This window comes from Methylobacterium sp. B1, assembly GCF_000333255.1.
Taxonomy (GTDB): domain Bacteria; phylum Pseudomonadota; class Alphaproteobacteria; order Rhizobiales; family Beijerinckiaceae; genus Methylobacterium; species Methylobacterium fujisawaense.
In genome coordinates this window covers 1-42,882 of the sequence record NZ_BACT01000615.1, presented here as the reverse complement: position 1 = coordinate 42,882, position 42,882 = coordinate 1, and the positions used below count along the sequence as shown (strand labels likewise).

44 protein-coding genes and 1 pseudogene are annotated in these 42,882 nt (G+C 69.5%); 23 read left to right on the top strand and 22 right to left on the bottom strand.

Annotation, left to right across the window (positions count from 1 at the left end):
* The first annotated feature begins 55 nt into the window (after positions 1-55).
* The 6 genes from I53_RS18345 to I53_RS18320 all read left to right on the top strand — a co-directional run bounded on the left by I53_RS18345 (position 56) and on the right by I53_RS18320 (position 7,366).
* The gene (locus tag I53_RS18345; RefSeq protein ID WP_043353240.1) at positions 56-1,117 is read left to right on the top strand and encodes a sn-glycerol-3-phosphate ABC transporter ATP-binding protein UgpC; all 1,062 of its coding nucleotides are present in this window, start codon (positions 56-58) and stop codon (positions 1,115-1,117) included.
* Positions 1,118-1,188: 71 nt separating this feature from the next.
* On the top strand, positions 1,189-2,496 hold the full coding sequence (locus tag I53_RS18340) for an ABC transporter substrate-binding protein (protein WP_043353238.1): 1,308 nt from the start codon (positions 1,189-1,191) through the stop codon (positions 2,494-2,496).
* A 23-nt stretch (positions 2,497-2,519) separates the two neighbouring features.
* Entirely contained in the window at positions 2,520-3,476 is a 957-nt protein-coding gene (locus I53_RS18335) for a carbohydrate ABC transporter permease (protein WP_043353236.1), read from the top strand.
* Positions 3,477-3,523: 47 nt separating this feature from the next.
* A complete protein-coding gene (locus I53_RS18330; protein WP_043353258.1) occupies positions 3,524-4,411 on the top strand; it encodes a carbohydrate ABC transporter permease in 888 nt (295 codons plus the stop codon).
* Between the two features lie 132 nt (positions 4,412-4,543).
* Positions 4,544-6,172 carry a dihydroxyacetone kinase subunit DhaK gene (locus I53_RS18325; protein WP_043353234.1) on the top strand — a complete coding sequence of 543 codons (1,629 nt, stop codon included), beginning with the start codon at positions 4,544-4,546 and terminating at the stop codon, positions 6,170-6,172.
* A 237-nt stretch (positions 6,173-6,409) separates the two neighbouring features.
* Positions 6,410-7,366 carry a D-2-hydroxyacid dehydrogenase family protein gene (locus I53_RS18320; RefSeq protein WP_187294379.1) on the top strand — a complete coding sequence of 319 codons (957 nt, stop codon included), beginning with the start codon at positions 6,410-6,412 and terminating at the stop codon, positions 7,364-7,366.
* A gap of 25 nt (positions 7,367-7,391) precedes the next feature.
* Here the strand turns inward: I53_RS18320 and I53_RS18315 are convergent, their stop codons facing one another.
* From I53_RS18315 to I53_RS18300, 4 genes are read right to left on the bottom strand one after another with little or no spacing between them, the layout of a single operon-like run.
* Positions 7,392-8,525 carry an ABC transporter permease gene (locus tag I53_RS18315; RefSeq protein WP_251982360.1) on the bottom strand — a complete coding sequence of 378 codons (1,134 nt, stop codon included), beginning with the start codon at positions 8,523-8,525 and terminating at the stop codon, positions 7,392-7,394.
* Positions 8,492-9,415, bottom strand: a complete 924-nt coding sequence (locus I53_RS18310; protein ID WP_043353232.1) for an ABC transporter permease — start codon at positions 9,413-9,415, stop codon at positions 8,492-8,494. The genes I53_RS18315 and I53_RS18310 overlap by 34 nt, the downstream gene beginning before the upstream one ends.
* Complete coding sequence (locus tag I53_RS18305; RefSeq protein ID WP_043353230.1) at positions 9,412-10,998, bottom strand: peptide ABC transporter substrate-binding protein; 1,587 nt, start codon at positions 10,996-10,998, stop codon at positions 9,412-9,414. The genes I53_RS18310 and I53_RS18305 overlap by 4 nt, the downstream gene beginning before the upstream one ends.
* A gap of 2 nt (positions 10,999-11,000) precedes the next feature.
* Complete coding sequence (locus tag I53_RS18300) at positions 11,001-11,438, bottom strand: heme-binding protein (RefSeq protein WP_043353228.1); 438 nt, start codon at positions 11,436-11,438, stop codon at positions 11,001-11,003.
* A gap of 187 nt (positions 11,439-11,625) precedes the next feature.
* Between I53_RS18300 and I53_RS18295 the strand changes: the two genes are divergently transcribed.
* Positions 11,626-12,360, top strand: a complete 735-nt coding sequence (locus tag I53_RS18295) for a dihydrofolate reductase family protein (protein ID WP_043353226.1) — start codon at positions 11,626-11,628, stop codon at positions 12,358-12,360.
* Here I53_RS18295 and I53_RS18290 read toward each other — a convergent pair.
* Positions 12,329-13,357: an alpha/beta fold hydrolase gene (locus I53_RS18290; protein ID WP_043353224.1), complete on the bottom strand. Its 1,029-nt coding sequence runs from the start codon at positions 13,355-13,357 to the stop codon at positions 12,329-12,331. The two genes, I53_RS18295 and I53_RS18290, sit on opposite strands and share 32 nt — an antisense overlap.
* An 80-nt stretch (positions 13,358-13,437) precedes the next feature.
* Positions 13,438-14,502 (bottom strand): WcbI family polysaccharide biosynthesis putative acetyltransferase, encoded by a 1,065-nt coding sequence (locus tag I53_RS18285; protein WP_043353222.1) that lies wholly within the window; start codon positions 14,500-14,502, stop codon positions 13,438-13,440.
* Between the two features lie 747 nt (positions 14,503-15,249).
* Here I53_RS18285 and I53_RS18280 point away from each other — a divergent pair.
* On the top strand, positions 15,250-15,978 hold the full coding sequence (locus I53_RS18280) for a hypothetical protein (protein WP_251982359.1): 729 nt from the start codon (positions 15,250-15,252) through the stop codon (positions 15,976-15,978).
* Between the two features lie 72 nt (positions 15,979-16,050).
* Here the strand turns inward: I53_RS18280 and I53_RS18275 are convergent, their stop codons facing one another.
* On the bottom strand, positions 16,051-16,905 hold the full coding sequence (locus I53_RS18275; RefSeq protein WP_043353217.1) for a LysR family transcriptional regulator: 855 nt from the start codon (positions 16,903-16,905) through the stop codon (positions 16,051-16,053).
* A gap of 95 nt (positions 16,906-17,000) precedes the next feature.
* Here I53_RS18275 and I53_RS18270 point away from each other — a divergent pair, with 95 nt between their 5' ends.
* Complete coding sequence (locus I53_RS18270) at positions 17,001-18,302, top strand: aspartate aminotransferase family protein (RefSeq protein ID WP_043353251.1); 1,302 nt, start codon at positions 17,001-17,003, stop codon at positions 18,300-18,302.
* A 108-nt stretch (positions 18,303-18,410) separates the two neighbouring features.
* Here the strand turns inward: I53_RS18270 and I53_RS18265 are convergent, their stop codons facing one another.
* Positions 18,411-20,276 carry an ABC-F family ATP-binding cassette domain-containing protein gene (locus tag I53_RS18265; RefSeq protein ID WP_043353249.1) on the bottom strand — a complete coding sequence of 622 codons (1,866 nt, stop codon included), beginning with the start codon at positions 20,274-20,276 and terminating at the stop codon, positions 18,411-18,413.
* A gap of 276 nt (positions 20,277-20,552) precedes the next feature.
* On the opposite strand from I53_RS18265, the gene I53_RS18260 reads away from it, so the two are divergent.
* Complete coding sequence (locus tag I53_RS18260; protein ID WP_236952950.1) at positions 20,553-21,599, top strand: HD-GYP domain-containing protein; 1,047 nt, start codon at positions 20,553-20,555, stop codon at positions 21,597-21,599.
* 26 nt (positions 21,600-21,625) lie between these two features.
* Here I53_RS18260 and I53_RS18255 read toward each other — a convergent pair whose 3' ends face one another.
* Positions 21,626-22,528, bottom strand: coding sequence for a UDP-3-O-acyl N-acetylglycosamine deacetylase (locus tag I53_RS18255; RefSeq protein ID WP_043353213.1), 903 nt, complete (start codon positions 22,526-22,528; stop codon positions 21,626-21,628).
* Positions 22,529-22,565: 37 nt separating this feature from the next.
* A complete protein-coding gene (locus I53_RS35765; protein WP_257787420.1) occupies positions 22,566-22,688 on the bottom strand; it encodes a hypothetical protein in 123 nt (40 codons plus the stop codon).
* Between the two features lie 84 nt (positions 22,689-22,772).
* On the opposite strand from I53_RS35765, the gene I53_RS18250 reads away from it, so the two are divergent.
* The 4 genes from I53_RS18250 to I53_RS18235 all read left to right on the top strand — a co-directional run bounded on the left by I53_RS18250 (position 22,773) and on the right by I53_RS18235 (position 26,271).
* Positions 22,773-23,459, top strand: a complete 687-nt coding sequence (locus tag I53_RS18250; RefSeq protein ID WP_043353212.1) for a Crp/Fnr family transcriptional regulator — start codon at positions 22,773-22,775, stop codon at positions 23,457-23,459.
* Positions 23,460-23,463: 4 nt separating this feature from the next.
* Positions 23,464-24,522 carry an ABC transporter ATP-binding protein gene (locus I53_RS18245; RefSeq protein ID WP_078947285.1) on the top strand — a complete coding sequence of 353 codons (1,059 nt, stop codon included), beginning with the start codon at positions 23,464-23,466 and terminating at the stop codon, positions 24,520-24,522.
* Between the two features lie 64 nt (positions 24,523-24,586).
* Entirely contained in the window at positions 24,587-25,501 is a 915-nt protein-coding gene (locus tag I53_RS18240; protein ID WP_043353208.1) for an ABC transporter permease, read from the top strand.
* The gene (locus tag I53_RS18235; RefSeq protein WP_043353206.1) at positions 25,498-26,271 is read left to right on the top strand and encodes an ABC transporter permease subunit; all 774 of its coding nucleotides are present in this window, start codon (positions 25,498-25,500) and stop codon (positions 26,269-26,271) included. The genes I53_RS18240 and I53_RS18235 overlap by 4 nt, the downstream gene beginning before the upstream one ends.
* Positions 26,272-26,277: 6 nt before the next feature.
* Here I53_RS18235 and I53_RS18230 read toward each other — a convergent pair whose 3' ends face one another.
* The gene (locus tag I53_RS18230; RefSeq protein WP_043353203.1) at positions 26,278-27,738 is read right to left on the bottom strand and encodes a sodium:solute symporter; all 1,461 of its coding nucleotides are present in this window, start codon (positions 27,736-27,738) and stop codon (positions 26,278-26,280) included.
* Entirely contained in the window at positions 27,735-27,938 is a 204-nt protein-coding gene (locus tag I53_RS18225) for a DUF3311 domain-containing protein (RefSeq protein ID WP_043353201.1), read from the bottom strand. The genes I53_RS18230 and I53_RS18225 overlap by 4 nt, the downstream gene beginning before the upstream one ends.
* Positions 27,939-28,138: 200 nt before the next feature.
* Here I53_RS18225 and I53_RS18220 point away from each other — a divergent pair, with 200 nt between their 5' ends.
* Complete coding sequence (locus I53_RS18220; protein WP_043353199.1) at positions 28,139-28,369, top strand: hypothetical protein; 231 nt, start codon at positions 28,139-28,141, stop codon at positions 28,367-28,369.
* A gap of 39 nt (positions 28,370-28,408) precedes the next feature.
* On the opposite strand, the gene ureG is transcribed toward I53_RS18220, so the two are convergent.
* The 7 genes from ureG to I53_RS35225 form a co-directional block, all read right to left on the bottom strand.
* Complete coding sequence (ureG, locus tag I53_RS18215; protein ID WP_043353197.1) at positions 28,409-29,026, bottom strand: urease accessory protein UreG; 618 nt, start codon at positions 29,024-29,026, stop codon at positions 28,409-28,411.
* Between the two features lie 9 nt (positions 29,027-29,035).
* Positions 29,036-29,725 carry an urease accessory protein UreF gene (locus tag I53_RS18210; RefSeq protein ID WP_043353248.1) on the bottom strand — a complete coding sequence of 230 codons (690 nt, stop codon included), beginning with the start codon at positions 29,723-29,725 and terminating at the stop codon, positions 29,036-29,038.
* Positions 29,712-30,209 (bottom strand): urease accessory protein UreE, encoded by a 498-nt coding sequence (locus tag I53_RS18205; RefSeq protein WP_043353196.1) that lies wholly within the window; start codon positions 30,207-30,209, stop codon positions 29,712-29,714. The genes I53_RS18210 and I53_RS18205 overlap by 14 nt, the downstream gene beginning before the upstream one ends.
* Before the next feature lie 13 nt (positions 30,210-30,222).
* A complete protein-coding gene (ureC, locus tag I53_RS18200) occupies positions 30,223-31,950 on the bottom strand; it encodes an urease subunit alpha (RefSeq protein WP_043353194.1) in 1,728 nt (575 codons plus the stop codon).
* Positions 31,951-31,952: 2 nt separating this feature from the next.
* Positions 31,953-32,573 carry an urease subunit gamma gene (locus I53_RS18195; protein ID WP_051044881.1) on the bottom strand — a complete coding sequence of 207 codons (621 nt, stop codon included), beginning with the start codon at positions 32,571-32,573 and terminating at the stop codon, positions 31,953-31,955.
* A 126-nt stretch (positions 32,574-32,699) separates the two neighbouring features.
* On the bottom strand, positions 32,700-33,713 hold the full coding sequence (locus I53_RS18190; RefSeq protein WP_043353193.1) for a LysR family transcriptional regulator: 1,014 nt from the start codon (positions 33,711-33,713) through the stop codon (positions 32,700-32,702).
* Between the two features lie 160 nt (positions 33,714-33,873).
* Positions 33,874-34,218, bottom strand: coding sequence for a hypothetical protein (locus I53_RS35225; protein ID WP_251982358.1), 345 nt, complete (start codon positions 34,216-34,218; stop codon positions 33,874-33,876).
* Between I53_RS35225 and I53_RS18185 the strand changes: the two genes are divergently transcribed.
* Genes I53_RS18185 through I53_RS18175 form a run of 3 tightly spaced genes read left to right on the top strand, consistent with a single transcriptional unit; the run spans position 34,201 to position 35,883 of the window.
* Complete coding sequence (locus I53_RS18185) at positions 34,201-35,064, top strand: GNAT family N-acetyltransferase (RefSeq protein WP_251982357.1); 864 nt, start codon at positions 34,201-34,203, stop codon at positions 35,062-35,064. The two genes, I53_RS35225 and I53_RS18185, sit on opposite strands and share 18 nt — an antisense overlap.
* Complete coding sequence (locus I53_RS18180; RefSeq protein WP_043353190.1) at positions 35,061-35,675, top strand: cysteine hydrolase family protein; 615 nt, start codon at positions 35,061-35,063, stop codon at positions 35,673-35,675. The genes I53_RS18185 and I53_RS18180 overlap by 4 nt, the downstream gene beginning before the upstream one ends.
* Positions 35,668-35,883, top strand: coding sequence for a hypothetical protein (locus tag I53_RS18175; RefSeq protein WP_043353189.1), 216 nt, complete (start codon positions 35,668-35,670; stop codon positions 35,881-35,883). Before I53_RS18180 ends, I53_RS18175 begins: the two co-directional genes overlap by 8 nt.
* Here the strand turns inward: I53_RS18175 and I53_RS18170 are convergent, their stop codons facing one another.
* Positions 35,884-36,063, bottom strand: coding sequence for a hypothetical protein (locus I53_RS18170; RefSeq protein WP_043353187.1), 180 nt, complete (start codon positions 36,061-36,063; stop codon positions 35,884-35,886).
* A gap of 454 nt (positions 36,064-36,517) precedes the next feature.
* Positions 36,518-36,745, bottom strand: a complete 228-nt coding sequence (locus tag I53_RS18165) for a hypothetical protein (RefSeq protein ID WP_043353185.1) — start codon at positions 36,743-36,745, stop codon at positions 36,518-36,520.
* A gap of 254 nt (positions 36,746-36,999) precedes the next feature.
* On the opposite strand from I53_RS18165, the gene I53_RS18160 reads away from it, so the two are divergent.
* The 5 genes and pseudogenes from I53_RS18160 to I53_RS18145 all read left to right on the top strand — a co-directional run bounded on the left by I53_RS18160 (position 37,000) and on the right by I53_RS18145 (position 41,257).
* Entirely contained in the window at positions 37,000-37,923 is a 924-nt protein-coding gene (locus tag I53_RS18160; protein ID WP_106428188.1) for a methenyltetrahydromethanopterin cyclohydrolase, read from the top strand.
* Positions 37,924-38,035: 112 nt separating this feature from the next.
* A pseudogene (locus I53_RS31510) lies at positions 38,036-38,926 on the top strand (RimK family alpha-L-glutamate ligase); the annotation flags it as partial.
* Positions 38,927-38,939: 13 nt separating this feature from the next.
* The gene (locus I53_RS18155; protein WP_043353184.1) at positions 38,940-39,803 is read left to right on the top strand and encodes a triphosphoribosyl-dephospho-CoA synthase; all 864 of its coding nucleotides are present in this window, start codon (positions 38,940-38,942) and stop codon (positions 39,801-39,803) included.
* A 238-nt stretch (positions 39,804-40,041) separates the two neighbouring features.
* Positions 40,042-40,554 (top strand): 5,6,7,8-tetrahydromethanopterin hydro-lyase, encoded by a 513-nt coding sequence (gene fae / locus I53_RS18150; protein ID WP_043353182.1) that lies wholly within the window; start codon positions 40,042-40,044, stop codon positions 40,552-40,554.
* 457 nt (positions 40,555-41,011) lie between these two features.
* Positions 41,012-41,257 (top strand): hypothetical protein, encoded by a 246-nt coding sequence (locus I53_RS18145; protein ID WP_251982356.1) that lies wholly within the window; start codon positions 41,012-41,014, stop codon positions 41,255-41,257.
* Between the two features lie 105 nt (positions 41,258-41,362).
* On the opposite strand, the gene groL is transcribed toward I53_RS18145, so the two are convergent.
* The coding region (gene groL / locus I53_RS18140; RefSeq protein ID WP_043353181.1) for a chaperonin GroEL at positions 41,363-42,882 on the bottom strand (1,520 nt) is incomplete at its 5' end.

Sequence of the window (42,882 nt, the reverse complement as noted above, 5' to 3'; positions counted from 1 at the left end):
CCTTTGTACTGCCGCCCTAGAGCCGCCGATAGAGCGGCCTTGATCGGGAGGAAGCATGGCCTCGGTGGGAATCCGCGAGGTTCGCAAGGCTTTCGGGTCGACGAACGTCCTGCACGGCGTGTCCGTGGACATCCGGGACGGGGAATTCGTGATCCTGGTCGGTCCGTCGGGGTGCGGAAAATCGACGCTTCTGCGGATGATCGCCGGGCTGGAAAATATCTCCGGCGGCGAAATCCGGATCGGCGAGCGCGTCGTGAATGATGTTCCGCCGAAAGAGCGGGACATCGCCATGGTGTTCCAGAATTACGCGCTCTACCCGCATCTCACGGTCCGCGAGAACATGGCGTTCTCGATGCGGATCCGGAAGGCCGCGGCCTCCGAGATCGACCTGCGCGTGAACAAGGCGGCGCAGATCCTCGGTCTCACCCATCTGCTCGACCGTTACCCGCGCCAGCTCTCAGGCGGCCAGCGTCAGCGCGTCGCCATGGGCCGGGCGATCGTGCGCGACCCGCAGGTGTTCCTGTTCGACGAGCCGCTCTCGAATCTCGACGCCAAGCTGCGCGTGGCGATGCGCACCGAGATCAAGGAGCTGCACCAGCGCCTGAAGACGACGACCATCTACGTCACCCACGACCAGATCGAGGCGATGACCATGGCCGACCGGATCGTGGTGATGCACGACGGGGTCGTGGAGCAGATCGGGCCGCCCCTCGAACTCTACGACCGGCCCGACAACCTGTTCGTCGCCGGCTTCATCGGCTCGCCGGCCATGAATTTCGTGCCCGGGAAGGTCCGGGCGAACGGACGTCTCACCTTCACCACCGAGACCGGCCTGACGATCCCGCTTGCCGACGCCCCCTCCGGCGTCGAGGGGCGCCCCCTCATCCTGGGCGTCCGGCCCGAGCATTTCGACCTCGCATCCGACGGGATCACCGCCGAGGTGGTGGTGGTGGAGCCGACCGGATCCGAGACCATGCTGGCAGTCCGGGCCCTCGGCCAGGAGCTCACCTGCGTGCTGCGCGAGCGCGTGCGCGAGCGGCCGGGCGAGACCGTCTCCCTGCGTCCGAACCGCGTGCATTTCTTCGACGCCGAGACCGGCCGTCGCCTGCCGAACTGACCTGCATCGGGGCCGATGCGGGCGCGCGCGCGGCGCGCACCTGAAGCAGATTCACTGAGGGAGAAGAACCGATGCCCGTTCTCGACCGCCGTTCCCTCCTCGCCGGTGCCGCCGCGACCGGCCTCGCCGGCGGCGACCTCCTCGGCTTCGCCCGGGCCTGGGCTCAAAGCACCGAGTGGAAGCCCGAGCCCGGCGCCAGCCTGTCGCTCCTGCGTTGGAAGCGCTTCGTTCCGAGCGAGGACGAGGCGTTCATGAAGATGGTCGACGCCTTCACCAAGGCGACGGGCGTCAAGGTCACGGTGACCAACGAATCCTTCGACGACATCCAGCCCAAGGCATCGGTGGCCGCCAATACCGGACAGGGCCCCGACATGGTCTGGGGCTTGTTCTCGTTCCCGGCACTCTTCCCCGACAAGTGCCTGCCGCTGGAGGACGTGGCGGACGCGCTCGCCAAGAAATACGGGCCCTGGTTCCCGTCGGCGGAGGCCTACGGCAAGGTCAAGGGCAAGTGGATCGCGATCCCCGTCGCCTTCAACGGCGGCTATCCGAACTACCGCATCTCGGCGATGAAGAAGGCCGGTTTCGACAAGTTCCCCACCGACACGGCCGGATTCCTCGAACTCTGTCGGGGCCTGAAGAAGAACAACACGCCGGCGGGCTTCGCGCTGGGTCACGCCACGGGCGACGGCAACACGTGGTGCCACTGGGCCCTCTGGTCCCACGGCGCCAACCTCGTGGACGCCAACGAGAAGATCGTGATCAACTCGCCCGAGACCGCCAAGGCGCTGGAATACGTCAAATCTCTCTACGAGACCTTCGTGCCCGGCACGGTGTCGTGGAACGACTCGTCGAACAACAAGGCGTTCCTCGCCGGCGACCTGTACCTCACCAACAACGGCATCTCGATCTACGCCGCGGCCAAGAAGGACAACCCGAAGCTCGCCGAGGACATGGACCACGCCGTCTGGCCGATCGGACCCGCCGGCAAGCCCACCGAGTTCCAGCTCGCCTTCCCGATCCTGGCCTTCAAGTACTCGAAGGTGCCGAACGCCTGTAAGGCCTTCATCAGCTTCATGATGGAGGCAGCGAACTACAATCCCTGGCTCGAAGCTGCGCAAGGCTACCTGTGCGAGCCGCTGTCGAACTACCCCAAGAACCCGATCTGGACGAGCGACCCGAAGAACGCGGTCTTCGCCGAGGCCGGCCGGCGCTCCCTCGCGGCTGGCGGCCTCGCACCGGTCAGCGAGCGCATCGCCGCGGTGCTCGCCGACTTCGTGATCGTCGACATGTTCGCGAGCCACTGCACCGGCCGTGAGGACGTGAAGGGCGCGATCAAGAACGCCGAACGCGCAGCGACCCGCATCTTCCGGAACACCTGAACGCGGCTGCCGGAGGCGAGACCATGGCGCATTCCGCACTGACAGAGCCGGCGCCAGTCGCTGTCCCGATCCGCTCGGGTTGGCAGCGCCTGCGCGCGAGCCGCGGCTGGGCGGGCTTCTGGTTCATGCTGCCGACGGCGCTGATCCTCGGCCTGTTCCTGGCCTATCCGCTGCTGAAGGGCATCTGGCTGTCCTTCACCAACGCGCGGATCGGCCGCGAAGGCGTGTTCATCGGCCTGGAGAACTACGCGTGGCTCTGGGACGACGACGTCTTCTGGCTCTCGGTGTTCAACACCTGCCTCTATACGGCGGTGGCCTCGGTGGTGAAGTTCGGCATCGGGCTCTATCTCGCCCTGCTGCTCAACAAGAACATGCCGTTCAAGGCGATCATCCGCTCGATCGTGCTGATCCCGTTCGTGGTCCCCACCGTGCTCTCGGCCATCGCGTTCTGGTGGATCTTCGACAGTCAGTTCTCGATCATTTCCTGGTCGTTGCGCCATCTCGGCGTCATCGACGGCAACATCGACTTCCTCGGTGATCCAGCGATGGCGCGAGCCTGCGTGATCTTCGCCAATATCTGGCGGGGCGTGCCGTTCATCGCCATCACGCTGCTCGCCGGCCTGCAGACGGTCTCGCCGTCCCTCTACGAGGCCGCGACCCTCGACGGCGCCTCGAACTGGCAGATCTTCTCGCGGATCACGCTTCCGCTGCTGACACCGATCATCGCCGTGGTGATGACCTTCTCGGTGCTGTTCACCTTCACCGATTTCCAGCTGATCTGGGCCATGACCCGCGGCGGACCGGTCAACGCCACGCACCTGATGGCGACGCTCTCGTACCAGCGGGGCATCCTCTCGGGGACCCTGGGGGAGGGCGCCGCCATCGCCACCGCCATGGTGCCGTTCCTGCTCGCGGCCATCGGAATCTCGTGGTTCGGCCTGCAGCGCCGGGCCTGGCAGGCCGGGGAGTCCGACCGATGAGCGCGCCCGCACCGCCCGCCCACGTCGACCCGCACCTCGCCCCCGTGATGGAGGCGCGGCCGGCCGGGCTCACCGACAACTCGGAGGGGATGGCCTATCTCGAGCGCCTGCCCCGGCGGCTCGTGACCACCTACCTGCCGCTCCTCGTCATCCTCGCCGTGCTGCTGTTCCCGTTCTACTGGATGGCGCTGACGGCCATCAAACCGGACGAGCAGCTGATCGACATGGAGCGGTTCAACCCGTTCTGGGTCGTGGATCCGACGTTCAAGCACATTCACAAGCTGCTGTTCGAGACGCAGTATCCGCGCTGGCTCTGGAACACGATGTACGTGTCGGTGGCGGCGACCGTGCTGTCGTTGTTCGCCAGCGTGCTCGCCGCCTATGCCTGCGTCCGCGTGCGCTACCGGGGCGCGGGCTGGGTCGGCGCGGCGATCTTCCTCGCCTACCTCGTGCCGCCCTCGATCCTGTTCATCCCGCTGGCCACGATCGTGCAGGCCTACGGCCTGTTCGACTCGCCGATCGCCCTCATCCTCGCCTACCCGACGATCCTGATCCCGTTCTCGACGTGGCTCCTGATGGGCTACTTCAAGACCATCCCGTACGAGCTGGAGGAATGCGCGCTGATGGACGGCGCCAGCCGGTGGCAGATCCTCACCAAGATCATCCTGCCGCTGGCCTTCCCGGGGCTGATCTCGGCCGGGATCTTCTCTCTGACGCTGTGCTGGAACGAGTTCATCTACGCGCTGACCTTCCTGTCCTCGACACAGAACAAGACGGTGCCCATCGCCGTCGTGAGCGAGTTCGTGGACGGCGACGTGTACAAGTGGGGTTCGCTGATGGCCGGCGCGCTGCTCGGCTCGCTCCCGCTGGTGATCCTCTACTCATTCTTCGTCGAGTACTACGTGTCGGCGCTCACAGGCGCCGTGAAGGAGTGACGGAGACCGGCTCGACGCCTCCATCATCGCGAACGGCGTGACGAGGCCGTTGCCTGGGCGACCGGATTGCGCCGACACTGCGTGCGGATCCGCCGACCCAGAATCGGTGACCGCCCCATCGAAGGTCACGCCATGGCCCATGTCATCGACGCCCGCGCAACCCTGGTCAACGACGCCCTCGACGGCTTGCTGGCAGCCAGCGGCGGGCGCCTTGCGCGGCTCGAGGGCGATCCCGGGATCCGCGTGATCCTGCGCGCCGTACCGGAGCCCGGAAAGGTCGCTGTGGTTTCCGGTGGCGGCTCCGGTCACGAGCCGGCCCATGCCGGTTTCGTCGGGCCGGGTCTGCTGAGCGCGGCCGTCTGCGGGGACGTCTTCGCCTCGCCGAGCGTCGACGCGGTGCTGGCCGGGATCCTCGCGGTGACGGGACCGGCCGGCTGCCTGCTCGTCATCAAGAACTATGCGGGCGACCGGCTGAATTTCGGTCTCGCCGCCGAGCGGGCCCGGGCGCTGGGCCATAAGGTCGAGACCGTGATCGTCGCCGACGACATCGCCCTGCCGGACGCCAAGCAGCCGCGCGGCGTCGCCGGAACGCTGTTCGTCCACAAGGCGGCGGGTCATGCTGCGGAAGCCGGGGAATCGCTCGAAACCGTTGCGGCGCTCGCCCGCCGGGCGGCCGAAGCGGCGAAGTCGCTCGGCATCGCAGTCTCGACCTGCACGATCCCCGGTTCGCCGCGCAGCGAGCGATTGGCGGAGGGTCAGGCCGAGCTCGGCCTCGGCATCCACGGGGAGCCGGGCGTGGAACGCATCACCCTGCCGAGGGCCAGCGATCTCGCCCACATGATGGCCGACAGGCTTTCGCGGGCGATCGCGGGTGCCGACCGTCTGGCCCTCCTTGTGAACAATCTCGGCTCCGCCTCAGCCCTGGAGATGCAGATCCTCACGCGGGCGGTGCTCGCCACCGATCTGGGCCGGCGCGTCCGTCTGCTGCTCGGTCCGGCGCCGCTGATGACGGCGCTGGACATGCACGGCGCCTCGCTGTCGGTCCTCCCGCTCGACGATGCGCTGGAGCGGGCCCTGTCGGAGCCCGTGCCGGTCGCGGCCTGGCCGGCGGCAGTCCGGATCGCGCCGCCGATCCTACGGCCGGTGCCGGAGGGGCTTGCGGGTGAGACTTTCACACCGTCGCACGACGCCGTCACGGGGGCTCGCATCGCTGCCGTCACAAAGGCGCTGATCCAGGCTGAGGAGACCCTCAACGGTCTCGATGCCAAGGTCGGCGATGGCGATGCTGGGACGACCTTCGCGGGGGCCGCGCGCGCCGTACGGGCTGAGTTCGACCGACTGCCGCTGGCCGATCCGGCCGCCCTGTGCCGGGCCCTGGCCGAGCGGATCGGCCGCGCCGTCGGCGGATCGAGCGGTGTGCTCGGCTCGATCTTCTTCGCCGCGACGGCCTCGGCCCTTGCCGACGGGGCCGCATGGCCCACTGCGCTCGGGCAGGGCGTCGCGCGCGTCCAGAGCTATGGCGGCGCTCAGGCCGGCGACCGCACCCTGCTCGACGCGCTGATTCCCGCCGTCGAGGCCCTGGGGAGCGGAGACCTGACCGCCGCCGCTGCGGCGGCCCGAGCCGGTGCCGAAGCCACGGCCCGCATGACCCGCGCCGGCGCCGGCCGCTCGAGCTACCTGGCTATGGGCGATCTCGTCGGTGTTGAGGATCCCGGCGCCGCCGGCGTCGCGGTGGCGTTCACAGCATTGGCCGAGGCCTAGGAGCCGAACGCGTCTCCTCCGCGATCCCGCCGGGCGAATGTCGGGAGAGCCCCGACAGGGGGGATGTCTCATACTGGCCGTCCGCCCCGAAGGCCTGGCCGATCCCGGGCTCCGGGCTGGACGGCGCGGTCGTGGCGTGACGGGCTCGCTTGACCGCGGCGCAGTTTCGAAGAGCCGACGTCGTGTCATCGATCGGACCTCGTTGACGCTCTGCCCACCGAGGCCTACCCCATCGCCATGCGCACCTGCCTCATCCTCGACGATTACCAGCAGGCAGCCCTCGCGCTCACAGACTGGACACGCCTCGCCGATCACGTCGCCGTCTCGGCCATCGCCGAGCACATTCCGGATGCGGATGCCCTCGTGGCGCGGATCGCGCAGGCGGAGATCCTTGTGATCATGCGGGAGCGCACGCCGTTCCCCGCAGCCCTGCTGGAGCGGCTGCCCCGGCTTCAGCTGCTCGTCACCAGCGGCATGCGCAACCTCGCGATCGACCTTGCGGCCGCCCGGGCGCGCAACGTGGTCGTCTGCGGCACGGATTCGAGTCCCACGCCGCCGACGGAGCTGACCTGGGCGCTGATCCTTGGACTGGCGCGTCACGTGGCGTCGGAGGGCCGGGCCATGCGCGAGGGGGGGCCCTGGCAGAGCACGATCGGAACCGATCTCGCGGGCGCGACCCTCGCATTTCTCGGCTCGGGCAAGATCGGGACGCGGGTGGCCCAGATCGGCGATCCTTTCGGCATGCGGGTGATCGCCTGGAGCCCGAACCTCGATGAGGCCCGCGCGGCCGCCGCGGGGGTCGAGCGGGCAGCCTCGAAGGAGGCGCTGCTGGAGGCGAGCGATATCGTCACGATCCACCTCGTGCTGGGCGATCGAACGCGCGGCCTCCTGGGGCCGGCCGAGTTGCGCCGCATGCGGCGCGACGCGTTCCTCGTGAACACCTCACGGGCGCCGATCATCGATCAGGACGCCCTGGTGCGGGCCCTGGACGAGGGCTGGATCGCCGGCGCGGGCCTCGACGTCTTCGAGACCGAGCCGCTGCCAGCCGACAGCCCGTTCCGCCGCCTGCCGAACGTGCTGGCATTGCCGCATCTCGGCTACGTGTCGCGCAACAATTACCGGACGTTCTTCACCCAGGCCGTCGAGGACATCGAAGCCTGGCTCGCCGGTGCCCCGATCCGGCAGCTGGGCTGAGTCGAGGAAGCCGCCGACCGCGGCATCAGTCTCCGCGGGGGTCCAGCGCGTCCGCGAGGCCGTCGCCGATCAGGTTGAGGGCCACCAGGGTCGCGATCAGGAAGGCGGCCGGGGCCGCGAGCATGTGGGGCGCCCCCTCGATGGAACGGGCGCCTTCGGCGATCAGGACGCCCCAGCTCGTCTGCGGCTCCTGCACCCCGAGCCCGAGGAAGGACAGGAAACTCTCCAGCAGGATCACCTGCGGCACCAGCAGCGTGGCGGTCACCGCCACCGGACCGAGGGTGTTGGGCACGATGTGCCGGAGGATGATGCGGGGTGTCCCGAGGCCGAGCGCCCGTGCGGCGCGGACGAAATCGCGCTCGCGCAGCGACAGGGTCACGGCGCGCACCACCCGGGCCATGTCGAGCCATTCCACCGCGGCGATCGCCACCAGCATGAGCAGCAGGCTCGGGCGGAAGAACACCAGCAGGAGGATCACGAAGAACACGAAGGGGAGGGCGTACAGCACGTCGACGCCGCGCATCATCACGGCATCGACGGCGCCCCCGATGAAACCCGCCGTGGCACCGTAGGCGACGCCGATGAGCAGGGCGACGAGGCTGGCGGCGAGCCCGATCGCCAGCGAGATCCGGCCGGCGACGAGGCAGCGGGTCAGCAGGTCGCGGCCCTGGATGTCGGTGCCGAGGAGGAAGTGCAGGCGCCGGATCGGCACCACGACGACGAGGCTCCGACCGCCGTCGCGCTCGTCCAGGATGTCGGGGGATCCGAAGAGCGCCGAGCGCGGCAGGTAGGCCAGACTGCGCCGATCGACGCCCGCGTCGGACCCGAGGGTGAGCCGCAGCGTGTCGCCGTCGCGTGCGACTGCGTCGAGCCGGCCCCGCATCCGGAAGGCGAGGCGCTCAAGCGCCGGCCGGAGATGCTCGGCATCGGGCTGTGCGGTGAGGCCGGCCGGGAGCTGACGCAGGTCCGGATAGGCGCGCTCGGGATCGTGGCCGGTGAGCCCCTGACCGATCAGGCAGGCGAGGGCGATCAGGATCAGCAGGGCGAGGGCCGCCACGGCGGTGCGTTCCCGGGCGAAGCGGAGAACGGCGCGCCGGGCCGGCCCCGGAGCCGCGGCGGTGATGGTCACGACGCCGCCCGGAGGCGCGGGTCGAGCCATGCGCAGGCGAGGTCGGCGGCGAGGTTGAGGGCGATGACCAGTCCGGCAACCAGCAGCACCGTGCCCATCACCAGCGTGTAGTCCCGGTTGAGCGCGCCCTCGACGAAGTAGCGGCCGATCCCCGGCAGGCCGAAGATCGTCTCCACCACCACCGAGCCGGTGAGCAGGGACGCGGCCAGCGGCCCGAGATAGGCCACAACCGGGAGGAGCGCGCCCCGCAGGGCGTGGCGGGTGACGCGGGCCGGCGGCAGGCCGAGGCTGCGCATGGTGCGGACCGGCTGCGTCCGCAGGGTCTCGGCCAGCGAGGTCCGGGTCAGCCGGGCCAGGGCACCGACCTGCGGCAGGGCCAGCGTCACGACCGGCAGGACCAGGTGGCTCGGGGCGCCGTCGTTCCAGCCTCCCAGCGGCAGCCAGCGCAGCGTGAGCCCGAAGGCGATCTGGAGCAGGGGCGCGACCACGAAGCTCGGCAGCGAGAGGGTCAGGGCCGCACCGACGCCCAAGAGCCGATCGATGACGCCGCCGCGCCGGAGCGCCGCCGCGATCCCGAGCCCGACGCCGAGCGCGGTGGCCAGCACGAGGGCGAGGGCGCCCAGCGTCGCGGAGACCGGGAGGCCCCGGGCGATCAGATCGAGGACGCTCTGGTCGCGGAACGAGAAGGAGGGGCCCAGATCGCCCCGCACCAGCGCCGCGAGATAGCTGCCGAACTGCGCGACGAGCGGCCGGTCGAGGCCGTAGACCCGGCGCAGGTTCTCCATGGCGGCGGGCGCCAGCGGCCGCTCCAGGTCGAACGGTCCGCCCGGGGCCAGCCGCATCAAGAAGAAGCTGACGGTCACCACGGCGAGCAGCGTCGGCACCGCCTGGAGCAGGCGGCGCAGGATGAAGCGGATCACGCGTCGAGCCTCAGGAACCGTGTCGGCGCGGCGTTGCGCAGGTTCGGATGGTAGCCGTGCAGCCGCGGCGCGATCAGCGCCTTGGAGCAGTAATGCATCAGCGGGATCCAGGGCAGTTCGCGCAAGGCGATGGCCTCCGCGTCGTAGAGCAGGCCGGCCCGTCGGGTGAGATCGCGCTCGGCGGCCGCCTGCGCCATCAGGGTGTCGTAGGCGGCATCCGACCAATGGCCGGCATTCATGCCGTCATTTCCGCTCTGGAGCAGGAACAGGAAGTTCTGCGGGTCTGAATAGTCGGCAAGCCAGCTCATGCGCGCGACGTCGAAATCGCCGCCGTCGCGCAGGTGGGCGAAATGCGTCTTGGCGTCGGTGTAGACGAAGCGGGTCCTGATCCCGAGGTCGCGCCACATGTCGCCGAGCGCCACCGCGACGGTGCGGTTGTTGTCGCTGATGTTGAACCGGTACTCTAGCGTGAGCGGGCGGTCCGGGCCGAAGCCCGCTTCGGCGAGCAGTCGGCGCGCCTCCGCCTCGTGGTCGATCGGCAGGCCGCGGCGGCCCTCGGTCTCGGGCGGCGTCCGGTAATTGTCGAGGCCGGGCGGACATAGGGAATAGGCGGGACTCATGGTGCCGCTGTTAAGCCCGTCGGCCAAGTATTCCCGGTCGATCACGAGCGACAGCGCCTGTCGGACGCGCCTGTCCGAGAACGGCGCCTTGCGGGTGTTCACCACCAGCGCCGCCAGTCCCAGCAAGGGTCCGAGCACCACCTGCGTTCCGAAGCGGCGACGCAGGTCGGCGATCTGGTCGACGGGCAGGTCGGAGAGCGAGTCGATCTCGCCGGCGGCGTAGCGGCGCACGGCCGATGCGATGTCGGGCGTCGGCAGGAAGGCGACCCGGCGGATCGCGAGGCTCGCCGCATCCGGATGGTGCGGGTTGGCCTCCAGCGTGATGGCGCCGCCCGGCACGCGGTCGGCGAGCCGATAGGGCCCATTCGTCACGAGGTTTCCCGGCCGGGTGAAACTGTCGCCGTAGCGTTCGACCGAGGCGCGGTGGACCGGCAGGGCGGTCTGATGGGTGAGGAGTTCCAGGATGTAGGGCGTCGGCTGTTCCAGGGTGATCGCGAGCCGCAGCGGCGCCTCCGCGACCACGCCCAGGGCGTCGGCCGGCTTCTCGCCGCGGTTCACGGCGGCGGCGTTGCGGATCGGGAACAGGATCTCGGCGTATTTCGCCGCCGTGGCCGGATCGAGCATCCGGCGGAGCGAGTAGACGAAATCCGCCGCGGTGACCGGCTCGCCATTCGACCAGCGACCGTCGGGCCGCAGGTCGAAATGCAGGGTCGCGCCGTCGTCCGAGACGGTCCAGGCGCGTGCGGCGCCCGGGATGATGGCGCCGCAATTGTCGTAGGTGAGCAGCCCATCGCCGAGGTCGCGCAGGATATGCGCCTCCGCGACCGTGGACGAGCGGTGCGGGTCGAGGGTCTCGGGATCGGCGTCGTTGCCGCGGCGGTAGAGCGCCTCGGCCGCGCGGGCGGGCGGCACGGCCGAGAGGGCCATCGCGCCGGCCAGCCAGTCGCGCCGACGCAGGCGCATGATCAGGCGCCGGTTTCCGGCTTCAGGCCGGCGGCTTCGATGCCGGCCACCGCGCAGATCTCGTCGTTGTCGGAGGTGTCGCCGGAAATGCCGACCGCGCCGAGGAGCCGTCCCTCACCGGACCGGATCAGCACGCCGCCGGGCACCGGCACGAGGGCGGCGGGGCCGGCGAGATGGGTCACGGCAGCGACGAAATAGGGCTGCTGCTCCGCCCGCGCGTGGATCGCCCGGGAGCCGAGACCCAGCGCCAGCGCGCCGTTGGCCTTGCCGCTCGCGATCTCGGCCCGGCGCAGGGAGGTCCCGTCCTCGACCGCGGCCGCCTTGAGGGCGCCGCGGGCATCGTAGACGACGACGGCCAGAGGCTTGAGCGTCCGTGTCCGCGCCTCCCGCAGGGCGGTGTCGACGATGGTGCGGGCGGCCTCGAGGGTCAGGTCGATCATTGGAATCCAATACGGACGCCGCTCCCGGCGGCCGCCGCATTCTTACGGACCGGGGCGCGCCGGGTCCACAGACGCGGATCGCTGCGGCGTTCGATCCCGCGCGCCGCCCTGGGCCGAAGGGACGATCCGCCTAGTTTCGCGGGTGTTCGCGGGGGGAGAGCCCCGGCGCGCTGAACGAGGATCGTCCATGGCATCCGCCGAACGCCCGTACGTGATCTGTCATATGACCTCGTCGGTCGACGGCCGGATCAAGGTGCGCCGCTGGAAAACGCTGGATGCCGACAGCCATTACGAGCGCGTCCACGGCGAGCTGAAGGGCGATGCGTGGATGTGCGGGCGGGTGACGATGCAGGGCTATGCCGACAGCGCCGATCCGTTGCCCGAGCCGATCCGGGACGACGGCGTTCCGGTCCCGCGGACGGATCATGTCGCCCGCCGCGACGCGCCGGGCTACGCCGTGGCCCTCGATGCGCGCGGACGTCTGGATTGGGGCGCGCGCAATACGATCGAGGGGGACCATGTGGTGGTGGTGCTCACCGAATCCGTGCCGGATCCGCATCTGCGCGCGCTCCGGGCCGGCGGCCAATCCTACCTGTTCGCGGGCGAGCGGACCGTCGACTTCGCCCTGGCGGCGGCGAAGCTGCGCACCCTGTTCGGGATCGAGCGGCTCCTCGTCGAGGGCGGCGGCCACATCAACGGCTCGATGCTGAAAGCCGGGATCATCGACGAACTGAGCCTGCTCCTGGTGCCCGCCGTCGATGGCCTGACCGGGACGCCCGCGGTGTTCGACTTCGCCGGCGAGGAGGCGGACACGATGGGCAGCCGCCGCAAGCTCGACCTGACGGCCTGCGAGCGCCTTTCCGACGGCGTGGTGTGGCTGCGCTACCGGATCACGCCGGTCGAGCCGCCGGCAGCCGGATGATGCTCGCCAGGAACGCGTCGTAGCCGGCCGCGACGGCCGCCGGCTGCTCGAAATGCGGGAATGCGCCGGTCGGCAGGGTCTCGACGCGCCAGTTGGGCCGGTCGGCGACCCGCGGCGCCAGCCGGTAATCGACGAAGTCGCCGCGCGTGCCATGCACCATCCAGACCGGAAGGCGCAGGCGCTCGTAAAGACGTGTCGCGTCGGTGGGGAACAGGTGACCGGCGATGAAGCACCAGGGGGCGTGCTCGGCGCCGGGCTGGTGCGCCGACGCGTAATCATAGGCGAGCAGACCCTCGTCGATGTCGGACGAGCCGAAGGTCTTCTGCAGGAAGAAGCGCATGCTCGGCCGCGTGACCAGGGCATCGAACAGCGGCCGGCCCAGGGGCGGCCGGTCGAGGGCGTCGCGCAGCCAGTCGCGGCCGCGATGACCGTCCGGGGGACCGTCCCCAGAGAGCCGCCCATCGAATCCCGTCGGGCTGATCAGCGCGAGGCTGCGATAGGCATCCGACCGTTCCAGGCTGGCCCGCGCGAGATACGAGGCCGACAGTGAGACAGCCAGGGCATCGATCGCCCAGCCGCCGTGCCGGTGCCGGATCTCATCGACCGCGGCGTGGATCGCTTCCACCATCAGCCGCGGCGTGTACCGGCGGCGCGACCGTTCCGAGAAGCCGAAACCCGGCAGGTCCAGGGCGTAGACCGGCCGCGTGCCGCGGTAGCGCAGATAGAGCGGCCGCACCTCATAGGCGTTGGCCGCGGCGTTGATGGAATGGATCAGCAGGAGCGGCACGCCCTCGGCCTCGGTCGATCCGTAGAGCGAGATGTCGCCGGCGCGTCGGGTCCGGAGCCGTTCGTGCCGTCCCGGAAGGGCGGGCGGCAGGGGCATCCGCCGGTTCACCACGAGCCCGCTCCAGCCGGCCAGAGCCGCGGCCGAGCCGACGAGCGTCAGGGCCGCCGCGGCCGCGAAGCGACCGGCGCTGTGCCGGGACTGAGAGCCCATCGAACCACCTCGACGTCCATCCCGCAGCCGCGGGCCGTGCGCGACAACGCCGGGACCGATGGGAAGTGCCCGCCCGAACCTTAAGACGCGTGTCCGGCGAGGCTGCCGGCGCTCAGGGCCGGGGCCCGGCTCTCCGACCGCGCCGGCGCCGCGTCGCGCCCCGCGGCCTCACGCAGGAAATCCACCGTCGGCGGGTCGGTGAGCCAGCCCTGGACACGCTGCGAGATCAGAAGCTTGCGCTCGCGCCGGTCGTAATTCGCGTAGGAGGCGGCGACGAACTCGGCCCGGCTCATCGTGCGCGCGGGACCGGACCGGCGCGTCTCCGCCTTGAAGAACAGGGCGCTGCCTGGCACGCCGTAATGCTGGGCGATCTCCGGATAGACCGGCCAGCTGCCCTGACCGCCGAGATCGTCCGGAAGGAACGCGTCGAGATCGCATTCCTCGAACGGGACGCCGGCCCGGGTCAGCAGGCCCCGGGCGAGGTCGGCGACGACGTAGAGCTTCGTGTGGTTGATCGAGTGCATGAAGCAGCCCCGGCGCGCCCAGCGCGTGAGGTGCGTGTCCAGATCGTACCCGGCCTGGACGCCGAGCCCGCGCAGATACGAAACCGACTCGTCCCAGAGATTGAAATACCCGAGGCGCTCGAAGACCGGCTCGGAGAACAGGCGCAGCGCCTGCGCCTGCGAGAATCCGGAGAGGTAGGCGAACAGCGTGATCGCCGAGTGCGAATGCCCCATCGGCCCCGAGATCAGGCCGTTGAGCGTGACGGAATCCTGCACGCCCACATGGACGAGATCCGGATGATAGGCGCTGAACACGATGGTGGGGATCAACCGCACCTTCGGGTGCGTCCGCAGCGTGTCGATCGTGCCGCCGCCCTTGAACCGGGGCAGGTAGATGCTGCTGAAGACGTGGTCGTAGCCGTCCGCATGCGCCATCAGGTCCGCGAGACGCGGGAACCGGCGGGCCGCCGTAAAGGCCGACACGAAATCCACCCGCGCCTCGGGCAGCAGGTAGCGCATCGTCTTGGCGATGGACCCCGCTTGGCAGACGCCGATCACGAGGATGCGCGGCGATCCGGTCCGCTTCTTCCCGAACTGCGCGAGCCGGTGCCGCGCGCGCCAGAGGCTATCGACGGTCAACATTCGGCCTCTCTCGCATGTCCGCAGGCTGCGGGCAAACGCAGCCTTCGCCCACCCATCGGACGAGGGAATCGGCGGCGTTTGCCGGACGAAAGGCACCGTCGTCCCCGGCCACCGGGTCGCCCGATCACCGGGCCGCGGACCGCCGCATGGCATCCACCGGGTGTCCACGGCACAGGCGCACCGCGCATCCTGTGAATCGGGACGGCTCATGGCATGATGGGGCAGGCCTTGGCATGACCGCCGAGAACTGCGTGTCATCCACTACATGTTTCAGTATAAAAATAGAAAACTCTGTTGCGTTACAGGCCTATTGTCTTCGCACATCGGCGCCGACACCGTGGAAAGGCGCGGGCACGGCCGGAATAGACTTGACACCTTCAAGTGTTTGAGTGCACGTAAGAATTAACGGAGCATGAAGCTCGCGGATTGGGTGCCGGTGGTCATGAAGGCCGCGTGGCGCCCGAGAGCCGAGGCGTTTCCCGCTTGCATCCCCGCCACTCCGCCTAACCGGCATCACGGACCGGCGCGTCCAGTTCTGAACGGGCCCGCTCTGCGCAGCCGGCCGCCTACGGCATGACCCGGCAGGCGCGACCGCTGACGCGCTTGGTCGCGCCGCGCGGCGACACCGCAGCTCGGCCCGGCCTTGCCGGGCGTCGCCGCGCCGGTTGCCGGTCCGGACGGCATTCGCCCGCTGTACCGCCGGCACGTCTGTCTGCCGGCGCAGCACGTTGAGGCACGCCGCTCACGTTGAGCGGCGATGGGAGCGCATCGGCTCGAAGAGATGGAGACCGCGCGATGGATTACATACCTCCCCTGGCTGCCGTCACGGCTGCCACCCAGAAAGCGAACCACGCCGAAGAACTTGGGCTGACGACAGCGAAGACGGCGCCGGCCGCCGTCTCGGCTGCACCGGATCCCCGGTCCATCTACACGCTCTCGCCGGAGGCGGCCGGCGCCGTCTTCGCGCTGGCCGAAACCCAGATCCGGGCGATCGACGCCATGCCGTTCGATCCGCCGGATCGGCGCGGCAGCCAGATTGCCGCGGCGGCCATGGCGACGGTCACGGCGACGACGCCTGTCGTCTCTCCGGAAACGACGAAGACGATCGGCGCCGCCAACCGCAACTGGAGCGAGGATGTCCGGCTGGATCACAGTCCATCCCGCGTCGTGGGAACCGACACGGTCGTTCAGTATGACAATCCCCGGGTCATGGCAGCCTGGAGCGCGGCCTTTCCGGACGTGGCTGGCCGGAAGTTCCGGGGCGCGCACCTGTCCGATACGGACCTCCGCTCGGCCCTTCGCCAGTTGGAGATCGATATCGGCTTCCACGGGCCGGAGCGGGAAGTCTACGTTCTGTGCAACAGCGCGCATTTCGAAAGCATCAGTCAGGACAACCCGAAGACGCACTTCAATTGGATCGATGTCGACAACGACGACATCGTTGTGTTCTGGCCGAAATCCGGTGACGAAGCATAGATCCTGGCATGCGGCGGCGCTGGGCTTCACCGTCGTGGTCGATCGGCTTTCCCTCGCCGATCGATCGCAGGCTCAGAGCGCCGGCAGAACGGACCGGACATGGGCGGCGAAGGCCCGCGTGAGCGGAGTGGCATGCGCTCCATCCATGCGGATCGTCAGACCGATGCGCGGCAGCGCCGGCAATCCGCTGCTGCGGGTCAGGATGCGCAGATCGGGCGGGACGGCAGCGCGGGTCAGGACTGCCACGGCCTGCTCGGAGCGCGTCACGGCCAGCAGGCCCGACAGGCTGCCGCTCGCGTAGGCGATCCGGTATGGTCGCCCCGCCTTGTCGAGGGCGGCCCGCGCCGCCCGATGATCGAGGGTATCGGGATCGCCGAGGGCGAGCGGCAGCGGGTCGGGCCAAGCCGCGGGCGCACCGCGCGGCGCGACCCAGACGAGATCCTCGTGCCGGAGGATCTCCCCCCCGGCCGAGCGGGCAACGGAGACCAGCGCCAGATCGAGTCCACCGCGTTGCCATCGCTCCTCCAGACGGGGCGTCGCGGCGCAGACCACCGCGATCGCCGCCGCGGGGTGTCGGGGTGCAAAGCCGCGCAGCAGGGCCGGCAGGAACGCCTGCGCATAATCGTCCGGACAACCGATCCGCAGCGTGCCGGTGAGACTCCGTCCGGACAATTCAGCCAGGGCGTCGTCGTGCGCGGACAGGATCCGGCGCGCATGAACCAGAAGGCGCTCCCCCTGCACCGTCAGGGAGACCCCGCGCCCCGTCCGCCGCAGAAGCGGCTGCGCGACGAGATCCTCCAGGCGCTTCATCTGCATGCTCAGGGCGGCCTGACTTCGGCTGACCCGCTCCGCCGCCCGGCTCAGGGCGCCGGTCTCCGCCACCGCGGCGAAGCTGCGCAGGAGATCGATGTCGAGGCTGTGAGCCATAAGAACCTCTGAACTCTCGGTTCAGAACGATAAGCTTTTCTGCCGTCCGCGGCGGTCCTAGCATGGTGCGGCTGGACCCGGGTGCAGGACCGACGATGACACGGAACGACGACGCCGATTTCTGGATGCGCGCACGTCGGCATCTCGTGCGGTACGGCGGCTGCTTCGCGCCGGTCATCATCGAGCGGGCGGAGGGCAGCTTCGTCTACGACGCGGACGGCCGGAAGATCCTCGATTTCACCTCCGGCCAGATGAGCGCGATCCTGGGCCACGGGCATCCCGAGATCGCCGCGGTGGCCGCGCATCATGTCGGACATCTCGACCACCTGTTCAGCGGCATGCTGAGCCGGCCCGTGGTCGATCTCGCGACGGAGCTGGCCCGGATCGCCCCCGGCGACCTCGAACGGACGCTCCTGCTGACCACCGGCGCAGAGGCCAACGAGGCCGCCCTGCGCATGGCCAAGCTCGCCACGGGCGGCTGGGAGGTCGTGAGCTTCGCGCAATCCTGGCACGGGATGACGGCGGGGGCGGCCGGGGCGACCTACAGCGCCGGCCGCAAGGGCTATGGCCCGGCCTCCGTCGGCTCCTTCGCGATCCCCGCGCCGAACGCCTACCGCCCCACCTTCGAGAAGGACGGAGCCCCCGACTGGCAGACCGAACTCGACTACGCCTTCGCGCTGGTCGACCGGCAATCGACCGGCAACCTGGCGGCGTTCCTGGCCGAGCCGATCCTCAGCTCCGGGGGCATCCTCGAACTGCCACCGGGCTACCTCGCCGCGCTCAAGCGGAAATGCGCGGAGCGGGGGATGCTGCTGATCCTCGACGAGGCCCAGACGGGCATCGGCCGCACGGGCCTGATGTTCGCCTGCGAACGCGACGGCGTTGTCCCGGACATCCTCACCCTGTCGAAGACCCTGGGCGCCGGCCTGCCGCTCGCGGCGGTCCTGACCACGCCGGAGATCGAGGATCTCTGCCACGCCCGCGGGTTCCTATTCTACACCACGCACGTCTCCGATCCGCTGCCCGCAGCGGTGGGCCTCAAGGTGCTGGAGATCGTCCGGCGCGACGGCCTCGTCGCCCGGGCCGAGGAGGCCGGCGCCCGGCTCGCCACGCGGTTGGGCGCCCTTCAGCAGCGCTTCGCCTGCATCGGCGACCTCCGGGGCCGCGGGCTTCTGCAGGGCGTCGAGATCGTGGCCGACCGGGGCACGAAGGTGCCGGCGCCGGATCTGGGCGATGCGATCACCCGGCGCTGCCTGGACCTCGGGCTGAGCATGAACATCGTGCAGTTGCCGGGCATGGGCGGCGTGTTCCGCATCGCCCCGCCGCTGACCGCCACCGACGAGGAGATCGACCTCGGCGTCGACATCCTGGAGCGGGCGATCGAACAGTCGCTCTGAACGAGCATCGCGCCGCCCGGCCTGCCGTGGCGCTGCTGGATGGTTTCGCAGCGCCCGAACGGATGGGAACCACCGGCCTCGAGGGGTCCGAGCGCGCCGGGGAACGCCTCAGGCGGCCTCGATCTCCGCGCTCACATTCAGCCATTCCTCCTCGGCGGAGGCGAGCGCCTGCGCGGCGTCCGCGCGCATCTTGGCGATCTCGCCGGCCTTGGCGGCGTTCTCCCGGAAGGCGGACCCGTCCTCCAGCGCCGCGTCGATCTTCTGGATCGCCGCGGTCAGCTTGGCCATGCGGGCCTCGATGGCCTCCAGGCGTTTGCGCAGCGGCGCGAGGGCCGCGCGGCGCTCGACGCCGGCCCGACGCGCCTCGGCCTTCTGGCCGCCGGACGGCTCAGTCTCGCGCTCCGCCTCGCGCTCCGGCCCCGACAGGACGAAGCGCCGGTAATCGTCCATGTCGCCGTCGAAGGTCTTCACCGTGCCGTCCGCGACGAGCCAGAGCCGGTCGGCGCAGGCCTCGACCAGGAAGCGGTCGTGGGACACGAGGATGACGGCCCCTTCGTAGTCGTTGATCGCCTCCACGAGGGCCTGCCGGCTCTCGATATCGAGGTGGTTGGTCGGCTCATCGAGGATCAGGAGGTGCGGGCCGTGGAAGGCCGCGAGGCCCATGAGCAGGCGCGCCTTCTCGCCGCCCGAGAGCTTCTCGACCGGCGTGTCGGCCTTGTTGGCGCCGAAGCCCAGCCGCGCCGTCGCGGAGCGCACCTTGGCCTCCGGAACGTCCGGCATCAGGGTTCGGACATGCGCGTAGGCGCTCTCGGAGGGCCGCAACTCGTCGAGCTGATGCTGGGCGAAATAGGCGACCTCCATCTTTGAGGAGCGCTTGACCTCGCCGGCCACGGGGCCGAGCCGCCCGCCGATCAGCTTGCAGAAGGTCGACTTGCCGTTGCCGTTCGCGCCCAGCAACGCCACCCGGTCGTCCGGCGCGAGGCTGAGGTCGAGCCCGGTCAGGACGATCCGGTCCCCGTAGCCGGCCTTGACCCGCTCCATCGCCACGATCGGCGGCGACAGGGGCTTCTCCGGGCTCGGCAGGTGGATCACCGGCACGTCGTCGTCGAGCAGCGCCGCGATCGGCTCCATCTTGGCCAGCCGCTTCATCCGCGACTGGGCCTGCCGCGCCTTGGTGGCCTTGGCCTTGAACCGGTCGATGAAGCTCTGGAGATGCGCGCGCTCGGCATCCTGCTTGGCCTTCGCCTTGGCCTGGAGCACCCGCCTCTCCGAGAGCTGCTTGGCGAAGCTCGAATAGCCGCCGCGGTAGATCGTCAGCTTGCCGCGGTCGAGATGCAGGATGTGATCGACGCTGGTGTCGAGCAGGTCGCGGTCGTGGCTGATGATGATGGCGGTGCGCGGGTAGCGCTCCAGGTAATCGTACAGCCAGAGCGTGCCCTCGATGTCGAGATAGTTGGTCGGCTCGTCGAGGAGCAGCAGGTCCGGCTCCGAGAACAGGACGGCGGCCAGCGCCACGCGCATCCGCCAGCCGCCGGAGAAGTCCGAGCAGGGCCGCCCCTGGGCGGCCGCATCGAACCCCAGGCCGTGCAGGATCGCGGCGGCCCGGGCCGGCGCCGAGTGGGCGCCGATATCGACGAGCCGGGTCTCGATCTCGGCGCGGCGCAAGCCGTCCGCATGCTCGGCCTCCGCCATCAGCCGGGCGCGCTCCGTGTCGGCGGCGAGCACGACGGCGTGCAGCGTCTCCGGCCCGGCCGGTGCCTCCTGGGCAACGGCGCCGATCCGCATGCCCTTGGGCAGCGCCACCGATTTCGCATCCACCGGCAGATCGCCGAGAATGGCCTTGAACAGCGTGGTCTTGCCGGCCCCATTGCGCCCGACGAGACCGACGCGGGCGCCTTCCGGGATCGTGAAGCTCGCGGAATCGAGGATCAGACGGTCGCCGATGCGATAGGTGAGGTCATTGACGCGCAGCATGACGGCGTTCTGGCTGTCCGGACGCGGCGAGGCAAGCGCCGGCTCCGCGCCGACCGGCACGATTCGCGAGGCCTCGGCGTGACGGGTTGGATACCTGATTGAAGCGGAGAATACCTGCCTGGGCGGCTAAAATTTTAACGTAATGCGACTATAATTATCTTGAGCGACGTCTATCCAGATTTCGATAGGCCGATCATTGGTTAGAGTGCGCTCGCACACGTTGGACGCCCGGAACGAGGCGAGCGACGGGGGGAGTTGTTGGGCCAGACCCTGATCTTGACCGACGATCTCGAGCGGGGCGGGCGGCTCGCGCGCAACCTCGGCGGCGGCATTTCCGTGATGTTGCACGACCTCTACGGCGACGCGGCCCCGCCATCGGGCGCCGCATTGATCATCAGCGACGTCAGCGCACTGACCTCCGAATCCGTCCGGCGCCTGCGTCAGGTCCTGTCCACGGTGCGGGCCCCCGGGGTCCCGTTTCTCGCCCTGATCCACGGCAATCTCGGGCGCGGCGAGATCCAGGCGACGGCTCTGGGGGCGACCCGGGTGATGGCGGCCTCCACGGCGAGCGCCCTGCTGCTGAATGCGGTCGCGACCCTGACCGACGGCGGGCCGGATACGCGATCCGCCCGCCGGTGGCGGCATCAGATCCATGAGGCACATGCGGCCTTCGTCAGCCTGTTCCGGGCCGATCAGGCACCCCCGCCGGCGGTGGTCGAAAGCGGCGCCGACTTGGTCAATCAGGCCATCCGCGAGGCGAAGGTGCGCAACTGGCTCGACGTCGTCGCGAACTTCGACGACGTCACCCACCGCCACTGCCTGAGCGTGGCCGGGATCGCAGCCGAATTCGCCCGTATTCTGGGGCTCAGCGAGGCCGATTCCCGGTACCTGGTCAAAGGGGCGCTGCTCCACGACATCGGCAAGGCCAAGATCCCGCTCGCCATCCTGAACAAGCCGGCACCGCTGACGCCCCTCGAGCGCAAGGAGATGGATCGTCACCCGGCGCTCGGTCACGCGATGCTGCTGACGGGCGATTATGACGCGCTGACCCTGTCGGTGGTCCGCTCGCACCACGAATATCTCGACGGTTCGGGCTATCCGGACGGCTTGCGCGGGTCGCAGATCCCGGATCTCGTTCGGCTGATCACCATTTGCGACATCTTCGCCGCGCTGATCGAGGCGCGCCCCTACAAGGCGCCGAAATCGGCCCCGGAGGCCTACGCCATCCTGAGGCAGATGACCGCGAAGCTCGATGTCGATCTGGTCCGAGCCTTCGGTGAGGTGGCGGCCGCCTGCGAACCTCCTCGACCTGCCTCCGCTTAAGCCTCCTCCGATCTGTCGGCTGCGCCTCAAACGAGTTCCCAGGCCGAGCTGTCGCTCATCAGGGCCGCGACCAGGGCGTGGTTGAGTTCGTGTCCCGTGTGGAAGGCTGAGATGCGGCCCTCGATCGGGTGCCCCGCCAAAGCGAGATCGCCGATGAGATCGAGGATGCGGTGCCGCACCGGCTCATCGGGGACCCGCATCCCGCCGAGCACGTGCCCGCGCACGAGGAGCGCCGCCGAGCGGGGCGATACGCCCTGCAGGAAGTCCGTCCCCCGGACGAAGCCGTAGGCGCGCCCCGCCATGGCTCGCAGGTAGCGACCGAAGCTGCGCGCCGGCGCAATCTCCCGCTCGAAGCCTTCGGGCGTTATCGCACCCGACCAGTCGACCGACCCGAAATGCGCCAGCGCGAGGTGGCCGCTGATGTGAAGTCCGTCGCCGGGCTCGATCTGAAGCCGCCGCCGCCCGTTCTCGACCGCAACGGTCCGCAGCAGGCGGATGACCCGGCAGGGCAAGGTCTGCTCGCTCCGGCCCGCGGCCCGGATGGCCTCGCACCACGGCGTGGCGCTGCCGTCGAAGATCGGCAGCTCGTCCGCGTCGATCTCGGCCAGCACGTTGTCGATCCGCAAGGCACTCAGCGATGCCATGAGGTGTTCGATCGTGCGGACGAGGACCCCCTCCCGCCGCACCGCCGAGGACAGCGGCTGCGATTCCCGAAGTCGCCAATCGGCCGGCACATCGACCGTGCGACCATCCTTCAGACGACGCCGAAAGACGATGCCATGGCCGGCCGGCGCCGGGCTGACGCGGACCGTGGCGTGTCGCCCCGAATGGAGGCTGCGTCCCGACCGCTCGAACGGATGAGACAAGGTCGCCTGAAGACGAGGGCCTGGAGAGGCTGTCGAGAGCGGGAATGGAACGTCTTGATGCATCGAGTCAGGCCGCCGCAGCGGACAGGGAACCTAGCCCTCATGGGTGATCCACGCCAATAAACTCCTGTTCATCGGGACGCGGCTTGACCGTCCAGCCCGCGACCGTCACGATCATCATGCCCGATCGATCCAGCACCGCCCCGGCGGAGCGCGACGTCACTGTACGGGCTGCTCCCGTCCCCAGATCTGCTGGCTGGCCCCCGTCAGGGCAGGGACGGAGGCCGGAGTTGAGGGAACACGATCGATGGCGCGGTTGGGGACGATACCCTTCTTCAAGGATCCGGGCATTGAGCTCGGGCCCTACGAGCCCCGCTGCCACTGGCGCCGCTTCGACGAGAACGAGGTTCTGGTCGACTTCGACGACATCTCCACCGACGTCTACTTCATCGCCTCCGGCGAGGTCCGCATCCTGAACCGGACCCAGTCCGGCAAGGAGGTCATCCTGGGGGAGATGCGAGGCGGGGCCTTCTTCGGCGAACTCGCCGCGATCGACGGGATCGGCCGCTCGGCCAACGTCACGGCGCTGACGCGCGGCGAGGTCTGCGTGGTGCCGGCCCCGGTGTTCCGCCAGATCGTCTTCGCGTCGGAGGCGATCGCCGACCGGCTGTTCCGGCTCCTGGCCAAGCGCGTGCGCGAGCTGAACACGCGGCTGATGGAGCACGCCCTGCTCGATCTCAAGCACCGGCTGTATGCCGAGCTGCTGCGCCTCTCCGTGCCGCGGGCCGGGGCAGGGGGCGAGCGGGTGGTGTCGCCCCCGCCCTACCACCACGTCCTCGCCGCCCGGATCGGCTGCCGGCGGGAGCAGGTGACCCGGGAATTCACCGCGATGGCCGCCGAGGGTCTGGTCGACCGCACCCGCGGCGCCCTCGTCCTGCGGCGGCCGGATCTCTTGGAAGCGCGCGTGGCCGAGGCGCTGCGCGAGGATTCCTGATCCGTTGTCCGGCCTGCCGGCGCCGCGCCTGCGGCTCGAGGAGCTGACCAAACGCTTCGGCACGCACCACGCCGTCGAGGCCGTGACGCTCGATCTCGAGCCGGGGGAGTTCTTCTGTCTGCTCGGGCCGTCCGGCTGCGGGAAGAGCACCCTCCTGCGCATGATCGCGGGCTTCGAGAGACCGACCGCCGGGCGGATCCTGCTGGGGGAGGCCGATCTGACCGCGCTGCCGCCCCACCGGCGGCCGGTCAACATGATGTTCCAGTCCTATGCCCTGTTCCCGCACATGAGCGTGGCCGGCAATATCGGCTACGGTCTCAAGGGCCTCGGCCGCGCCGCCGCCGCTAACCGGGTGGCGGACCTGCTCCGGCTCGTGCGCCTCGACGGGTTCGGCGACCGCCGACCCGACACGCTCTCGGGCGGTCAGCGGCAGCGGGTCGCCCTGGCCCGGGCGCTGGCCCGGGAGCCGCAGCTGCTGCTTCTCGATGAGCCGCTCGGCGCCCTGGATCGCGGCCTGCGCGAGGAGACGCAGGGCGAGTTGCGCGCCGTCCAGCGGCGGCTCGGCACCGCCTTCATCGTCGTCACGCACGATCCCGAGGAGGCGATGATGCTTGCCGACCGGATCGGCGTCATGGAAGGCGGGCGCCTGATCCAGGTCGGACCTCCGGCGGAGCTCTACCGACGCCCGGCGAGCCGCTTCGTGGCGGGTCTGCTCGGCGACGTGAATCTCATCCCCGGCCGCCTCGGCGCGAGAGGGCCCGGCGGCGCTCGCGAAGTCGAGACCGCTTATGGCGCCGTGCGGGGCGTCGCGGCGGGCACGTTGGAGACGGGGGCCGCCGTCGTGGTCGCCGTGCGGCCGGAGGACCTCGTTCTCGGCACGGAGGGGCTGCCGGTGGTGATCGCCGATTCCGTCTTTCTCGGAGACAGGCTGCGTCGGACCCTGCGCCTGCCCGACGGCACGACGCTGCGGGCGAGCGGGCGACCGACGGAGGCCGGGCAGGCGCTCGGATCGGCATCGCATGCCGGCTTCGCGGCCGAGGCCGCCGTGATCCTGCCGGCATGAGGCCCATCGCGCCGTCGGCCGATCCGCATGCCCGCCCGGGGCGGCGCGATCCGGGGGCCCGCCGGTGAGCGGCCGGATAACGGCACGGCTGTTCGATCGTCTCGTGCGGCTGCCACCCTTCCTCTGGCTGGCGGCGTTTTTCCTGCTGCCGTTCGCGATCACCCTCAAGATCAGCCTGTCGGAGCCGGCGACGGCGATTCCCCCCTATCTGCCGGTGCTCGACTGGCGGGCCGGCCTCGACGGCTGGTCGAGCTTTCTCGAAGCCCTGAACTTCGACAATTACCTGACGCTCTACGCCGACCCGCTCTATCGGGACGCCGTCCTCGGCTCGCTGACCTACGCCGCCCTGGCCAGCCTGATCCTTGTCGCCCTGGGCACACCGCTCGCCTACGCGCTGGCCCGCGCCCCGTCCCGATGGCAGCCGCTCCTCGTGGCGCTGGTGGTCGTGCCGTTCTGGACCAGCTTCCTGATCCGGGTCTACGCCTGGATCGCGATCCTCAAACCGGAGGGTCTGCTGAACCTCATGCTGATCCGGCTCGGGCTGATCGGCGAGCCGCTCACGATCCTCAACACCGACGCCGCGGTGATCATCGGCCTCGTCTACGCGTATCTGCCCTTCATGGTCCTGCCGCTCTACGCGGTGATGAACCGCCTCGACCCGACGCTGCGGGACGCCGCTGCGGATCTCGGCGCATCGCCGACCCGGGTGTTCTGGACCGTGACCCTGCCGCTCAGCCTGCCCGGGATCGCGGCCGGCGCGGGCTTGTGCTTCATCCCGATGATCGGCGAGTTCGTGATCCCGGACCTTCTCGGCGGCTCGGAAACCCTGATGCTCGGCCGGGTGCTCTGGACCGAGTTCTTCTCGAACCGCGACTGGCCCCTGGCCTCCGCGGTGGCGGTCCTGATCCTCGCCATCGTCATCGGCCCGGTGGTGCTGTTCCGGGACAGCCTGCGCGCGGGCGAGGGGGAGTCCCCGTGACCTGGGTCACCCGCACCGCCCTCGCGGCCGGCCTCGTCTTCCTCTACGCGCCGATCGTGGTGCTGATCGCCTACTCGTTCAACGCCTCGCCCCTGGTCACGGTCTGGGGCGGTTTCTCGACCCGCTGGTACGGTGCGCTGATGTCCGACGCGCCGCTCATCGCAGCCGCCTGGGTCTCTCTGAAGGTCGCGATCCTCGCGAGCCTGCTCGCCACGATCCTCGGCACCCTCGCAGCCCTGGTCCTCGAGCGGCAGGGCCGCTTCCGCGGACGGGCGCTGTTCACCGGCCTCGTCGTCGGACCGATCGTCATGCCGGAGGTGATGATCGGGCTCTCGCTCCTGCTGATGTTCATAGGGATCGGGCTGGACCGGGGCCTCCTCACGATCGTCATCGCTCACACGACGTTCTGCACGGGCTTCGTGGCGGTGGTGGTCGGGGCGCGCCTGCGCGGTCTCGATCGATCCCTGGAGGAAGCCGCGGCCGACCTCGGCGCGACGCCCGCGCGGGTGCTGATGACCGTCACCCTGCCGCTTCTGGCGCCCGCTCTGACCGCCGGGGCCCTCCTCGCCTTCACCCTGTCGCTCGACGACCTCGTCATCGCGAGCTTCGTGTCCGGCCCCGGCTCGACCACGCTGCCGATGCGGCTCTACAGCCAGGTCAGACTCGGGGTGAACCCGGAGATCAACGCGGCCTCGACCCTCTTGGTCGGGCTGGTGAGCGCCGCGGTGCTTCTGGCATCCTGGCTCACGACCCGGCGGGGGCAGGCCTGAGGCCCGTCACTCAGCGGCCTGCGCGGCGGTCGCCCCGACGCGCATCAGTTGCGCCACCGCGAGGGTGACCACGAGATTCACCATCAGCGCCACGATGCCGACATTCACGTCCTGGAGCGGTCCGAGGGCGGAGAGGCTGGACAGGCTGAACCCGCTCAGGACGGTCGCCGCCACGGTGGCGACGCCCGCGACGATGCCGGCCATCGCAGCGCGCCGATCGAGCGGGTTGCGCCGCATCAGGCTGGCGATGAAGCACGGAAAGAGCTGCGTGACGAAGTTGTAGCCTATCAACAGGAGCTGCACGATCGTGTCGCCGCCCGACAGGGTGAAGCCCACGCAGACCAGCGCCAGAACCGGCACCAGTATCTTGCACAGCCGGGCGGTGGCGGCATCGTCCATGCCGGGTCGCAGAGGCCGGACGAGGTTGTTGGCCACCAGCGTCACGCCGGCGATCAGGATCATCGATCCCGGGACCAGAGCGGTCAGCACGCCGGTGGCGCCGATGAGGCCGATGACCCAGGGCGGGAAGGTCGCAAGGGCGAGCTTGAACAGCGACAGATCGACATCCGGGCCGGTGAGGCCGGGCACCTGCATGACGGCCGTGAAGCCGATTACGAACACGAAGAGATTGATCAGCTGGTAGATCGGCAGGATCACGGCGTTTCGCCGGAAGGCGCCGGGCTCGCGCGCCGTGTAGAGCGACGCGAAGGTGTGCGGCCACATGTATCCGCCCAGGGCGGTGAGCAGGACCGTCGTGGTGAACCAGGTCGGGCTCTGGCCGCGATCGGGCAGGGCGAGGAAGCCGGGCTTCGCCGCCTCGATGGCCTGGAACAGCCCTCCATAGCCGCCGTAATAGTGCACCGGCAGGTAGATCCCGAGGAAGACCACTACGAACAGGATGCTGGTGTCCTTGATCACCGCCGTCCAGGCCGAGCCGTGGACGCCCGAGACGACCACGTAGACGGTGAGGGCGGCCGCCCCGATCCAGACCGCGGCGGTCGACGAGATGGCCCCGTAGGACGCTGTGGAGACGATGATCCCCAGGCCCTTGAACTGGAGCACGAGGTAGGGGACCAGCGCCACGATCCCCACCAGAGCCACCAGCATGCCGAGCGCCGGGCTTCGGTACTTGCGGGCGAAGAAATCGGGTTGCGTGTAGAGGCCGTTCTGCTTCGCGTAGCGCCAGACGGGCGGCAGCAGCCAATACGAGGTGACGTAGGCGAGCGTCAGGTAGCAGAGGATGTAGTAGGCCGGGCCGCCCTTGCCGTAGGCGATGCCGGACCCACCCAGGAACGTAAAGGTCGTGTAGATCTCGCCGGCCATCAGCAGGAAGACGAGGGTGGTGCCGAAGCCCCGGCCGCCCACCGTCCACTGTTCCAGGCCCATCTCACGACCCAGCCGTGCGTAGAGCCCGAGGCCGATCGCCAGCGCGAATCCGGCCGCCACGATGATGAGGGCGACGCTCATCGCGGATCCTCCGGGCTTCGGTTCTGGGGATCGGTGAGATAGATCACCGCCATCACCGCCGAGGTCCCGATCACGCAGAACACCAGCCAGGCGAGGAGCAGCGGCAGGCCGAGAACGAAGGGTTCGACCCGGTTCAGAAAGAACGGACCGATCAGGATGCCAAGAAAGGGCAGGGCGGCGAGCCACCGCAGATTTCGCATGCGCGATACCGTCCAGAAGGCCCCGATACCGCGGGTTGAATCAGTCGCGACGGACTGTCAACCTGACGGAGCCACCTCGATGCGCAGACAGATCAATCTTACGTGTTGTGCGCTCGCGCACGCGGCCCCGGGTCCGGCACGCCTAATCTCGTGCGGCTTCGCGACGTTCGGCGCCGCGGATGCACGAGGGATTTCGCGCGATGAAACCGACCCTGACTATCGCCGCGCTGGCGGCGCTTCTCGCCGTTCCGACGGTCCAGGCTGAGGCACGGCCGCGTCAGGCGGCCGCCAAGGTCCAGCTCAGCGCCGCACTCAAGGCGCGCCAGACCGTCATGAACGATTTCAACGCCCGCATGAGCCGCCTCGACGCGCTCATGGGTGTGCCGAAATCGTCGTCGGTTCGCGCTCGCTCCGCCGAAGCCGGGCGCTAGAGTCGAGCACCACGCGTTCGACGCGACCGGCTCATCGGTTCAGCGACCGAGACCGCCCGCCTCTTCGACGAAGCGCGCGACGGAATCCGCGCCCGCCCCCTCCCGCAAGGACGCGAACACGTAGGGCCGCGCGCCGCGCATCCGCTGCGTGTCGGATTCCATGACCGACAGGTCGGCGCCGACGAGGGGCGCGAGGTCGGTCTTGTTGACGATCAGCAGATCCGAGCGCGTGATGCCCGGGCCGCCCTTGCGGGGGATCTTCTCGCCGCCGGCGACGTCGATGACGTAGAGGGTGATGTCGGCGAGTTCGGGCGAGAACGTCGCCGCGAGATTGTCGCCCCCGGATTCGATCAGGACTAGATCGAGCTTGGGGAACCGCCGGGTCATCTCGGCGACGGCGGCGAGGTTGATCGAAGCGTCCTCTCGGATCGCGGTGTGCGGGCAGCCGCCGGTCTCGACACCGAGAATGCGCTCCTCGGGGAGGGCGCCGGCTACGGTCAGGATGCGCGCATCCTCCTTCGTGTAGATGTCGTTGGTGATCGCACAGATCTCGTAGCGGTCGCGGAAGCGCTTGCAGAGCTGCTCCATCAGGGCGGTCTTGCCGGAGCCGACGGGACCGCCGATGCCGACGCGGAGGGGGCCGTTCGAGGAGGTCATGCTTCGGGCTCAGGATCGGAAGATGCGGGAATATTGAGTCTCGTGCCGAAAGGAGCCGAGATCCAGGCGGAAGGTTGCGGCACCGAGGGCGTCGAGCCCCGCCTCAGCGGCGGCGGCGGCCAGCGGCACGAGCCGCGGAGCAAGGGCGGCGATCACCCGGGTCCCGGCTGCCTGGCCCACGGGCGCCGCCCGCAGGGCCGCCGAGACGAGGTTCTGAAGGAAGGCGAGGCCGTAGACGGCGAGAACCGACGCCAGCGCCATGCGATGCGCCCCGGCGGCGAGCCCGACGGCGACCGGGTAGGCGACCGGACCAGGCAGTTCTTCGGAGAGCGCCGCAAGCGCCGGGCAGGGCCAGGCGCCGCGTGTCGCGTCCAGAAAGCTCCGCCCCTGCTGGCTCGTCTCGAGGTGCAGTTCCCGGGACGGGGCGAGGGCGAGCGCGAGATCGTTGACGGCGATGAGGCCGACGCCGTCGGAGGCGCCTGCCGCCCGGTGGGCCTCGGCCGCGAGGATCAGGTCGTTGCGCAGGGCGCCGCGGGTACAGACGTCCTCGAGCCACAGCGTCAGGCCGGCCTCGTCGCGGATATCTCCGGCTTCGACAGCCCATTCCAGGCCGTGCGAGTAGGCGTAGGCGCCCACCGGGTAACCCGGCGACAGCCACGCCATCAGACGCAGCGAATCCAGGGTTTCAGCCGCCGGCATGGTGGTGATGGTGGTGGCCGCCGTGGGAATGGTCATGCTCGTGGGCGTGGCCGCCGGAATAGGCACCGCCCTCGGGCCGGAACGGTCGCTCCACGGGCTCGGCGGTGCCGCCGAGACCGCGCACCATCTCGGCGAGCACATGGTCATCGGCGATCCACACCGCGTCCGCGCCGATCTCGGCGGGGATGTGCCGGTTGCCGATGTGCCAGATCAGGCGCTTGAGGGCATGGTCGTCCGGTGCGCGGATCTCCAGAAGGCGCTCCGGCGCCGCCTCGACCCAGACGAGGCGGCCGTCCTGCAGGACCAGGGCGTCGCCGTCCTCCAGCACGGCCGGCTCCGGCAGGTCGAGCAGGAAGCCCAGCCCGCCTGCGCCGCGCATGGCGACCCGGCGGCGATGCCGGTCGCCGTGATCGAGCACGACGCGGTCGACGATCTCGCCGCCGGACAGGGCGTCCCGGCGAAGGATGCGGGTGGCGCGAATCATCGGACGGGACCGCTCAGAACAGGAAGTAGCGCTGCGCCATGGGCAGCACCTCGGCGGGCTCGCAGACCAGCAGCTCGCCGTCGGCCCGGACGTCGTAGGTCTCGGGATCCACCTCGATCTCGGGCGTGGCGTCGTTGAGGATCATGCTTTTCTTCGAGATGCCGCCGCGCACATTCTCCACGGCCACCAGGTCCTTCTGGACGCCGAGCCGTTCCCGCAGGCCGTCGTCGACGGCGGCCTTGGAGACGAAGGTCAGGGCGGTGGCGAAGGGGACCCGACCGTAGGCACCGAACATCGGCCGGTAATGCACCGGCTGCGGCGTCGGGATCGAGGCGTTCGGGTCGCCCATGGGGGCGGCCGCGATGCTGCCGCCCTTCAGCACGAGATCGGGCTTCACCCCGAAGAAGGCCGGCGTCCAGAGGACGAGGTCGGCAAGCTTGCTGGGCTCCACCGAGCCGATGTGCCGGGAGATGCCGTGCGCGATGGCCGGGTTGATCGTGTATTTGGCGATGTAGCGACGCGCCCGCAGGTTGTCGGTGCCGGAGGCATCCCCCGGCAGCGCGCCCCGCTGCCGCTTCATCTTGTCGGCGGTCTGCCACGTGCGGATGATGACCTCGCCGACCCGGCCCATGGCCTGGCTGTCGGAGGACATCATCGAGAGCGCGCCGATATCGTGCAGGATGTCCTCGGCCGCGATGGTCTCGCGCCGGATCCGGCTCTCCGCGAAGGCGAGATCCTCGGGGATCGACGGGTCGAGGTGGTGGCAGACCATGAGCATGTCGAGATGCTCGTCGATCGTGTTCCACGTGTAGGGCCGCGTCGGATTCGTGGACGACGGGAGCACGTTCGGGAGCCCGGCGACCTTGATGATGTCGGGGGCGTGCCCGCCGCCGGCGCCCTCGGTGTGGAAGGCGTGGATCGTCCGGCCCTTGAAGGCGGCGATCGTGTCCTCGACGAAGCCCGATTCGTTGAGCGTGTCGGTGTGGATCATGACCTGGATGTCGTGGGCATCGGCCACGGACAGGCAGGTGTCGATCGCCGCGGGCGTGGTGCCCCAATCCTCGTGCAGCTTCAACGCGCAGGCACCCGCCCGCACCATCTCGACGAGGCTGTCCGGCCGGGACGCGTTGCCCTTGCCGGCGAAGGCGAGATTCATCGGGAAGGCGTCGGCCGCCTCGATCATCCGGGCGATGTGCCAGGGGCCCGGGGTGCAGGTGGTGGCGAAGGTGCCGTGGGCCGGCCCGGTGCCGCCGCCGAGCATCGTGGTGATCCCCGAGCAGAGCGCCTCCTCAATCTGCTGCGGGCAGATGAAGTGGATGTGGCTGTCGAAGCCGCCCGCCGTCAGGATCTTGCCCTCGCCGGCGATGACCTCCGTGCCCGGGCCGACCACGATGTCGATTCCGGGCTGCACATCCGGGTTGCCGGCCTTGCCGAGCTTGAAGATCCGGCCGCGGACGATTCCGACATCGCATTTCACGATGCCCCAATGGTCGAGGACCACGGCGTTGGTGATCACCGTGTCGACGGCGCCGTCGGCGTTGGTCGCCTGGCTCTGGCCCATGCCGTCGCGGATGACCTTGCCGCCGCCGAACTTCACCTCCTCACCGTAGGTGGTGAAGTCGCGCTCGACCGTGATCTCCAGGCTGGTATCGGCGAGGCGGATACGGTCGCCGACCGTGGGGCCGAACATGTCGGCGTAGGCGGACCGGGGCAGGCTGGCGGGCTTGGGCGAATTGGCCATGGTCAGAGCTTGCCCATCACGTCGCCGCGGAAACCGTACACGGTGCGTCCGCCGGAGAGCGGCACCAGCGCGACCTCCCGCGTCGATCCCGGCTCGAAACGCACGGCGGTGCCCGGCGCGATGTCGAGGCGCTTGCCGCGGGCCTGCTCCCGCTCGAACACGAGGCCCGGATTGACTTCGAAGAAGTGATAGTGCGAGCCGACCTGGATCGGCCGGTCCCCGACATTGGCGACTTCGAGCACGGTCCGCTCGGCGTCTACGTTGAAGACGATCTCGCCGGGCAGCGTCGTCACGGCCCCGGGGACGTCTGCCGAGGCCGTCCCCCGGATCGGGTGGTGCACGGTGACGAGCTTGGTCCCGTCCGGGAAGGTGGCCTCGACCTGGATGTCGTGGATCATCTCCGGCACGCCCTCCATGACCTGATCGCTGGTCAGCACTTTGGCGCCAGCCTGCATCAGATCGGCCACGGTGCGGCCGTCCCGGGCGCCCTCGACCACGAAATCGGTGATCAGTGCCACCGCCTCCGGGTGGTTGAGCTTCACGCCCCGTGCGAGGCGGTTGCGCGCCACCTGTGCCGCCATGGCGATCAGCAGCTTGTCCTTTTCGCGGGGTGTCAGCAGCACGGGCAACCTCGTCGTCGTGGCCGCCGGAGCAAGGATCATGCGCGTTGCGCGGTCAAGGCCAAGGCGGACCCCGTGGAGACGCTTCGGGCCATCGACGGTCGGGGGCCGCTCAGGGTCTCGGCGACGTCACGACGTCATGGCGATGAACCCGGCGAACAGGTCCGGCAGGGGCTCGCCCTTGACGGCGCCCGGCAGGTCGCGGGGATGGATGAACTCGTCCCGGAACCAGGGATAGCGCTTCGGATCGAAGGACGCCCGCAGCCAGTCGATCGTCCGCCGCACGCGGCCGATCCGCTCCGCATCCGGGTGATAGGTCAGCCAGATGTCGACGCCGAAGCGGCCGAGATTGTCCACCGGGACGACCTGCGCGCCGATCGCGCTGGCATAAGTCGGGAGCAGGCCGATCCCGGCGCCCTTCGCGATCGCCCAGTAATACGCGCTGCTGACATTGATCTTCAGGGTGATCGGCACCGTCGCGGGAAAGCCCGGCACTGAGCGCACGTAATCCTCGAGGCGCATGGTCTGGCTGCCGTCCTGAACCACGATCCGGTGACGCGCGAGATCCTCGGGGCGATCGGGAAGCCCATACGTCTCCACGTAGCTCCGCCCGGCATAGGGCACCATGTGGATCCGGCCGAGCTTGACGACGCGCAGGTCCGGGCTCGTCGGGCGCGTCAGCTGGATGGCAACGTCCGCTTCGAGCCGCAGGACGTCGGCGGATTCCATGGCGCAGCGCAGGTCGACGGTCAGGCGCGGATTGGCGCGCTGGAACTCGACGAGCCGCGGCGCGAGCCAGAACGCCCCCAGCCCTTCCGTCACCGCGATGCGGACCTCGCCGGTCTCGGCGAACGGAGCGACCTCGCCCGTGCGCACCAGGCTGAACGCCGCAACCTCCATGCGGTTGGCCGCGTCCAGGATCGCCTGCCCCTCGGTGGTCAGACGGATCCCGTCGACATGGCGCGTCATCAGCGGGGCACCGATCAGGGCCTCGAGATCGCCGATCCGGCGACGCACCGAATTCACGGACAGGCCGAGCTTGGCGGCCGCCGATCGGAAGCTTCCGGACCGCTGGAGCGTCAGGAAGACTCGGATGCTCTGCCAGTCGGGCATCGAGCCCCGGCTTGCCTCCGTCTGTTCCATCGACGGAACACCCCTGTTTCAATTTTTGCACATACAGCCAGAGCGCTAGATGCGAAGTGCTGGACCGTCAATCCAAAACCGAATGACAGGTCATCCGATGACACTGCACATGGCTCGCGGCCAGTTCGTGGCGGGGGATACGGATCAACTTGGTCCAGCGTCAGTCACTGTGGAGCCGCGGCATGACCTGAGCATGTTGCGCGTCGATCGTATCGCCCGTCATCTCGTCGTATTCATGCCGGCGCCGGACGATCTCAGACGCCTGATCGAAGATGCGCGTACAGATCTGCCGGATCTGGCACCCCTGCACGTCGTGCAGCGCGTGATGTCGATCAATCCGGACAGCGTCCTGGCGATTGCCCAGAAACACAAGTTCGATGCGGCACGTCCGCAGGGCGACGGCTTCGTCGCCTGCCTGATGCTGAATGCGGCCGGCCTGGCCGCGCTCAAGACGGGAACGCTCGATGCGTCGGATCCACCGGCCGCGATGCTGGCCGGTCAGCACGAACGTCCGGCCGGGATCTATGTCTGGGCGGTCTACGCGCGGCGGCGGCTTGCCGGTGGCGTCAGCCTCGTCTTCGACCGTCTGTCGAGCCCAACCTATCGCGGCGTCGATTTCTACGCCCGGGCGGCGACGCCCGAGGGCGCGGATCTGCTCACGACGCTCGGCTTCACGGTCCGCAAGACCGGCTGTGTGGACCTGTACCATTTCGCCCGCGGGCCGAAGACGGAGGCCGCACCGCTCTACGACAGCCACAAGCCGGGCGGGGCCGGCACCAGCGTCGCGGTCGCGCGGAACCTGGAGGATCTGTCCCGGGTCATCGCCCTGCGCGCCGCCGTCTACATGGCAGAGCAGGCCTGCCCCTACGAGGAGGAGTTCGACGGCAACGACCTCTCGGCGACGCACCTGATCGGCTATGTCGGGGACGAGCCGGCGGGCTGCCTGCGCATCCGGTTCTTCGCGGATTTCGCCAAGATCGAGCGCCTTGCGGTCCGGGCCGAGTTCCGCAACACCCGCTTGGCCTTCGCCCTGGTCCGGGCCGGAATCGAACTCGCGCGGGTGAAGGGCTACCGCCGGCTCTACGGCCACGCCCAGAAGCGCCTCGTCGGCTTCTGGAGCCGCTTCGGCTTCCGGATCTTCGACGGTGCGCAGGAACTGGTCTTCTCGGACTTCGACTACGTCGAGATGCTGCTGGAGGCAGAGCCGCATCCGCAGGCCATCGGGCTCGGCGCCGACCCCTACGTCATCATCCGGCCGGAAGGACGCTGGCACCGGGCGGGAACCCTCGACCGGTCCCGCAGCCGGGCCGTGACGCGGCCCTCCGTGGACCGGACGGTGGCGGCGCGATGAACCGGCCGATCAATCCGGCGCTGTATCGCCGGCCCCGCAGCGTCCCGGTTCTGGTGCTGGTGGACATGCAGCAGGAATACGAGATCGCCGGGCGTCCGCTCGCCCTGTCGGGGATCGAGCCCGCGCTCCAAAACTGCCGCCGCGCCCTCGCGCATGCCCGCGCGAGCGGCATACAGGTGGCCTATGTCCGCTGGGTCGGGGCGCCGCTGTTCCAGGCGGGCAGCCGCTACGCCCGCTGGATCGAGGGGTTCGAGCCCCACGGCTGCGACATGATCTTCGACCGGGACCGCCCCTCCTGCTACGCGAGCCCCGCCTTCGCCGACGCGATGGAGCGCGGAAGCCCGCCCCTGGTCATGGCGGGCTTCGCCGCCGAATCCTCCTGCCTCGCGACGGCGGTCGACGGCTTCCACCGGGGTCAGGACGTGACCTTCCTGTCCGATGCCTCCGCCAGCCACGATCTGGAGGACATCGGCGCCGAAGAGATCCACCGGTCGGTGAGCGCGGTGATGCGGGTCTTCGGCGACGTCACGGACACGCAATCGTGGATCGCGACCTCCTCGCCGTTCAAGCCCATGCCAGCCGCCCCGAGATCGAGGCACGACAATGACTGACCGCGCCCAGAGCCACGGGATGCCGGACGACGACCCAGCGGGCGAAGAGGACGTGAACTTCCGTCTCGGCCGCCACGCGATCCAGCTGCTGCAGGCGGCGCGCGATGCCGGCGAGCCGACGCTGATCGCACAGGCCGAAGCCATGGCGATGGCGGTCGGCTTCGTCCTGGCGAGCCGCATTCAGGACGGGATGCCGGAGACCGATTGATCAGTCGGTTCCGTCGTCTCCGCCGATCAGGCGCATGGCGCGCAGGCGTGCCATGCGCTCGTCCCGCGCGCGCCTGTCGGCCGCGAGGGCGCGCCAGAGGGCCAGAAGCTCGGTCTCGTGAGGCGTATCGAGGGTTTCGTCGGCGTCGTGCGCCGTTCCGGCGTGATCGAAGGCGTCCATCTTCGTAGTCCTGCGCCTTGAGTTGCGTTGGGCTAACAGCACGGTATCGCGATCGTCCAGCCCGAAAGATGTGCAGAGCCTGTACAAGCCGCGTGGATCGTCACGCCCGGGCGAATCCATAACCGGCAAACGAGCACCGACGCCGCGGCAACGCGCCGTCCCATTCGACTGCCGGGACCTGCCAGAAACGCCGGGGTACCAATATTGTGCAGGGCTGGATCAAGGGCCTTTTTTCGGCAAAGCGCGGCGTCGAATCCTGCCGCAGGACTGATCGATGACTCGGCACACCGGCGTCTGACTTCAAGGGCCGACCGAGCGGCGCATATCCGATCCCGGGAAGGCCGAGCAAAAAGCTCAGAAACATCCCGGACATCGAACTGTGGCAGTGCCGGACAACGGCATTCCGGACGAGGCGCCCGGAACGGATTTTCCGACGATGCGGATCCGGGTCGCGTCAGGTCCGGGATTGCGTGAGCGCGGCGATGATGGATTCGACCACTTCGATCTGCTCCTGCACGGCGACCAGCCGCGGACCGGCATCGGCGCCGTCACCCAGTACGAATGTGCCTTTCCGGCGCCGCGCGTCGCGCAGTTTCCGCACCGATGCGACGATGATCTGCCGTTCCTCGATCAGCGCATCGCGCAGCTCGTTCAGGCCATCCAGTTCCAGCGTCGAGGCCATGCGGCGTCCCGGTCTCACATCCTCGGCGCGGCATCGGCGGATGTTCCGCGCCGCCGCACCAGGCACGGATCGTCCGGACGGGGTGTCGGACGGCGTGACGCTACCCTCTGCCGTCGGCGCTTGCACGCTTTACGTCGGGGAACATTGCCGTGATCGGCGGGACGCCACGATGTCCGGAACGCGGATTGTATGCTAATGGATGCAAAATCTTCCGGCTGTGCGGAGCTTTCGGGCCAAGGGGCGGATAACGGCGCATGCTGAATGAGGACGTGCGTGAGCGCGACACCTTTCGATCCGACGCGCCGGTGACGCGCACGGACGACGACGGCGTCCATCGACCGGCGCCGGGCCCCGCATCGAGACGCTCCGGCGCGGCCGGTCTGGGCCTGCTCCTCCTCGCCATCACGGGCGGCGCCGCCTACGGCTACACGTATCTGAACAGGCCCGTCGCGAAGCCCGTGGCGGCGGCACCGCTTCCTGTGCCCGTCACCCTCGGGACGGTCGAGCAGGGTCCGTTCGCCCTGGTCTCGAACGGCCTGGGCACCGTGCAGGCCTACAACACCGTCCAGGTCCGCACGCGGGTCGACGGCGAGATCCAGCAGGTGGCGTTCCGGGAGGGACAGACCGTCCACAAGGACGATGTCCTCGTGCAGATCGACCCGCGGCCCTATCAGGCAGCGCTCGCTCAGGCGAAGGCCAAGAAGGAACAGGACACGGCCAATCTCGGCAACGCCAAAGCCGACCTTGTCCGCTACACCGGACTGGGCGCCTACGCCTCCCGACAGCAGACCGAGACGCAGACCGCCCTGGTCGCCCAGCTCACCGCGCAGGTGGCGTCCGATCAGGCGGCTATCGACAACGCCACGACGCAGCTCGGCTACGCGACGGTCCGCGCGCCCATCGACGGCGTCACCGGCTTCCGGCAGGTCGATATCGGCAACATCGTCAACGCGGCGGGCCAGACCCCGATCGTCACGATCACGCAGGTGGAGCCGATCTTCGTCGTCTTCACGGCGCCGGAGGATCAGTTGCCCGTCGGCCGGGTGAACGGCGACTTCTACAAGATCGACGGCGCCCTGTTCTCGCCGGCCGAGGCGATCGTCACGTCGGTGCGCACCGGCGTCACCTACCGCGGCGGCCGTCTGGAGCCGACGCTGGTCGACGCATCCTTCGCGTGAAGCACGCCGGGCTCCCTCTCTCCTGCGGGAGCGGGAGCCCCAACCGGATCCGGACGGCGACATCTTCCTGGCCCCCCCGCAGGCGGGTGGCAGCGTGACGATCAGGACCCCCATGCGCATCGGGCTCGCGGCCGATAACGGCACCTGGCACAAGAACCGCCTGCTGGCGGCCCTGCGCGCGAGCGGCGTGGAGCCGGTCCTGTTCTCCCTGGCGGACGTCGCCGTGGTCACGGGCGGCAGCGAGCCCCTGCGCGTGCCGGGCTTCCCGGACGCGCTGCCGGACGGCGTGCTGATGCGGACCATCGCGGGCGGCACCTTCGAGGCGACGACGATGCGGCTCGGGGTGCTGCACGCCCTTGTCGCGTCTGGTGTCACCGTCTGGAACGCCCCGACCGCGATCGAGCGCTCGGTGGACAAGGCCGCCACGTCGCTGCTCATCGACCGGGCCGGGCTCCCGACGCCGGAGACCTGGGTCTTCTCGAAGCGCGAGGCGGCGGCGTCCCTGGTCGCCGCCGAGGCACGGCCGGGCGCGCCCCTGGTGCTGAAGCCGCTGTTCGGGTCGCAAGGCGAGGGACTTGCCCTCATCGAGCGCCCGGAAGACCTTCCCGACGAGGAGGCGGTGGCGCGGGTCTACTATCTCCAGCGCTACGTTCCCCGCCGGGACGGATTGTGGCGCGATTACCGGGTGTTCGTCTGCGACGGACGGGCCATCGCCGGCATGATCCGCGAGGGCGACGGCTGGATCACCAACGTCCACCGGGGCGGCCGGCCGCTCCCCTGGGCGATGCCGCGTGCCGCCGCCGAGTTGGCCGAGGCGGCCGCCGCCGCGGTCGGCGTCGATTATTCCGGCGTCGACCTCGTCGAGGACGGGGAGGGCGGTTTCTCGTCCTGGGAGGTCAATTCCATGCCGGCCTGGTCGGGCCTGCAGACCGTATGCGAGACCGATATCGCCGTCGCGGTGGTGCGCGGCTTCCTCGCCGCGGCCCGCGGCGCCAGCCGTCCCGGCTCGTGGTGGCATGAGTGGACCCGGCACGAGCGGACCCGGCACGAGCGGCCTCGACGCGGCGCTGATCGGCACGCTCTACCGGGCCGCCTGCCTCGCGGAGCTCGACGCCCTCAAGCCCGGCAATGTCCACGCCTACGCGCCCGGCCATCGCATGGTGCTGGCGGATTTCGTCACCAGCGCCGATGTCTCGGCGCCGGCCCTGGCCCGGGCGGGCACCGGCCTGGGCATGCGGATCCGCGACGGCGTCGCCGCCACGATGGCGGCGGTGGGCCAGAACACCAATCTCGGCATCCTGCTGCTCTGCGCCCCCCTGGCCGTCGCGGCCGAGCGGGGCCTGACCGTCGCGTCGGCGCTCGAGACTTTGAACGCCACGGATGCGGACGCCGTCTTCGCGGCTATCCGCCTCGCCAATCCGGGCGGCCTCGGCCAAGCTCAGCACCACGACGTCGCCCAAGCGGCGCCCGCCGCCCTGCACGATGCGATGGCGGAGGCCGCCAACCGGGACCGGATCGCCCGCGCCTACGTGACGGACTTCGCGGACGTACCGGCGATCGGGCTCGCGGCCCTAGCCGAGGCCCGCGCCGGGGGGCTCGACCCCACATGGTGTACGACCGCGATTCATCTCGCCTTTCTCCAGGCGGTCCCCGACAGCCATGTCGCCCGCAAGCACGGCGCCGCGGCGGCCGAACGCATCCGACGGGAGACCGAGTCCCTCCGCGCCGGGATCGACCTCGCCGCACGGCCGGTCGACGCGCTGCTGGCCTTCGACGCGTCGTTGAAGGCGCGGGCCATCAATCCTGGCACGAGCGCCGATTTTACGGTCGCGACGCTGTTCTGGGACGCCCTCGCGGCTGCCGGCGCACGGCTGGTCTGACCCGGGCGCACGATCCGGGGATCGCGGCACCGGACAGATGGAAATTCCTTCGTGTCAGAGCCTTGCGCGGGTTGTGAGCCGCTGGGCCCCGCTGTAGGGTCCGCCGCGCTGTCCGGCCCAACCGGCTCGGCTCATCCGGCTCGGCCGGCATGGTCGGGCGCCGATAACAAGGATGGCTTCCCGGCCGCGGCACCGCCCGGCGCGCGGCTCTATTTCGGAATCCAGGGAGAGACACCGAATGGCGAAGATCACCAAGGTTCAGGTCGGCGAAGCGCTCGTCGGCGAGGGCAACGAGGTCGCCCACATCGATCTCATCATCGGACCGCGCGGCTCGCCCGCCGAGACGGCTTTCTGCAACGGCCTCGTGAACAACAAGCACGGCTTCACCAGCCTGCTCGCGGTCATCGCGCCGAACCTGCCGTGCAAGCCGAACACCCTGATGTTCAACAAGGTCACCATCAACGACGCCCGTCAGGCCGTCCAGATGTTCGGCCCGGCCCAGCACGGCGTTGCCAAGGCCGTGCAGGACGCGGTGGCCGAGGGCATCATCCCGGCGGACGAGGCCGACGACCTGTACATCCTGGTCGGCGTGTTCATCCACTGGGAGGCGGCCGACGACGCCAAGATCCAGAAGTACAACTACGAGGCGACCAAGCTGTCGATCCAGCGCGCCGTCAACGGTGAGCCGAAGGCTTCGACGGTCACCGAGCAGCGCAACTCGGCGCAGCACCCCTTCGCCGCCAACGCTTAGATCGGGGACGGTCCTGGGCAGAGCGAGCCTCCGCCCGCACCGCGGGGCCTGCTCCAGCGACTGGCTTCGATCTTCCTTGGCCGATAGGTAAGCCTTTGAACGGGACGGCGTGAGCCGTCCCGTTTTTCGTTCGTCGCCCGCCACTCGAACCGCCTTGAGACGGGGCTTCCGGCGCCGGCGCGCTGGACGCGTCACGGTCGGCGCGCGCGACCGCGGACGCGCGGACTGAGCCCGAGACGTCGGCCTCCCCTCGACCGCCGTGCGCCTTCGCGGCAGGGTGAGGCGCGGTCGCACCGGTGACGCGGCGGCGCCGCCGACGTCGAGGCTCCGCCGTTGATGTGGAAGAACTCCATCGCGGCGCGCGGATACTCTGTTGTCGCGGCCGCGCCAATCAGAGCCGCAAGGTCAGGTCATGCCAACAGCCGCCGAAGAATCCGCAGCCCTGCGCGATGATTGGATGCACGGCGGCCATCTGGTCCTCGCCGCGGATCCCGATCCGTCGGATCACGCGGCGATCCATGCCTGGATCCTCGACGTCATCGAGGGCGGCGGCGGAGACCCCGATCAAGACGGTATCCGCGACCTGATCTACCACAGCCTGAACTTCGACATCCCATTCCAGGCGACCGAGCGTGTCCGGCAATCCTTGATCGCCACCGTGCGAGCCCGCCTTCAGGCCCCGGCGTCGCGTCAAGGCCGCTGAGACCGACCGGACTCCGCCGCGCGCACCGAGCAGCCGCGGCAGCGCCAAAAGGAAAGGGGCCGCCTCTCGGCGACCCCCTTCCTCCGTATGCGCGGTGGCGTGGACTTAGAAGTCCATGCCGCCCATGCCGCCGCCCGGCATCGCCGGAGCAGGGCTATCCTTCTTCGGGGCGTCGGCGACCATCGCCTCGGTGGTCACCAGCAGGCCGGCGACCGAGGCCGCGTCCTGCAGGGCGGTGCGCACCACCTTGGCCGGGTCGACGATGCCGGCCTGGATCATGTCGACGTACTCTTCGGTCTGGGCGTTGAAGCCGTAGGTCTCGGAGTCCGCCTTGTCGGTGATCTTGCCGACCACGATCGAGCCCTCGACGCCCGCGTTCTGGGCGATCTGGCGGATCGGGGCCTCAAGGGCCTTGAGGACGATCTTGATGCCGGCCTGGACGTCCGGAATGTCGGACTTCAGGGCGGCGACCGCCTTCTTGGCGCGCAGGAGCGCGGTGCCGCCGCCGGGGACGATGCCTTCCTCGACCGCCGCGCGGGTGGCGTTGAGGGCGTCGTCGACGCGGTCCTTCTTCTCCTTGACCTCGACCTCGGTCGCGCCGCCGACGCGGATCACCGCGACGCCGCCCGCAAGCTTGGCCAGACGCTCCTGGAGCTTCTCGCGGTCGTAGTCCGAGGTGGTCTCCTCGATCTGCGCCTTGATCTGGCTGATCCGGCCCTCAATGTCGGCCTTCTCGCCGACGCCGTCGATGATCGTGGTGTTCTCCTTCTCGATCCGCACGCGCTTGGCGCGGCCGAGCATCGGGAGCGTCACGTTCTCGAGCTTGATGCCGAGGTCCTCGGCGATCATCTGGCCCTTGGTCAGGATCGCGATGTCCTCGAGCATCGCCTTGCGGCGGTCACCGAAGCCCGGCGCCTTCACGGCCGCGACCTTCAGGCCGCCGCGCAGCTTGTTGACGACGAGCGTGGCGAGCGCCTCACCCTCGATGTCCTCGGCGATGATCAGGAGCGGCTTGCCGGTCTGGACCACGGCCTCGAGCACCGGCAGCATGGCCTGGAGCGAGGAGAGCTTCTTCTCGTGGATGAGGATGTAGGGATCCTCGAGCTCGGCGACCATCTTCTCCGCATTCGTGATGAAGTACGGGGACAGGTAGCCGCGGTCGAACTGCATGCCTTCGACGACGTCGAGCTCGGTCTCGGCGGTCTTGGCCTCCTCGACCGTGATGACGCCCTCGTTGCCCACCTTCTGCATGGCGTGGGCGATCATCTCGCCGATCTCCTTGTCGCCGTTGGCGGAGATCGTGCCGACCTGGGCGACCTCGTCGGAGGTCGAGACCTTCTTGGCGCGGGCGATGATGTCCTTCACCGCAGCCTGGGTGGCGAGGTCGATGCCGCGCTTCAGGTCCATCGGGTTGATGCCGGCGGCGACGTACTTGGCGCCCTCGCGGACGATGGCCTGGGCCAGCACGGTCGCGGTGGTGGTGCCGTCACCCGCGATGTCGTTGGTCTTCGAGGCCACTTCGCGCACCATCTGGGCGCCCATGTTCTCGAAGCGGTCGGCGAGCTCGATCTCCTTGGCGACGGTGACGCCGTCCTTGGTGATGCGCGGGGCGCCGAAGCTCTTCT

What these genes read in the sequence shown, in the direction of transcription:
- I53_RS18345 (WP_043353240.1), top strand. Translation starts at nt 56, where the DNA reads ATGGCCTCGGTGGGAATCCGCGAGGTTCGCAAGGCTTTCGGGTCGACG.
- I53_RS18340 (WP_043353238.1), top strand. Translation starts at nt 1,189, where the DNA reads ATGCCCGTTCTCGACCGCCGTTCCCTCCTCGCCGGTGCCGCCGCGACC.
- I53_RS18335 (WP_043353236.1), top strand. Translation starts at nt 2,520, where the DNA reads ATGGCGCATTCCGCACTGACAGAGCCGGCGCCAGTCGCTGTCCCGATC.
- I53_RS18330 (WP_043353258.1), top strand. Translation starts at nt 3,524, where the DNA reads ATGGAGGCGCGGCCGGCCGGGCTCACCGACAACTCGGAGGGGATGGCC.
- I53_RS18325 (WP_043353234.1), top strand. Translation starts at nt 4,544, where the DNA reads ATGGCCCATGTCATCGACGCCCGCGCAACCCTGGTCAACGACGCCCTC.
- I53_RS18320 (WP_187294379.1), top strand. Translation starts at nt 6,410, where the DNA reads ATGCGCACCTGCCTCATCCTCGACGATTACCAGCAGGCAGCCCTCGCG.
- I53_RS18315 (WP_251982360.1), bottom strand. Translation starts at nt 8,525, where the DNA reads ATGGCTCGACCCGCGCCTCCGGGCGGCGTCGTGACCATCACCGCCGCG.
- I53_RS18305 (WP_043353230.1), bottom strand. Translation starts at nt 10,998, where the DNA reads ATGCGCCTGCGTCGGCGCGACTGGCTGGCCGGCGCGATGGCCCTCTCG.
- I53_RS18300 (WP_043353228.1), bottom strand. Translation starts at nt 11,438, where the DNA reads ATGATCGACCTGACCCTCGAGGCCGCCCGCACCATCGTCGACACCGCC.
- I53_RS18295 (WP_043353226.1), top strand. Translation starts at nt 11,626, where the DNA reads ATGGCATCCGCCGAACGCCCGTACGTGATCTGTCATATGACCTCGTCG.
- I53_RS18290 (WP_043353224.1), bottom strand. Translation starts at nt 13,357, where the DNA reads ATGGGCTCTCAGTCCCGGCACAGCGCCGGTCGCTTCGCGGCCGCGGCG.
- I53_RS18285 (WP_043353222.1), bottom strand. Translation starts at nt 14,502, where the DNA reads ATGTTGACCGTCGATAGCCTCTGGCGCGCGCGGCACCGGCTCGCGCAG.
- I53_RS18275 (WP_043353217.1), bottom strand. Translation starts at nt 16,905, where the DNA reads ATGGCTCACAGCCTCGACATCGATCTCCTGCGCAGCTTCGCCGCGGTG.
- I53_RS18270 (WP_043353251.1), top strand. Translation starts at nt 17,001, where the DNA reads ATGACACGGAACGACGACGCCGATTTCTGGATGCGCGCACGTCGGCAT.
- I53_RS18265 (WP_043353249.1), bottom strand. Translation starts at nt 20,276, where the DNA reads ATGCTGCGCGTCAATGACCTCACCTATCGCATCGGCGACCGTCTGATC.
- I53_RS18255 (WP_043353213.1), bottom strand. Translation starts at nt 22,528, where the DNA reads ATGCATCAAGACGTTCCATTCCCGCTCTCGACAGCCTCTCCAGGCCCT.
- I53_RS18250 (WP_043353212.1), top strand. Translation starts at nt 22,773, where the DNA reads ATGGCGCGGTTGGGGACGATACCCTTCTTCAAGGATCCGGGCATTGAG.
- I53_RS18230 (WP_043353203.1), bottom strand. Translation starts at nt 27,738, where the DNA reads ATGAGCGTCGCCCTCATCATCGTGGCGGCCGGATTCGCGCTGGCGATC.
- I53_RS18225 (WP_043353201.1), bottom strand. Translation starts at nt 27,938, where the DNA reads ATGCGAAATCTGCGGTGGCTCGCCGCCCTGCCCTTTCTTGGCATCCTG.
- I53_RS18220 (WP_043353199.1), top strand. Translation starts at nt 28,139, where the DNA reads ATGAAACCGACCCTGACTATCGCCGCGCTGGCGGCGCTTCTCGCCGTT.
- ureG (WP_043353197.1), bottom strand. Translation starts at nt 29,026, where the DNA reads ATGACCTCCTCGAACGGCCCCCTCCGCGTCGGCATCGGCGGTCCCGTC.
- I53_RS18210 (WP_043353248.1), bottom strand. Translation starts at nt 29,725, where the DNA reads ATGCCGGCGGCTGAAACCCTGGATTCGCTGCGTCTGATGGCGTGGCTG.
- I53_RS18205 (WP_043353196.1), bottom strand. Translation starts at nt 30,209, where the DNA reads ATGATTCGCGCCACCCGCATCCTTCGCCGGGACGCCCTGTCCGGCGGC.
- ureC (WP_043353194.1), bottom strand. Translation starts at nt 31,950, where the DNA reads ATGGCCAATTCGCCCAAGCCCGCCAGCCTGCCCCGGTCCGCCTACGCC.
- I53_RS18190 (WP_043353193.1), bottom strand. Translation starts at nt 33,713, where the DNA reads ATGGAACAGACGGAGGCAAGCCGGGGCTCGATGCCCGACTGGCAGAGC.
- I53_RS18185 (WP_251982357.1), top strand. Translation starts at nt 34,201, where the DNA reads ATGCTGGCCGGTCAGCACGAACGTCCGGCCGGGATCTATGTCTGGGCG.
- I53_RS18180 (WP_043353190.1), top strand. Translation starts at nt 35,061, where the DNA reads ATGAACCGGCCGATCAATCCGGCGCTGTATCGCCGGCCCCGCAGCGTC.
- I53_RS18175 (WP_043353189.1), top strand. Translation starts at nt 35,668, where the DNA reads ATGACTGACCGCGCCCAGAGCCACGGGATGCCGGACGACGACCCAGCG.
- I53_RS18170 (WP_043353187.1), bottom strand. Translation starts at nt 36,063, where the DNA reads ATGGACGCCTTCGATCACGCCGGAACGGCGCACGACGCCGACGAAACC.
- I53_RS18165 (WP_043353185.1), bottom strand. Translation starts at nt 36,745, where the DNA reads ATGGCCTCGACGCTGGAACTGGATGGCCTGAACGAGCTGCGCGATGCG.
- I53_RS18160 (WP_106428188.1), top strand. Translation starts at nt 37,000, where the DNA reads ATGCTGAATGAGGACGTGCGTGAGCGCGACACCTTTCGATCCGACGCG.
- I53_RS18155 (WP_043353184.1), top strand. Translation starts at nt 38,940, where the DNA reads ATGAGTGGACCCGGCACGAGCGGACCCGGCACGAGCGGCCTCGACGCG.
- fae (WP_043353182.1), top strand. Translation starts at nt 40,042, where the DNA reads ATGGCGAAGATCACCAAGGTTCAGGTCGGCGAAGCGCTCGTCGGCGAG.
- I53_RS18145 (WP_251982356.1), top strand. Translation starts at nt 41,012, where the DNA reads ATGCACGGCGGCCATCTGGTCCTCGCCGCGGATCCCGATCCGTCGGAT.